The 57169-nt window shown below is 63.2% G+C and carries 49 protein-coding genes and 1 pseudogene (2 of these 50 only partly in view); 27 read left to right on the forward strand and 23 right to left on the reverse strand.

Annotated features, from left to right (window positions below; all coding sequences use genetic code 11):
- From KRZ98_RS20110 to KRZ98_RS20160, 11 genes are all read left to right on the forward strand, one after another.
- Positions 1-865: the 3' portion of a FemAB family XrtA/PEP-CTERM system-associated protein gene (locus tag KRZ98_RS20110; RefSeq protein ID WP_217675026.1), read on the forward strand. The gene continues 209 nt to the left of window position 1, outside the view; the window shows 865 of its 1074 coding nt (coding positions 210-1074); its start codon lies off the left edge, out of view; it ends in the stop codon at positions 863-865.
- Positions 862-2085, forward strand: coding sequence for a TIGR03087 family PEP-CTERM/XrtA system glycosyltransferase (locus KRZ98_RS20115; protein WP_217675027.1), 1224 nt, complete (start codon positions 862-864; stop codon positions 2083-2085). Before KRZ98_RS20110 ends, KRZ98_RS20115 begins: the two co-directional genes overlap by 4 nt.
- Entirely contained in the window at positions 2082-3617 is a 1536-nt protein-coding gene (xrtA, locus tag KRZ98_RS20120; RefSeq protein ID WP_217675028.1) for an exosortase A, read from the forward strand. The genes KRZ98_RS20115 and xrtA overlap by 4 nt, the downstream gene beginning before the upstream one ends.
- Positions 3618-3627: 10 nt before the next feature.
- Positions 3628-5523: an XrtA/PEP-CTERM system amidotransferase gene (locus KRZ98_RS20125; protein ID WP_217675029.1), complete on the forward strand. Its 1896-nt coding sequence runs from the start codon at positions 3628-3630 to the stop codon at positions 5521-5523.
- A gap of 200 nt (positions 5524-5723) precedes the next feature.
- Entirely contained in the window at positions 5724-7055 is a 1332-nt protein-coding gene (locus KRZ98_RS20130) for a sugar transferase (RefSeq protein ID WP_217675179.1), read from the forward strand.
- Positions 7056-7057: 2 nt separating this feature from the next.
- A complete protein-coding gene (locus KRZ98_RS20135) occupies positions 7058-8185 on the forward strand; it encodes a glycosyltransferase family 2 protein (RefSeq protein ID WP_217675030.1) in 1128 nt (375 codons plus the stop codon).
- A gap of 63 nt (positions 8186-8248) precedes the next feature.
- Positions 8249-9001, forward strand: a complete 753-nt coding sequence (locus tag KRZ98_RS20140) for a methyltransferase domain-containing protein (protein WP_217675031.1) — start codon at positions 8249-8251, stop codon at positions 8999-9001.
- 14 nt (positions 9002-9015) lie between these two features.
- Entirely contained in the window at positions 9016-10296 is a 1281-nt protein-coding gene (locus tag KRZ98_RS20145) for a hypothetical protein (protein WP_217675180.1), read from the forward strand.
- Entirely contained in the window at positions 10293-11438 is a 1146-nt protein-coding gene (locus tag KRZ98_RS20150; protein ID WP_217675032.1) for a glycosyltransferase family 4 protein, read from the forward strand. Before KRZ98_RS20145 ends, KRZ98_RS20150 begins: the two co-directional genes overlap by 4 nt.
- Positions 11435-12181, forward strand: a complete 747-nt coding sequence (locus tag KRZ98_RS20155) for an FkbM family methyltransferase (RefSeq protein ID WP_217675033.1) — start codon at positions 11435-11437, stop codon at positions 12179-12181. Before KRZ98_RS20150 ends, KRZ98_RS20155 begins: the two co-directional genes overlap by 4 nt.
- A 2-nt stretch (positions 12182-12183) precedes the next feature.
- Positions 12184-13926, forward strand: coding sequence for an MFS transporter (locus KRZ98_RS20160; RefSeq protein WP_217675034.1), 1743 nt, complete (start codon positions 12184-12186; stop codon positions 13924-13926).
- Between the two features lie 6 nt (positions 13927-13932).
- Here the strand turns inward: KRZ98_RS20160 and KRZ98_RS20165 are convergent, their stop codons facing one another.
- Together KRZ98_RS20165 and KRZ98_RS20170 are read right to left on the reverse strand one after the other, a co-directional pair.
- Positions 13933-15546, reverse strand: a complete 1614-nt coding sequence (locus KRZ98_RS20165; RefSeq protein ID WP_254798746.1) for an amidohydrolase — start codon at positions 15544-15546, stop codon at positions 13933-13935.
- Positions 15547-15743: 197 nt separating this feature from the next.
- Positions 15744-16613 (reverse strand): NAD(P)-dependent oxidoreductase, encoded by an 870-nt coding sequence (locus KRZ98_RS20170; RefSeq protein ID WP_217675181.1) that lies wholly within the window; start codon positions 16611-16613, stop codon positions 15744-15746.
- A 97-nt stretch (positions 16614-16710) separates the two neighbouring features.
- On the opposite strand from KRZ98_RS20170, the gene KRZ98_RS20175 reads away from it, so the two are divergent.
- The 3 genes and pseudogenes from KRZ98_RS20175 (at position 16711) to KRZ98_RS20185 (ending at position 21525) form a co-directional block, all read left to right on the forward strand.
- Entirely contained in the window at positions 16711-17958 is a 1248-nt protein-coding gene (locus KRZ98_RS20175; protein WP_217675036.1) for a threonine ammonia-lyase, read from the forward strand.
- A 114-nt stretch (positions 17959-18072) separates the two neighbouring features.
- A complete protein-coding gene (locus KRZ98_RS20180; RefSeq protein WP_217675037.1) occupies positions 18073-18891 on the forward strand; it encodes an arginyltransferase in 819 nt (272 codons plus the stop codon).
- Between the two features lie 146 nt (positions 18892-19037).
- Positions 19038-21525: pseudogene (locus KRZ98_RS20185) on the forward strand (EAL domain-containing protein).
- A 54-nt stretch (positions 21526-21579) separates the two neighbouring features.
- Here the strand turns inward: KRZ98_RS20185 and KRZ98_RS20190 are convergent.
- A complete protein-coding gene (locus KRZ98_RS20190) occupies positions 21580-22689 on the reverse strand; it encodes an RcnB family protein (RefSeq protein ID WP_217675038.1) in 1110 nt (369 codons plus the stop codon).
- A 165-nt stretch (positions 22690-22854) separates the two neighbouring features.
- Positions 22855-23340 carry a GAF domain-containing protein gene (locus tag KRZ98_RS20195; RefSeq protein ID WP_217675039.1) on the reverse strand — a complete coding sequence of 162 codons (486 nt, stop codon included), beginning with the start codon at positions 23338-23340 and terminating at the stop codon, positions 22855-22857.
- A 104-nt stretch (positions 23341-23444) separates the two neighbouring features.
- Between KRZ98_RS20195 and KRZ98_RS20200 the strand changes: the two genes are divergently transcribed.
- Genes KRZ98_RS20200 through KRZ98_RS20210 form a run of 3 tightly spaced genes read left to right on the forward strand, consistent with a single transcriptional unit; the run spans position 23445 to position 25962 of the window.
- Positions 23445-24716 carry a glycosyltransferase family 2 protein gene (locus KRZ98_RS20200; RefSeq protein ID WP_217675040.1) on the forward strand — a complete coding sequence of 424 codons (1272 nt, stop codon included), beginning with the start codon at positions 23445-23447 and terminating at the stop codon, positions 24714-24716.
- A complete protein-coding gene (locus KRZ98_RS20205) occupies positions 24713-25120 on the forward strand; it encodes a GtrA family protein (RefSeq protein ID WP_217675041.1) in 408 nt (135 codons plus the stop codon). The genes KRZ98_RS20200 and KRZ98_RS20205 overlap by 4 nt, the downstream gene beginning before the upstream one ends.
- Positions 25117-25962 (forward strand): bifunctional 2-polyprenyl-6-hydroxyphenol methylase/3-demethylubiquinol 3-O-methyltransferase UbiG, encoded by an 846-nt coding sequence (locus KRZ98_RS20210; protein ID WP_217675042.1) that lies wholly within the window; start codon positions 25117-25119, stop codon positions 25960-25962. Before KRZ98_RS20205 ends, KRZ98_RS20210 begins: the two co-directional genes overlap by 4 nt.
- On the opposite strand, the gene KRZ98_RS20215 is transcribed toward KRZ98_RS20210, so the two are convergent.
- The 4 genes from KRZ98_RS20215 to KRZ98_RS20230 are packed head-to-tail and all read right to left on the reverse strand — an operon-like array spanning position 25944 to position 29975.
- Complete coding sequence (locus tag KRZ98_RS20215) at positions 25944-27110, reverse strand: glycosyltransferase family 4 protein (protein ID WP_217675043.1); 1167 nt, start codon at positions 27108-27110, stop codon at positions 25944-25946. The two genes, KRZ98_RS20210 and KRZ98_RS20215, sit on opposite strands and share 19 nt — an antisense overlap.
- Positions 27107-28840 (reverse strand): hypothetical protein, encoded by a 1734-nt coding sequence (locus KRZ98_RS20220; protein ID WP_217675044.1) that lies wholly within the window; start codon positions 28838-28840, stop codon positions 27107-27109. Before KRZ98_RS20220 ends, KRZ98_RS20215 begins: the two co-directional genes overlap by 4 nt.
- A 1-nt stretch (position 28841) precedes the next feature.
- On the reverse strand, positions 28842-29267 hold the full coding sequence (arfB, locus tag KRZ98_RS20225; RefSeq protein ID WP_217675045.1) for an alternative ribosome rescue aminoacyl-tRNA hydrolase ArfB: 426 nt from the start codon (positions 29265-29267) through the stop codon (positions 28842-28844).
- A 30-nt stretch (positions 29268-29297) separates the two neighbouring features.
- Positions 29298-29975: an RluA family pseudouridine synthase gene (locus tag KRZ98_RS20230; protein ID WP_217675046.1), complete on the reverse strand. Its 678-nt coding sequence runs from the start codon at positions 29973-29975 to the stop codon at positions 29298-29300.
- Positions 29976-30050: 75 nt separating this feature from the next.
- Between KRZ98_RS20230 and KRZ98_RS20235 the strand changes: the two genes are divergently transcribed.
- A complete protein-coding gene (locus KRZ98_RS20235) occupies positions 30051-31007 on the forward strand; it encodes an acyltransferase family protein (RefSeq protein WP_217675047.1) in 957 nt (318 codons plus the stop codon).
- A 133-nt stretch (positions 31008-31140) separates the two neighbouring features.
- Here the strand turns inward: KRZ98_RS20235 and aguB are convergent, their stop codons facing one another.
- Genes aguB through KRZ98_RS20250 form a run of 3 tightly spaced genes read right to left on the reverse strand, consistent with a single transcriptional unit; the run spans position 31141 to position 33307 of the window.
- Complete coding sequence (gene aguB, locus KRZ98_RS20240; protein ID WP_217675048.1) at positions 31141-31989, reverse strand: N-carbamoylputrescine amidase; 849 nt, start codon at positions 31987-31989, stop codon at positions 31141-31143.
- Positions 31986-32318 carry an energy transducer TonB gene (locus KRZ98_RS20245; protein WP_217675049.1) on the reverse strand — a complete coding sequence of 111 codons (333 nt, stop codon included), beginning with the start codon at positions 32316-32318 and terminating at the stop codon, positions 31986-31988. The genes aguB and KRZ98_RS20245 overlap by 4 nt, the downstream gene beginning before the upstream one ends.
- Entirely contained in the window at positions 32315-33307 is a 993-nt protein-coding gene (locus KRZ98_RS20250) for an agmatine deiminase family protein (protein WP_217675050.1), read from the reverse strand. Before KRZ98_RS20250 ends, KRZ98_RS20245 begins: the two co-directional genes overlap by 4 nt.
- 114 nt (positions 33308-33421) lie before the next feature.
- Between KRZ98_RS20250 and KRZ98_RS20255 the strand changes: the two genes are divergently transcribed.
- Positions 33422-33865 carry a DUF6265 family protein gene (locus tag KRZ98_RS20255; protein ID WP_217675051.1) on the forward strand — a complete coding sequence of 148 codons (444 nt, stop codon included), beginning with the start codon at positions 33422-33424 and terminating at the stop codon, positions 33863-33865.
- 56 nt (positions 33866-33921) lie between these two features.
- On the opposite strand, the gene KRZ98_RS20260 is transcribed toward KRZ98_RS20255, so the two are convergent.
- The gene (locus KRZ98_RS20260) at positions 33922-35610 is read right to left on the reverse strand and encodes a M28 family peptidase (RefSeq protein WP_217675052.1); all 1689 of its coding nucleotides are present in this window, start codon (positions 35608-35610) and stop codon (positions 33922-33924) included.
- 153 nt (positions 35611-35763) lie between these two features.
- On the opposite strand from KRZ98_RS20260, the gene KRZ98_RS20265 reads away from it, so the two are divergent.
- Entirely contained in the window at positions 35764-37686 is a 1923-nt protein-coding gene (locus tag KRZ98_RS20265; protein ID WP_254798731.1) for a S9 family peptidase, read from the forward strand.
- Positions 37687-37812: 126 nt separating this feature from the next.
- Here KRZ98_RS20265 and wrbA read toward each other — a convergent pair whose 3' ends face one another.
- On the reverse strand, positions 37813-38412 hold the full coding sequence (gene wrbA, locus KRZ98_RS20270) for an NAD(P)H:quinone oxidoreductase (RefSeq protein WP_217675053.1): 600 nt from the start codon (positions 38410-38412) through the stop codon (positions 37813-37815).
- A gap of 111 nt (positions 38413-38523) precedes the next feature.
- Positions 38524-39243 carry a pirin family protein gene (locus KRZ98_RS20275; RefSeq protein ID WP_217675183.1) on the reverse strand — a complete coding sequence of 240 codons (720 nt, stop codon included), beginning with the start codon at positions 39241-39243 and terminating at the stop codon, positions 38524-38526.
- A 106-nt stretch (positions 39244-39349) separates the two neighbouring features.
- On the opposite strand from KRZ98_RS20275, the gene KRZ98_RS20280 reads away from it, so the two are divergent.
- The 3 genes from KRZ98_RS20280 (at position 39350) to KRZ98_RS20290 (ending at position 42247) form a co-directional block, all read left to right on the forward strand.
- On the forward strand, positions 39350-40243 hold the full coding sequence (locus KRZ98_RS20280) for a LysR family transcriptional regulator (RefSeq protein WP_217675054.1): 894 nt from the start codon (positions 39350-39352) through the stop codon (positions 40241-40243).
- 208 nt (positions 40244-40451) lie between these two features.
- The gene (gene ctrA / locus KRZ98_RS20285; protein WP_037488316.1) at positions 40452-41159 is read left to right on the forward strand and encodes a response regulator transcription factor CtrA; all 708 of its coding nucleotides are present in this window, start codon (positions 40452-40454) and stop codon (positions 41157-41159) included.
- 137 nt (positions 41160-41296) lie between these two features.
- Positions 41297-42247, forward strand: a complete 951-nt coding sequence (locus KRZ98_RS20290) for an alpha/beta hydrolase (RefSeq protein ID WP_217675055.1) — start codon at positions 41297-41299, stop codon at positions 42245-42247.
- A gap of 106 nt (positions 42248-42353) precedes the next feature.
- Here the strand turns inward: KRZ98_RS20290 and KRZ98_RS20295 are convergent, their stop codons facing one another.
- Positions 42354-42971: a hypothetical protein gene (locus KRZ98_RS20295; protein WP_217675056.1), complete on the reverse strand. Its 618-nt coding sequence runs from the start codon at positions 42969-42971 to the stop codon at positions 42354-42356.
- A 100-nt stretch (positions 42972-43071) separates the two neighbouring features.
- Complete coding sequence (locus KRZ98_RS20300; protein WP_217675057.1) at positions 43072-44349, reverse strand: S8 family serine peptidase; 1278 nt, start codon at positions 44347-44349, stop codon at positions 43072-43074.
- 89 nt (positions 44350-44438) lie between these two features.
- On the opposite strand from KRZ98_RS20300, the gene KRZ98_RS20305 reads away from it, so the two are divergent.
- From KRZ98_RS20305 to KRZ98_RS20315, 3 genes are all read left to right on the forward strand, one after another.
- Positions 44439-44927: an RNA polymerase sigma factor gene (locus tag KRZ98_RS20305; protein ID WP_217675058.1), complete on the forward strand. Its 489-nt coding sequence runs from the start codon at positions 44439-44441 to the stop codon at positions 44925-44927.
- Complete coding sequence (locus KRZ98_RS20310; protein WP_217675059.1) at positions 44924-45613, forward strand: anti-sigma factor; 690 nt, start codon at positions 44924-44926, stop codon at positions 45611-45613. The genes KRZ98_RS20305 and KRZ98_RS20310 overlap by 4 nt, the downstream gene beginning before the upstream one ends.
- Positions 45614-46123: 510 nt before the next feature.
- Positions 46124-46768 (forward strand): hypothetical protein, encoded by a 645-nt coding sequence (locus KRZ98_RS20315; protein WP_217675060.1) that lies wholly within the window; start codon positions 46124-46126, stop codon positions 46766-46768.
- Between the two features lie 265 nt (positions 46769-47033).
- Here the strand turns inward: KRZ98_RS20315 and KRZ98_RS20320 are convergent, their stop codons facing one another.
- The 7 genes from KRZ98_RS20320 to KRZ98_RS20350 form a co-directional block, all read right to left on the reverse strand.
- Positions 47034-50174: an amidohydrolase family protein gene (locus KRZ98_RS20320; protein ID WP_217675061.1), complete on the reverse strand. Its 3141-nt coding sequence runs from the start codon at positions 50172-50174 to the stop codon at positions 47034-47036.
- Positions 50175-50176: 2 nt separating this feature from the next.
- Positions 50177-53020, reverse strand: coding sequence for a TonB-dependent receptor (locus KRZ98_RS20325; protein WP_217675062.1), 2844 nt, complete (start codon positions 53018-53020; stop codon positions 50177-50179).
- Between the two features lie 177 nt (positions 53021-53197).
- Entirely contained in the window at positions 53198-53980 is a 783-nt protein-coding gene (locus KRZ98_RS20330) for a metallophosphoesterase (protein ID WP_217675063.1), read from the reverse strand.
- A 21-nt stretch (positions 53981-54001) separates the two neighbouring features.
- Positions 54002-54556, reverse strand: coding sequence for a dCTP deaminase (gene dcd, locus KRZ98_RS20335; RefSeq protein WP_217675064.1), 555 nt, complete (start codon positions 54554-54556; stop codon positions 54002-54004).
- 7 nt (positions 54557-54563) lie between these two features.
- Positions 54564-55022 (reverse strand): cytidine deaminase, encoded by a 459-nt coding sequence (locus tag KRZ98_RS20340; RefSeq protein ID WP_217675065.1) that lies wholly within the window; start codon positions 55020-55022, stop codon positions 54564-54566.
- Positions 55019-55687 (reverse strand): GH25 family lysozyme, encoded by a 669-nt coding sequence (locus KRZ98_RS20345; protein ID WP_217675066.1) that lies wholly within the window; start codon positions 55685-55687, stop codon positions 55019-55021. The genes KRZ98_RS20340 and KRZ98_RS20345 overlap by 4 nt, the downstream gene beginning before the upstream one ends.
- A 29-nt stretch (positions 55688-55716) precedes the next feature.
- Entirely contained in the window at positions 55717-56199 is a 483-nt protein-coding gene (locus KRZ98_RS20350) for a UPF0262 family protein (RefSeq protein ID WP_217675067.1), read from the reverse strand.
- A gap of 122 nt (positions 56200-56321) precedes the next feature.
- On the opposite strand from KRZ98_RS20350, the gene KRZ98_RS20355 reads away from it, so the two are divergent.
- On the forward strand, positions 56322-57169 hold the 5' portion of the coding sequence (locus KRZ98_RS20355; RefSeq protein ID WP_217675068.1) for a replicative DNA helicase. 640 nt of this gene lie beyond the right edge of the window; only the first 848 of its 1488 coding nucleotides appear in the window; the start codon lies at positions 56322-56324; the stop codon falls past the right edge of the window.

The raw sequence follows: 57169 nt of genomic DNA on the forward strand, positions 1-57169 counted from the left end.
GCTGCCGCTTACCTATATCCGCTCCGCTTTGTTCGGTCGTGCGCTGGTGGGCAGCGGCTTTGCCGTCGATGGCGGCCTGCTGACCACCCATCGTAAGGCTGGCCCGGCGCTCGCCGATGCCGCCTGGACGCTTGCGGAAAAGCTGGGCTGCTCGACGCTGGAACTGCGCGGCGGGGAAGCGCCCGATGGCACGGTGTGGCAGGAAAAGGCTGACGCCTATCTGGGCTTCTCCCGACCGCTGGCCGCCGATGATGAGGCGGAACTCAAGGCTGTGCCCAAGCGCCATCGCGCCGAAATCCGCAAAGGGCTGGGCAATGACCTGACCTTCGAATGTGGCCGCGACAAACGCCTGCGCGACATTCATTATCGCCTCTATGCCCATAGCGTCCATAATCTTGGCACGCCGGTTTTCCCCCGCGCGCTGTTTGACGCCATGCTTGACCGGCTGGGCGAGGACGCCGACATTGCCGTCGTGTCGAAGGACGGCAAGCCACTCTCGGCGGTCATCAGCTTCTATCATCGCGGCGCCTGTATGCCCTACTGGCACGGCGCGGCAGAAGGGGCGCGGGCGATGCGGTCCAACGAAGTCCTCTATTTCCTGCTGATGCGCCAGTCGCGCGAGCGCGGTCTGACGACGTTCGATTTTGGCCGGTCGAAGGTCGGCACCGGTCCCGCGGCGTGGAAAAAGACCTGGGGCTTTGAAGGCGAACCGCTCGGCTATTATCTGCGCACCGCGCCGGGGAAGGAAACGCGCGACGTCAATCCGCTCTCGCCGCAATATCGGCGCAAGGTGGAATTGTGGAAGAAGCTGCCCGAATCGATCGCGACCTGGATCGGCCCGCATATCGCGCGGGGGCTTGGATGACTGGCGACATATTATTCCTGTGTCATCGCATCCCGTTCCCGCCCGATCGCGGCGACAAGATCCGCTCCTACCATCTGCTCAAGCGCCTCGCACAAATTGCGCCGGTCCATGTCGGCTGCTTTGGCGATGATGATCGCGACATGGGCTATGCGGGTGAACTGGCGCAGGTCGCCGCGAGCCAGTGTCTGTTGCGGCGCGACCGGTCGAAGGTCGTTGCCGGTCTGACCGGCCTTGTCAAGCGCCAGTCGCTGCTGGTGTCGCTGTTCGATCATCCCGGCCTGCATCAATGGGTGGCCCAGACATTGGCGCAGCGCCCCGTGCGCGCGGTCGTCGCCTATTCGGCGCAAATGGCGCATTTCGTACCGCAACTCTCGCCGAACGTCCGGTTCCTGATGGATTTCGTCGATTTCGATTCGGCCAAATATGCCGCTTATGGCGCGGAAGGCTCCGGCCCAATGGCCTGGATCAACCGGCGCGAGGGGCGGGTGCTGCTCGATTTCGAGCGCGCCATCGCCGCCCGTGCCGATGCCTGCTCCTTCGTCAGCGAAGCCGAAGCCGCGCTGTTCCGCAAGGCCTGCGGTCTTGGGCCAGACCGTATCGTCGCACTCGAAAATGGCGTGGCGCTCGATTATTTCGATCCCACCGCCGCCTTTCCCGCAGTTGACCAGGGCAGCGGCCCGCTGCTCGTCTTTACAGGGCAAATGGACTATCGCCCCAATGTCGAGGCGGTCGAGAGTTTCTCGCGCCAGACCTTGCCGGCGATCCAGACCGTCCAGCCGAACGCCCGCTTCGCTATCGTCGGTCGCAATCCGGCCAACGCGGTCGAGGCGCTGGCTGACCTGCCCGGCGTGATCGTCACCGGCGGGGTGCCTGATGTGCGCGGCTGGCTGGCGGCGGCCGATGTCGTCGTCGCGCCGCTACGAATCGCGCGCGGCATCCAGAACAAGGTATTGGAGGCGATGGCGATGGCCCGCCCCGTCGTCGCCTCTCCGCAGGCCGCCGAAGGGATAGACGCTACTGACGGCACCGAATTTCTGGTTGCCGCCAATCCTGCCGAAGAAGCCGCCAAGGTCATCGCCCTGCTGGCCGATCCCGCGCGCGCTGCCCGGCTGGGCGGGGCCGCGCGCGAACGGATGGAGGCGCGATATCGCTGGTCGGCAACGCTGGCGGGATTGCCCGATTTACTGCTCGGGCACGACGCCGGATCGCAGGCAGCATGACCGTGCGCGCGCTGTCTCTTGGCCGGATGCCGCTGGTGGATCTGACCGGCTGGCGCGGCCATCTGACCGCACTGGGCGTGGTCGCCTTTGCCATATTGGCACTGTTCCATGCCGATGTCTGGTCGATGGTCTCGATCTGGTGGAACGCCTCCACCTTTGGTCATTGCCTGTTCATTCCACCGCTGATCGCCTGGCTGGTGCAGCAACGCCTGCCAGGCCTGAATCAATTGGAGCCGGTTGCCTGGACGCCTGGGCTGGTCTGGCTGGCGCTGGGTGCGCTGGCCTGGCTGGTCGGTGCTGCGGCGGGCGTGGCGATGGTGCGGCACGGCGCGCTGGTCGTGATGCTACAGGGTGCGACCATTGCGCTGCTGGGACCGGCGGTGGCGCGTGCGCTCATCTTCCCACTCTTCTACGCCTTCTTCATGGTCCCCTTCGGCGAGGAAATTGTCCCGCCGCTCCAGCTGGTAACGGCGCGCCTCGCCATGCTCTTACTCGACCTGTCGGGGGTGCCAGCCCATATGGAGGGCATCTTCATCACCACGCCGACCGGCTATTTCGAGGTCGCCGAAGCCTGTTCGGGCGCGAAATTCCTGATCGCCATGACCGCCTATGGCGTGCTGGTGTGCAATGTCTGCTTCCGTACCTGGCCCCGTCGCATTGTTTTCATGGGCGGCGCGCTCGGCCTGTCCGTGCTGGCCAATGGCGTGCGCGCCTTCGCCACCATCCTCGTCGCGCATCTGACCAGCGTGGATGCAGCGGTCGGCTTCGACCATGTCGTCTATGGCTGGGTCTTTTTCGCGATCATCATGATCGTCGTGATGGCGACCGCCTGGCCCTTTTTCGATCGCAAGCCCGGCGATCCCTGGTTCGATCCGGCGCAGTTGCAGGGCGCGGTCCGGCACCGGACATCGACCGGCACGGTAGCGGGGGTCGCCCTCGCGCTGATCGTCGCCGCGCCGCTCTGGCTGGCCGCGACAGCCGCAAGTGCCGATCCTTTGCCGTCGCGAATCGACCTGCCGGTCGTGAAGGGCTGGACCCGCACCGCCGCCGCACAAAGCTATCCATGGACGCCGCGTTTCGATGGCGCGGACCATCGCGTCACGGGCCATTACCGCAACGGCGCAGGGCAGCTCATCGATCTCACCATGGTCGCCTATGCCCGGCAGGATGAAGGCCGCGAACTGGTCGGCTTTGGTCAGGGCGCAGCGGACCCCGATAGCGAATGGGTTTGGTCCTCGCCCGCCCGCGCGCCAGCCAACGCGCGCGGCGAGCAAATCACCGCGCCCGGCCCGGTGGTCCGCCATGTCGTAAGTTTCTATATCGTCGGGCAGGGCGTGCCGACCGGCAGCCGACCGACGGTCAAGATCGAAACGATGAAGGCCCGCCTGCTGGGACAGGACCAGCGCGCCGTCGCCATCCTGATTTCAGCACAGGAAGGCGAAGGCCAGCCCGCCGACGCTGCGATCAGCGCCTTCCTGCGCGACATGGGCGACGTGAAACTTCTGGCTGACCGCGCGATGGGCTTGCGCTAGGGCGGTTGGCATGTGCGGCATAGCAGGCATCTTCCATCTCGAAACGGCCAAGCCCGTCGATCCCGCGCGGGTGCGCGCCATGTTGGACGCGATGCCGCATCGCGGCCCGGACGGTAGCGGCATCTGGACTGCGCCGGGCGTGGGCCTTGGCCATCTGCGCCTGTCGATCATCGACCTGGAGGCCGGCGCCCAGCCGATGCTGACCGAGGATGAAAGCCTCGCGGTCATCTTCAACGGCGAAATCTATAATTTCGGCGAAGTGCGCGCCGAGCTGGAGGCCAAGGGCCACATCTTCCGCACCCACAGCGACACCGAAGTCATCCTCCACGGCTATCGCCAATGGGGCGAGGAGTGTGTTCACCGCTTCAACGGCATGTTCGCCTTCGCCCTGTTCGACGCACGCGCACAGTCGCTCTGGCTGGTGCGTGACCGGTTGGGGGTCAAGCCGCTCCATTATGCGCTGCTGTCAGACGGCAGCCTGATCTTCGGATCGGAACTGAAAAGCCTGCTCGCGCACCCATTGCTGCGCCGCGCGCCGGACCTGTCAGCGGTCGAGGATTATATGGCCTATGGCTATGTCCCCGATGATGCCTGCATGGTCGCGGGCGTGCGGAAACTGGGCGCGGGCGAAACGCTTCGGCTGGTGCGTGGCCGCCCCTTGCCGCAGCCGCAACGCTATTGGGACGTCAGCTTCGCCGATCGGACCAAGGCTAAACCGCAGGAACTGGAAGAAGAACTGGTCGCCTTGATGCGGCAGGCCGTTCGGTCCCGCATGGTTGCGGACGTGCCGCTCGGCGCCTTCCTGTCGGGCGGGGTGGACAGCAGCAGCGTCGTCGCGCTGATGGCCGAAGCCTCTACTCAGGCGGTCAAGACCTGCACCATCGGCTTTGACGTTGCCTCGCTCGACGAAACCGCCTTTGCCGACCGCATCGCCCGGCGCTTCGCGACTGATCACCGCACCCGCATCGTATCCCCCGACGACTATGGCCTGATCGACCGGCTCGCCTTCCATTTCGACGAACCCTTTGCTGACGCTTCCGCCCTGCCAACCTTCCGCGTGTGCGAACTGGCGCGCGAACAAGTGACAGTGGCTTTGTCGGGCGATGGCGCGGACGAAGCCTTTGCAGGCTATCGCCGCCACCGTTTCCAGATGCAGGGCGAGCGCCTCCGCGGCCTCATCCCGGCCTCTGTCCGTCAGCCCTTGTTTGGCACGCTGGGCAAATATTATCCCAAGGCCGACTGGGCGCCGCGCGCGCTGCGGGCCAAATCGACCTTCCTGGAACTGGCGGGGGAGGGCGGGGCCGCCTATGCCGCTTCGGTCGGGGTAACGCCGCACGCGCTGCGCCATCGCCTCTACAGCCAGGACATGAAAAGCCGGCTGGGTGCCTATCGCGCCGAGGATCGCTATATCAAGGCAATGGCCGACGCCCCCGCGCGCGATCCGCTCGACCGTGCCCAATATGCCGATATCCGCATCTGGCTGCCCGGCGATATCCTCACCAAGACCGACCGGATGAGCATGGCCGTCAGCCTGGAGGCGCGCGAACCCTTGCTTGACCATCGCCTCGTCGAATTTGCCGCCCGCCTGCCTGTCAACCAGCGCATCCGGGGCAATAGCGGCAAATATCTGCTGAAAAAGGCGATGGAACCCTATCTGCCGCAAGATATCCTCTACCGCCAGAAAATGGGTTTCGTGACCCCGATCAGCGCCTGGTTTCGCGGCGCGCTGTCAGGCGAGGCTACCGCGATCGCGAGCGGATCGTCACTGGCGCGCACCGGCTGGTTCGATACCAAAGCACTGGCCAAAATCGCGGCGGATCACAAATCCGGCATGGCCGATCATGGGCGGCTGCTGTGGCAATTGCTGATGCTCGACAAGTCGCTGGAGCGGTTGTTCGGGATATGAGTCCTCTCCGCTTGCGGGGAGGTGGCGGCCAGAATGGCCGACGGAGGGGGCGAGAGTAAGACGCTGCCCCCTCCACCACTGCTTCGCAGTGGTCCCCCTCCCCGTGCCGGGGAGGAATAGCCCCCTTGCAACCAGCCGCGCCCGGTGCCAACGGGGCGCATGGCGATAATCGGGACGCATCAGTGACAGTCTCCAAGGAAATGGTCCGGCTGCGGCTTTATGCCCTGAGCCTGGCTGGCGACATGGCGGGACTGTTCGGCGCGTTTCTGGCGGCCAACTGGTTCGTGCTGGGCGCGCTGTGGGGGGAACCGGGCAAACCGCACGGCCTCGTCATGTTCGCGATGATCGCGCCGCTTTACGCGCTGCTGGGCGTGCAGGGTGGAGGCTATGGCATCCACAGTCTGGAAAATGTCCGCCGCGGCATTTTCCGCGCGCTGCTGGCGCTGGCGCAGGCGGCTCTACTGATGCTGCTGATCGTCTATCTGGGCAAGATCGCCGAACAATTGTCGCGTCTGACCTTCATTGTCGGGCTGGCGCTGGGCGCGGTTTCGGTCGCGCTGGTGCGGCTGGTCGTTGTACGACTGGCCAAAAGATTGCTGGGCGAAGTGCCGCACCTGACCGCCGTCATCATGGATGGCGTCGCTATCGAAACCGGCCCGCACATGCTGATCATCGAAGCCGATGCCGCCGATCTGCGCCCGGAGCGTCATGATGCCGACATGGCCGCGCGATTGGCCCAAGCGGTCGGCATGGCCGAACGGGTCATCGTCGCCTGTCCGCTCGACCGGATGGACGACTGGTCCGCTGCGCTCAAATCGCTATCTGCCCGCGGCGAGATCGTCGTTCCCGAACTCCTCCGCTTCGCGCCTGCGCGGGTCGATGAATTTGACGGCCAGCCGACCATCATCGTCGCGGGCGGCCCGCTTCAGTTTCGCGACCGCCTGATCAAGCGCCTGTTCGACCTGATCGTCGCCGGTGCCGCCACTATCATCCTCTCGCCGGTTCTGATCGTTGCCGCGCTGGCAGTGAAACTCACCAGCCCCGGCCCGGTCATCTTCCGCCAGCCACGCATTGGGAAGGATGGGCGGTCCTTCCAGATCTACAAATTTCGTTCGATGCGCGCCGACGCCAGCGACCGCAAGGCCGAGACACTGACGGCGCGCGACGACGATCGGGTCACCCGCGTCGGTGCGTTCCTGCGCAAGTCCAGCATCGATGAACTGCCCCAGCTTTTCAATGTGTTGAAGGGCGATATGAGCATTGTGGGTCCGCGCCCCCACGCCGCCGCAGCCAAGGCGGGCGACACCCTCTATTGGGAGGTCGACGCGCGGTACTGGGCGCGCCACTGTATCAAGCCCGGCATGACGGGTCTGGCGCAAGTGCGCGGTCATCGCGGATCGACCGACCATCATCAGGATCTGATCGACCGGCTCCAGTCTGACCTTGAATATGTCACTGCCTGGTCGGTCTGGCGCGACCTGCGCATCATTGTCGCGACGCTGGGCGTGCTGTTCCACCACAAGGCCTATTGAGCATGACCGATCTTTGGCTTGGCGCGCTGCTTATCGTCTCGCTGGTCGCTGTGTTGTGGCCATTCCTATTCTATCCTCTCATCCTGCGCGCGCTGCCGACGCGCCCGGAACAGCCGCTCGCGGGGCCGGTGCCGACTGCCTCGCTGCTGTTCTGCGCCTATAATGAAGCCGATGCGATGCCCGAAAAGCTCGCCAATCTTGCCATGCTCAAAGGGCTGCATCCGACGCTTGAAATCCTCGCCTTCGATGATGGATCGTCTGACCGCACGGGCGATTTGATCGCGGCGCAGGGCGATCTGGTCACGCTGATCCGTGGCCCCGGTCGCAGCGGCAAGGCCCATGGCATGAAGCAGCTCGCCGCCCGCGCGCGCGGGGACATAATGATCTTCACCGATGCCAATGTTCTGCTCGACCCGGACGCGATTGAGCGCCTGCTCGCCCGCTATGCGGACCCCGATATTGGTGGCGTGCTGGGGTCGCTCCACTATGTCGGGCAGGACGAAAGCGCGACCGCCTCGGTCGGTTCGCTCTACTGGCGGATCGAGGAGCGGCTGAAAGATGAGGAATCGCGCACCGGCAATGTGCTGGGTGCGGATGGCTCGATCTTCTCGATCCGCAGCAGCCTCTATCCCGATTTCCCCGACAGCGTGCTGGATGACCTGACCGTCTCCATGGCCGTGGTGTTTGCAGGCAAACGGCTGGTGAAGGCCAGGGACGTGATCGCGCGCGAAAAACTGGTGACAGCACGAAAGGACGAATATCGGCGCAAGGTCCGCATCGCTGCGCGCGCCTGGCACACCCACAGCCATTTGCGCCCGCAACTGCGCCGCATGGCCGTGATCGACCGTTTCAAATATGCCTCCCGCAAGATCGTGCGGTGGTTCGGCGGGCTGTTCATCCTGACAGGGGCGGTCGCCGCGGGTGCGCTAGCGATGCGTGTCTCGCCGATGCTTTACATGGTCGGAGCGCTGGCCGTGGCGCTGGTCATCTGGCGGGGCATCCGTGCCAAGAGCGGACCATTCGCCGCACTGGTCGATGTGCTGATAGCCTATGCCGCGACCCTGCAAGGCGTTGCCAAGGCGATGACCGGCCGCACCGTCACCATCTGGAATCCCGCCAAGTCGCGCTGACCCTCTCGTCAAAGCCGTGCGATCTTGTATAGCGCCAATGCTGTTCCCCAGTCGGAGACTGACGTGATTACTGTTCAGCGGGTGGCCAAGGCTGCCGGCAAGCATCTGACCCGAAGCGCGCTCAAGCTGCGCAAGGCGCTGGGCGCTCGCGCCAGTCGGGGGTGCCCCGCCTGCGGCGCGACCGTGGTCGGCTTCTTCCGCTATGGCGTTAACGGCGAATGGGGTTGCCCGGACTGCGGCGCGTCGCCGCGCGAACGGCTGATGAACTGGCTGATTGCCCAGGGGACGCTGACCGTGCCGACCGACGGCGCGATCCTGCACATGGCACCCAATGAAGCCAGCCTCGTCCGTAGCTTCTCCGCCGCTGCCGACTATATTCCCGCCGATCTCGATCCGTCGCGCTACACCGTGCCGAACATGCACCGCGTCGACCTGATGGAACTGGCCGACGCCGATCGCTACGACCTCTTTTACGCCAGCCATGTGATGGAGCATGTGCCGGACGATATGGCCGTGCTGCGCAACATTTTGCGCGCGCTCAAGCCCGGCGGCGAAGCCTGGCTGATCGTGCCGCTATGGGCCAAGCCGACCGAGGATGGCAGTTTCGCCATGCCCCCGCGCGAACGGGAGCGCCGCTTCGGCCAGTGGGACCATGTGCGCCAATATGGCCCGGATTTCGCCGACCGCATCCGCGCAGCTGGCTTTGATCTGGAAGAAATCGACGCCGCCGGGATCGATGTCGCGACCCGCCATTTCTACGCGCTGGACGACCGGCTGTTCCGCGCCCGCAAGCCTGTTGGAGCCGCGACGCGGTGAGCATCCTTGCGCGGATGGAGGCGTCCGCCCGCATCCTTGCGCTGGTCAAGCTCGCCAATGTTGGCCTGGTCCTGGTTTGGGGCTTTGCCGTCACCTTCGTGTTCGTGCGCGCATTGCCGCTGGCGGAATTCCAGTCCTTCCTGCTGCTCGTCGCCTTCGGCAATTTTACCGTTTCGGCGGAATTTGGCCTGACCAGCATCATCTATGCCCGGTTGCGGCGGCACTGGCTGGGCGACGGTGAAGCCGACATAGGCGCATTCCGGCTGGAGGAGATGGGGGTGCTGTTCTTGTTCCTCGGTCTGATCGTCGCGGGCGGCACGCTGATCCTGCTCGTCGCGCTGGCCGCAGGCTGGATCGGAACAGCCATGCCATTGTTATTCCTACTTTTCTTCCTGTCCGCCTGCCTCAACCTGCCCGGCCTGCTCGCCAAGCGCGCGCTGGCGGCGGTGGACGGCAATTTCCTGTGGGAAGCGCTCGATTGCGGGCGGCGGGTCATCACCATCGCGCTGCTGCTAGCGATATTGGCAGGCCTCGATCCGCGCCTGTCCCTCGCCCTGCAACTGGCGGTCAGCATCCTCGTTATCGGTTGGGCCATCGCCCATGTCCACCATCGCCTTGGCATGAAGCCGCGCCACTGGATCGCCTTCCGCGTCGGCGGCGGCCATGTCCGCGCCCATTATCTGCGCGACATAGGCGCGTCCGCGGCTTTCACCGTCTCCGACATCATCGCCTATAATGCACCCTATTTCACCATCGCGATGGCGACCAGCGATGCCCGGCCGATGCTGCTGTTCGATTTCTTCTTCAAGATGTCCAGGTCACTGTCGATGTTGGTCCGCGCCCTTGTGGAAGCCGCCTTGCCCCGCATCACCCGCGCCTATCATGCCGGGGACAAAGTGCGGCTGCGTCAGTTGCTTGGCCGGGCGCTGGGCGCGGCGATGGTCTTTGCGCTGGCACTGTCCGTCGTGCTGCTCAGCGTCGGCGACTGGCTGTTTGCAATCCTGTTTGACGGCCGCGCCAGCATCGACCGCGCCGACTTGGTGCTGATCGTCGTCGCTTTGCTCGCCCTCGCGCTGCTGTGCGTCTCTGTCTATGTGCAGGCGGCGCTCGGCCGCTTCTCGCATCTTCTCGCCCGCTCGCTCCCCTTCCTCGCTGGATCGCTGCTCAGCGTCCCGCTGGCCCGCCTGCTTTGGCCGGAGCTGTTCGATCTTGCTTTCCTGGGCCTCTATGCGCTGACCCTACTGCTGGCCGCGGCCCTGCACGCCGTCTCGCTGCGCAGACTGGTGCGGGCATGAAGGTCGCGATGCTTGATCCTTCGCTCTTCACCGGGCGCTATGACGACAGCCTGTGCGCGGCGCTGGCGGGGGAGGGGGCAAGCGTCACCCTATACGCCCGCCCGATGCGCGCGACCGACGCGATCGAACCACGGGGTTTCAGCTACGCCCCGCATTTCTTCCGCCACAGCGAAGCATTGCGTGACCGGCTGGGCGAAGGCCGCGCGTTCCGCCTGGCCAAGGCGGCGGAATATGGCCTCTCCTGCGCACTGGGTGACCTGACTCCGCTTGCCGCAGCCGATCTCGTCCATGTCCAGTGGCTCCCGCTCGCCCCTGCCGACCGGCTGATGCTGCGCCGCCTGAAGGACCGCGCCGCGCTGGTCCATACCGTCCATAATGCCGACGCCTATCATGCCGATGCCGGGGTGCAGGGCCGTGGTTACCGCGCGCTGCTCGACCAGTTTGACGCGCTGATCGTCCATGGCGACACCACGCGGGCGGCGCTGGTGGGACAGGGCATCGACCCGGTACGCATTCATGTGACGCCACACCCGCCGATGCGATTGGCGGCGGCCACCCCCGCCGATCTCGCCGCCATCCCCGATCCCGCCATGCCGCGCATTCTCTTCTTCGGCACGATCCGTCCCTATAAGGGCGTCGACCTGCTGATCGATGCCTGCCTTCAGCTCTGGCAGTCGGGCCACGCTCTTGAACTGGTGCTGGCAGGCAAGCCCTTCATGGATGTCGCGCCTCTGCTCGAAAAGGTCCGGGCCGCCGGTTTCGCCGACCGCCTGTTGACCGATTTCGGTTTCCTGACCGAAGGCCGCCTCGACGCGCACATGGTCAAGGCCGACATCATCGCCTTCCCCTATCGCCACATCGATTCGAGCGGCGCGTTCCTCTCCGCGCTGCATCATGGCAAAGCGATGGTGACATCGGACGCGGGCATGTTCGGCCAGTTGCCCGATGGCGTCGCGACCCGCTTTCCGGTCGGAAATGCGTCGGCGCTCGCCCGAGCCCTCTTGCCGCTGGTGCAAAGCGCCGCCATCAGGCAGGAACAGGGAGCGCGGGCGCGCGCCCATGGAGCGAAAATGGGGGACTGGACGGATATGGCGGTGGCGACGATCGGCATCTACAAAGCAGTGCTGGCCGCGCGCGCATGAACCGCTATGTTCGTGAAGCCGCCGACCGTCTGCTCGCGCTGCGCCTCGCGCTGGCGGGGCGGGTGCATCAATATCCCGAAATTCAGGCGTTGAAGCGCTTTCTGTCCGGCTTCAAGGTCGACTGCTTGTTCGACGTCGGCGCCAATCGCGGCCAGTATGCGACGATGGCGCGCAAGGATGCGGGCTATCGCGGCCTCATCCTCTCATTCGAGCCGAACCCTGCCGTGTTCGCCGAACTGCAAAAGCGCGCCGCGTCGGACCGCCACTGGCATGTGTTCAACATGGCGCTGTCGGATTTTGATGGCACCGCCGATTTCAACATCATGGCCGCCGATCAATTCTCGTCGCTCAAGACGCCATCGGGCGGGCAGGATGATATTTTCGCGAACCGTAACAAGGTAACGCAGACGGTCGCGACGGCCTGCCGCCGCCTCGATACGCTGCTGCCCGAACTGATCGCGCAGCATGGCTTTGCCCGACCATTTCTGAAGATGGACACGCAGGGCCATGACCTGTCGGTCTGCCAAGGGGCGGGCGCGGTGCTGGCGCAGATGACGGGCGTGCAAACCGAGTTGGGGGTGCGCCCCATCTATGAAGGCGGCACCGGCTATCGCGCGATGATCGACTGGCTGGAGGCGCGGGCTTTCATCCCTTCCGCTTTCTTTGCCAATAATAAGGGCCATTTCCCGCTTCTGGTTGAAATGGACGGCATTTTCGTCAACCGGGCGCTGGTTCAGGGCTGATCATGGAGGCGCCCGCGTCCTCCGTCAGTGCGCGCCGCCTGTTCCTGGCGGGGGCGATCGGCCTGACATTATGGCTGGGCGCGACTTTCCTGTGGCATGTCACCTACCGGCAGGGGATCAGCCTGGCGGTCATCCTGTTCCTGGATCAGGATTTCCCCGCGCTGATCGTCCCGCTGTTGCTGCTGGCGCTTGCCGCGCCCTTTGCCGAGGGGCGCGGGATCATCCTGCCGCGCCCGACCGCGCGGATCGTCGTGCCGCTGATCGTCCTGATGGGGCTAGCCGCCTGGGCGGGCCATTATGCCCTGTTTCAGGATTATGCCATTTCCCGCGATGAGGAGGTCGCCCGTTTCGCCGCCGCCTATATGCGCGAAGGGTTGTTCGCCCGACCGATCCCGGTCGAATGGGAACCCTATCGCCGCGCGATCATGCCCGAATTCTTCTCGCCCTTCGGCGCGGCGGATTATTGGACGGCGGCCTATCTGCCGGTGAACAGCGCGATCCAGGCGCTGTTCTGGCAATTGGGCGATCCCAACATGGCAGGGTCGGTGCTGCTCTTCACCGGGCTGTTCGCGCTGTGGCGCGTGGCGCTGCATCTGATGCCCGATCGCCCCGATGCGGTGTGGGTCACGGTGCTGCTGGGCTGTTCGTCCAGCCAGCTATGGATTACAGCGATGACGCCCTATGCCATGACCGGCCATTTCGCGCTCAACATGGTGTGGCTGGCGCTGGTGCTGCGCGGCGGGGTGGTCGGCCATGTCAGTGCGGGTATCGTAGCCCTTGTCGCGGCGGGGCTGCACCAATGGCATTTCCCGCCCATCTTCATCGCGCCCTTCATCCTGTGGATGCTGCTCGCCCGCCGCTGGACGGTCGCTGCCTTCCACGCGCTGACCTTGGTGACGATTGTCATCGTCTGGGCCAAGATCTGGCCCGCCTTCCTGCTCGATATGCTGGGCGCGCCCGCCGATGTCAGACCTTCCGCAGGCGTAGCGGATAAGGTCGGCAGCCTGTTCCAGCGGCTTGGCGATCGCTGGCAGCCCCTGGTCAATCTCAGCCGTTTCGTCGCCTGGAACAACATATTGATGGTCCCTCTGGCCGCGCTCGGCATCGCCGCTATGCGCTGGAAGCGGGCGATTCGGGGGCAGGAGATTGCGCTGCCGCTGGCGCTAGGCTGTGTCGCGGGATGCGCGCTGGCGCTGGCGCAGGGCTATGGCTGGGGCTTTCGCTATGCGCATGGCTATATCGGTCCCTTCTGCCTGCTGGCAGGCCTTGGCTGGGCGCGCTTCCGGCCGCAAGGCGCGCTCAGGCCGTTGCTTATCGGCCTGTTCATCACCGGCCTTGCCAGCATCTTTCTGGTCTGGCGCACGCACGCATTCGTCGCGCCCTATGCTGCCAGCCACAGGCTGATCGATTCCAGCCAGGCCGATGTTGTGCTGATCGATCCGCGCGGCGGCCTCTACGTCACGGATCTGGTGCGTGGGCGCAATGGCGTGCCGGGCAAGCCGATGGTCATGAATCTGGGGATGCTGACGCTCGATCAGGTCGATGAGCTGTGCCACAATTATGTCGTCGAACTGTTCGACCGCGCCGAGTTTCGCCCGTTGGGCGTGCCGCTGGCGCGCTGGAATTTGGGTCGGATGGATGCCCTCCGCGCGCATATGAAAGAGGAGGGCTGCGACAAGCCGGTTCAGCCGCCGCTGCCCGAAAGTTTCGAGGATGCGCTCAACGCGGCGGATAACGCTATGTGAAGCGGGCTATTGCCCCTTCACATAGACCCGCTTGCCGCCAATCCAGGTTTCCAGCACCTGCGTGGCGCGAATGTCCGCCGCCCGCGCCGTCGAAATATCCCGGTCGATCAGCAGGAAATCGGCCCGCTGCCCCGGCACCAGATTGCCGAACCGCTTTTCGGCAAAGCCGGCATAGGCCGCCTGCCGGGTGAAACCGTCCAGCGCCGCCTCGAAACTCACGCTTTGCTGCGGCAACCAGCCGCCGACCGGCTCACCCTTGGCATCTTCCCGGCTCATGGCGACGGCGATGCCTGCAAAGGGGTTGGGGCCTTCGACTGGCACGTCGGACCCGAAGGCCAAAGGCACCCGATTGTCGAGCATCGCCTTCCACGCATAGGCACCCGCCAGCCGCGCCTCGCCCAGGCGCGCGGTCGCCATGCGCCAGTCCGACGCCTCATGAACCGGCTGCATCGACGCGACGATGCCGAACTGGGCGAAGCGGGGCAGGTCGGCCGGGCTGACGATCTGCGCATGTTCGATCCGCCAGCGCCGGTCGCCCTTATAGGTTTCCGACAATTCCTGAATCGCGTCGAGTATCTCGCTATTCGCAGCGTCGCCGATGGCGTGGGTGGCGATCTGGAAATTGTCCATCGCCGCCCGGCTCATGATGTTGCGCAGTTGTGTGTCGGGGATCATCGGCAGGCCGCGCTGGCCCGGCGCGTCCGCATAGTCGGCCTTCAGCCACGCCCCGCGCGATCCCAGCGCCCCGTCCAGCACCAGCTTGATCCCGCCCAGCCGCAACCGGTCGTCATACAGCCATGGGGTCGGTTCCGGCCCCGCGATCAGCGTCATATTTTCGAGGCCTGCGGCATAGGCCATGATCCGCACGCGCAATGCGCCGCGATCGGCCGAGCGGCGGAACGCCTGCCAATCCTCTATGCTGGTCCCCATGTCGGCAATGCCGGTGATCCCGGTCGCCAGCAGCGCGCGCTGCGCCTTTTCAAAGGCGATGTCGCGGTCCTTGGGCGCAGGTGCGGGAACGACCTTGGCGATCAGTTGCATCGCCTTGTCCACGAATACGCCGGCCGGCTTTCCCGCTGCCATTTCGATCCGCCCGCCGACCGGTGCTTTGGTGGCCGCCGTCACGCCCGCGGCGCGGATCGCAGCGCTATTGGCCCAGCCAGCATGGCCGTCGATCCGCTCCAGCCACACCGGAATATCGCTGACCGCCGCGTCCAGATCAGCCGCCGTCGGGAACCGACCCAGTCCCCACTGTTCCTGATTCCAGCCTGTGCCGATGATCCATTTGCGCCCCGCGCCATCCTGCGCATAGGCCCGGATTTTCGCTTGCGCCTCGGCCAGCGATGTCGTCGTCGACAGGTCTAACGTGATCAGCGACAGGCCCAAGCCCATGACATGGCCATGCGCGTCGATCAGGCCGGGGATCAGCGTCTTGCCGCCCGCGTCCATCCTGAACGACAGCCCCTTGGGCCGTTCGGGCCAGGGCTGGCCCCTTTTGGGCTTTTTGGGCTTATATTCTGGCTCCTGATAACGCTCAGGCAACAATTTTTCGACCTTGCCCTCATCGTCGATCAGCAGCGCGCGGAAATGCACGATCTTGCCATTGGGATCGACCGCCATGCCGTTGACGTTATCGATCACGCCGGACGCGAAGGCGGGTAGGGGGAGCGCGAGGGCGGCTAGGGCAACGACCCATCCCGCCAATCCGTACTTCCCTCCGTCATCCCGGACTTGATCCGGGATCCAGGACGCTACACGTAGCGCGGGAGACTCTGGATCCTGACTTTCGTCAGGATAACGACGCAGCAAGATACCACTCACGCCCGCGTAATCCTTCGCACCAATGCGCTGGTATCCTGCCGATTGCCGCCCAGCGCCTGTACGTCTGCGTAGAATTGATCGACCATCGCGGTCACCGGCAGGGTTGCGCCATTGGCCCGCGCTTCTTCCAGCGCCAGCCCCAGATCCTTGCGCATCCAGTCGACCGCAAAGCCGAAATCGAAACTGTCCTGCGCCATCGTTTTCCAGCGATTGTCCATCTGCCAGCTTTGCGCCGCCCCGCCCGAAATCGCCTCGAACACCGCGTCCAGGTCCAGCTCCGCAGCCTGCGCGAAACGGAGGGCTTCGGCCAGTCCCTGCAATACGCCGCCGATGCAGATCTGGTTCACCATCTTGGTCGTCTGGCCCGCGCCTGCGCCACCGACATGGACGATCCGCGCGGCATAGGCGTTCATGACGATCTTTGCGGCAGTGACCGCCGGTTCGCTGCCCCCGCACATGATCGACAGCCTGCCATTTTCAGCCCCCGCCTGACCGCCCGATACCGGTGCATCGACGCTGTGGATGCCGCGGCTTTCGCCCTCCACGAACAATTGCCGCGCGATCCGCGCCGACACTGTCGTGTGGTCGATGAACAGTCCGCCCGGCTTCATCGTGCGGAACGCGCCTTCGCGGCCCAGCGTCACCTGGCTAAGGTCATCGTCGGTGCCGACACAGCTGATGACGATGTCCGCTTCCTCGGCTGCCTTGGCCGGGCTGATCGCGACCATGCCGCCATAGGCTTCCGCCCAGCTTTTCGCCTTGCCGATAGAACGGTTGTAAACGGTGAGGCTATGCCCCGCCTTTGCCAGATGGCCTGCGATCGGGCCGCCCATGACGCCCAGGCCGATAAACGCGATATTAGCCATATGCCCCGTATATTTACTGCGCCAGACCCAGCCATAGGGCCAGTTTTCCGACAGTGCCAGTTTCTTCACGCGCAATTTTCCGCTAGGGGGCGGCTCCATGAACAGCTTAGCCAAGATAGAGAGCGCCTTGCCGCTGCCGATCACCGTCGATGACATTCTTGCCGCGCGGACCCGGATTGCCGGTTCCATCGTCAAGACGCCGACGCTGATTAGCCAGACGCTATCCAATATGCTGGGCTGCAACGTCTATCTGAAATTCGAAAATCTCCAGTTCACCGCCGCCTATAAGGAACGCGGTGCGCTCAACCGCCTGCTGCAACTGGACGATGCGGCCAAGGCGAAGGGCGTGATCGCCGCGTCGGCGGGCAATCATGCCCAGGGGCTGGCCTATCATGGCAAGCGGCTGGGCGTGCCCGTCACCATCGTCATGCCCACGACGACGCCGACGGTGAAGATCACCCAAACGCAGGGCCATGGTGCGACCGTGGTGCAATATGGCGAGAAATTCGACGACGCCTATGCCCATGCCCGCTTGCTGGAGGTGGAGCAGGGGCTAACCTTCATCCATCCCTTCGACGAGCCGGACATCATGGCGGGGCAGGGGACCGTCGCGCTCGAAATGCTGGAGGATGCGCCGGAGATCGACACGCTGGTCATCCCGATCGGCGGCGGTGGCCTGTTTTCGGGTATGGCGACAGCGGCGCGGGCGATGAAGCCGGACATCAGGCTGGTCGGCGTGCAGGCCGAACTTTATCCATCCATGTATGATTTCATCAAGGGCGAAACCCTTGCCTGCGACGGCGATACGCTGGCCGAGGGCATCGCGGTCAAGCAGCCGGGCGAATTGACCCGTCGCTTCGTCGAGCGGCTGGCGGACGACGTGCTGCTGGTTACCGAACGGCGGCTGGAAGAGGCGCTGAGCCTGCTGCTCCAGATCGAAAAGACCGTGGTGGAAGGGGCGGGGGCCGCTGGCCTTGCAGCGCTGCTCACCTATCGCGAACAATTTGTCGGGCGCAATGTCGGCCTGATCCTGACCGGCGGCAATATCGATACGCGGCTGCTGGCCAATGTGCTGCTGCGCGACCTTGCCCGGTCGGGCCGTCTGGCGCGGCTGCGGATCATCCTGCAGGACCGACCCGGCGCTTTGTTCCATGTTGCCAAGATTTTCGATCAGGAAGCGGTCAACATCCTGGAACTGGCGCACCAGCGTATTTTTACCAACTTGCCAGCCAAGGGGTTGAGCCTCGACGTTGAGTGCGAAACCCGTGATCGCGCCCATCTCCAGCGGTTGATCGCAGCGCTGGGCGAGGCTGGCTATGAGGTCGCGCCGATCGAGGTCGCCTGATACACGAACAGCCTGTTAACTTTTCGTGGTAAACGCTCTTTTCATAGGGACGCGGCAACGGCATAGTCGGGACATGATCCACCCGCGCCGCCGCCACGAAGGGGATATTGGAGCGTGACTGCACCTTTTCGTTTCCCCCGCTTCTTCGTGACCAATCCTTCGCCCTGCCCCTATCTGCCGGGGCGGAGCGAGCGGAAGGTGTTTACCGAGCTGAACGGGGACAATGCCGCTGAACTGAACGATGCGCTGGGCCGCATCGGTTTTCGTCGCAGCCAGAATGTCGCCTATCGCCCCAGTTGCGCCGACTGTTCGGCCTGTGTGTCGGTGCGGGTCGTCACGGATGAATTCCGCCCCAACGCGACCCAGCGCAAGCTGATCCGCCGCAACAGCGACCTGACCGTCACCGCCTGCAAGCCCTGGTCGACCGAGGAGCAATATGCGCTGCTCCAGCGCTATCTGTCCGCGCGGCACCCTGGCGGCGGCATGACCGAGATGGACGAGATGGATTTTGCCGACATGGTCGAACAGACCCCGGTCGACAGCCATATCGTCGAATATCGCGAACCTGGTGTCGATGGCCGCGTCGGCAAGCTGGTCGGTGCCTGTCTGACCGACCGGCAGGGCGACGGCCTATCGATGATCTACAGCTTCTTCGACACTGAGTTGGACAATCGTCCGGGGCTGGGCAATTTCATCATCATGGACCATATCCTGCGCGCTTCGGCGGCGGGGCTGCCCTATGTCTATCTGGGCTATTGGGTTGATGGGTCGCAGCGGATGCAATATAAAGTCCGCTATCGCCCGCTTGAAAAATTGAGCCGTGCTGGCTGGGTCCGCTTCGATCCTGATGAACAGGATCAGGCTATTCGTGACGTAGCCCAACGGGATGAACCCCCGCTGCCAGTCGAACTGGCGAGCATGTTTCGCAAATAGCAGCCGGATTACATCGATTTCTGGCGATTTTCATGCGCGCCAAGTAAATCCGACCAAAATGACAGGATGGTGAGGAGGTTATTTAACTTTCTGCGCTAATCCTGCCATGATGAACGCAACGACAGCGACATGGGCGGAGGCTGGCGATGGATCGCTTTGCTGAACGCCGGTTTGACGACTTCCGGCGCGTGCTGGAAAACGGCCAACGCATTGATCATTCATTACCATATCGAAATGAAATACTTTTTTCGCCGGTCTTTGACCATCTGTCGCCTTCCGTGTCGCGCTGGATTGCTGATGCGCGGGGCCGGATATTATCGACCGACCAGGATGGCGGCCTAACCGGTCGGGCATGGCGTGCCTTGCTGGACCGCGCAGACCTTCGCACCTTGCTGAGGGCGGCGATTGCAGAGGAACAGCCGCAGCCCCTGACCGTGCGCCTGCCGGGTGCTGACGGACAGCGTCGCTGGTGCCTGATTCGTTTGCAGCGGATGACCGGTACGGATGCCCTTGTCCGCTATTATGGCACGGTCGAGGATATTCACGACCGCCATGATCGTGACGCACGCGCGCTGCAAAGGGCGCTGGCCGAAAGCCGCGAACATTATCGCTGGTCGGTCGACCTCAGCCCGCTGGTGCCATGGACTGCCGGACCTGACGGCGCGATCGAGGAAGTCGGGCCGCTGTGGCTGAACCTGACCGGCATGACAGCGCAGCAGGCTCTGGGGACGGGCTGGCTTGCCGCATTGCACCCCGATGACCTGACCCGCACTATCTCTGTGTGGAGCGCGCATCTGGAGTCCGGCGCGCCGATAGATGTCGATTATCGCATCCGGCTGCGCGACGGCGGCTATCGCTGGATGCGCGGCAGCGCGCCGGGATGCGCAGGGGCAGATCGTCCGCTGGTATGGCACGCTGGAGGATGTCCACGCACAAAAACTGGCCCAGCAGGCGTTGGTCGACAGCGAAGAACGGTCCCGCCTGGCTGTGCAGGCGGCGCGACTGGGCATTTGGGATTTCGACGCCACAACCGGGGAACGGCGCTGGTCGGCTGAATTTCGCCAGATGCTGGGCCTGAGCGAGGATCAGCCGGCGACCAGCGAACTGGCATTGTCGCTGGTCCATCCCGACGATCGCGAAACGCTGCGTGTCATGCTGGACGCGGTGGCAGCCGGGGCCGTGCCGCCGCATTTCGAGGCGACGCTGAGAGTTCACCGTGCCAATGATGGCGCCCTGCGCTGGATCAGGAGCAGTGGTTGGACCACGCGATCGGAATCGGGACGGGCGCTGCGCGTCATCGTCACCTTTCTGGATGTCACTGAACAGCGTGATGTGGAGGACCGCATCCGCTGGGCCGCCACGCATGACCCCATGACCCGCCTGCCCAACCGCGCCTTGTGGCAAGCGACGCTGGACGAGATGGCGGAACGGCAGGCGCGCACCGGCAACCGCTTTGGGCTGTTGCTGCTCGATATTGACGATCTCAAGCGCACCAATGATTCGCTGGGCCATGATGCTGGAGACGCCCTGCTTTGCGCCTTTGCCCGGTGCCTTGCCGCCCTCGCGCCGCCCGACGCAGTGCTGGGGCGGTTGGGGGGCGACGAATTCGGCCTGATCGCGCCATCATTGACCGACGGCGCGGCGCTGGAGGCGTGGTGCGCCAAACTGATCGAAAGCCTGCGCGTACCCCATGTCCATAATGGCCGATCGATCGATTGCGGGGTCAGCATTGGCGGCGCATTGTTCGGCGATCATGGGGACCGGGCGGCGGATCTGCTCAAGGCGGCCGACCTGGCGCTTTATGCGTCGAAAGCGTCCGGGCGTGGTCGCCTGACCCTGTTCCATTCCGACCTGCGGGCGCAGGCACAGCAGCGCAGTTCGATGATCGGCATGGCTAGGAAGATCATCGCCGATCGGCTGGTCACCCCTTATTATCAGCCCAAGGTCGACATGCGCACTGGCCGGGTGCTGGGTTATGAAGCGCTGTTGCGCTGGCACCATCCGCGTTTGGGCGTGCAGTTGCCGGGTAGCATAGCGGCGGGTTTTGAAAATGCTGAAATCGCCGTCGCGCTGACCGGGCAGATGCTCGACGCAGTGTTGCGCGATGTGCGCCATTGGTTGCAGGCAGGGTATGATCCCGGTCGGGTCGCAATCAATGCGTCCGCCGCCGATTTCGCCCGCGACGACTTCGCCGAACGGGTGCTGGAGCAACTCGTTTTGTTCACTGTGCCGCCGGAGCATCTCGAAATTGAGGTGACAGAGACAGTTTTTCTGGGCCGGGGTGCGGGGCAGGTGGGGCGGGCACTGCGGCATTTTTCAGATGCGAGGGTGCGTGTCGCGCTGGACGATTTCGGCACCGGCTTTGCCTCGCTCAGCCACCTGAAACAATATCCGGTCGATATCCTCAAGATCGATCGCAGCTTCGTGTCGAACATCGAACAGGATGCAGGCGACGCCGCGATCGTCGACGCCATCGTCAAGCTGGGCGGCAGTTTTGGCATGGATGTCGTTGCCGAAGGGGTGGAAAGCGCGGCCCAGGCCGGTCGGCTGCTCGCTCATGGCTGCATCATCGGCCAGGGCTTTCACTTGGGCCGCCCGCAGCCCTTTGCCGTTATCACGCCACCCAAAGCATAATGAAAAGGCCGCGCCCTTTGCAAGGCGCGGCCCTGATTTGTCGCCCTCAAGCGCTTATTTGCAGCGGCACGCCCGGCGCGCTGGTTTGCGATAGCCGACGCGCTGGGTGACATAGGTCGTTGTCGTCGTTGTCGTCACCGCAGGCTCGATCGTAACCGTGGTCACGATGGGCGCCGGGTAGTAATAGCCGCCCGACACATAGCCGCCACCGCCATGGGTTGTGACATGCGCCGAACCCTGCGCCGGTCCATGCGTCCAGTGTGGCTGGCCTGCATAAGCTGGTGCGTCATAATCAACGCCCGCGCCGCGCACTTCGCCCTCGAACCGGCCTTCATAGGTGCCACTGGTGCGCCTGCCATCGGCGGTCGTCCAGGTGCCGGTCCAGCGACCCTCATAGTCATTCTGGGTGGTCACGCTGTCGTCGGCATAGCCATAGCCATAGCCATAATCATAGCCGGCACCCGGACGACGCGGCGGCGGCGCAGCGCCGCGACGGGGCGCATCCTCCGCCTTGTCGATCACTGCGCCAGCGATCGCGCCAACACCGGCACCGATCAGCGTGCCTGCGGTGCGGTTGCCGCGCCCGGCAATGCGGTTGCCCGCAACGCCGCCGACGACTGCGCCGATGGCCGCACCGCCAAGGCCGTTGTCGGGCCGCCGATACGCATCACGATCGTCATAATAGCCATCGTCGCCATAGCCGCCCTCATAACGGTCCCACGCGACATTGGAGCGGCTGTCATAGACCCGGCCATAACGATCGGTCATGACCGCATCGTCATAATAGCGCGACCAGCCATAGCCAGCGGCAGGGGCGGGCAGGCCATAGGCGCCGTAATTGCCGATATAATAAGAAGGGCTGATCCAGTAACGCGGCAGGACATAGCCATAGACCGGGCGCTGATAGCCGTTCCAGCCACCTGGCGCGCGCCAGCCCGCATACCAGCGGCCATTGTGGCGCGGACCCCAGCGGTGGCCACCATTCCAGTTCATGCCCGGTCGGGGTGCGTGGGTCATCGGTCGACCGCCACCCTTCCATCCGCCGCCCGACCAGCCACCAGTCGTGCCATGGCCCATCGCTGGGCCACTGCCCGCCAGTGCCGGGCTAGCCGCGCCCGCCAGCGCGACGCTCGCGCCCAGAAGGAGAAGGCCGGATGTCCGCATGGTTAACGCTCCCTGTTTTCCCGCGGCGGGAAAACGCCAGGCGGGTCAAAATGCTAACGCTCTGTTTAGCATGGCGATCCGTGCCTATCCATGAGTCGGAGGCACAAATCCTGTCCCGAAACGGGGCGGAAACGCGCGACTGAAGCGGGAAAGAGGGTTAACGACTCAGCCGATCCGCGTCGAAATCCGTGCGACCAGCGCCTTCAGCCCCTGTGCGTCATCCGAGTCGAAGCGCGCGGCAATCGGACTGTCGAGATCCAGCACGCCGACCACCATGCCATCGACCATGACGGGCACGACGATTTCCGACGCGCTGGCTGCATCGCAGGCGATATGGCCGGTAAAGGCATGGACATCAGCCACCAGCTGCGTCTCGCCTGTCGCTGCCGCCGTGCCGCATACGCCGCGCCCCAGCGGAATGCGGATGCAGGCGGGCTTGCCCTGAAACGGCCCCAGCACCAACTCGCCCCCGACCATGCGATAAAAGCCCGCCCAGTTGAGGTCAGGCAGATATTGCCAGATCAGCGCGGCGATATTGGCCATGTTGGCGACCTGATCCGGCTCGTCGCGCGTCAGAGCATCGGCGGCGAAAAGCAGGTCGGCGTAGAGCGTCGCCTTGTCGGCGGTATCGGTGGGAGCAAAGTCGAACATGGGGCGGATATAAGCGCGGTGGCGGAGCAGGGCCAGAGGGCGGCAAGAAAGCGTTAACCAAATAAGTCTATCCCGAACGAAAGCCTGTCATTTCGAGGGTGACGATGTTCGTAGAAACCGCACGAAACCTGTCCGACCTTCGTGGTAGTGCTCGCGCCATCGATGTGTCGATCGTCATGCCCTGCCTCAATGAAGCGATCAGCCTGCCACACTGCATTACCAACGCCCGGCGTGCGTTGGACCTGATCGAGGCGCAGCATGGCCTGTTCGGCGAAATCGTGATTGCCGACAATGGCTCCACAGACGGTAGCCAGCGGTTGGCGACCGATATGGGCGCCCGCGTCGTGGCCGTTGATCAGCGCGGCTATGGCGCGGCGCTGATCGGTGGCTGCGAGGGTGCCTGGGGCCGCTATTTGCTGATGGGCGATGCCGATGGCAGCTATGACTTCACTGATGGGGTGGCGATGATCGGCGCGCTGCTGGGCGGCGCTGACCTGTGCATGGGATCGCGTTTCCAGGGCGGGATTGCGCCGGGTGCGATGCCGTGGAAAAACCGCTATATCGGCAATCCGGTGCTGACCGGGATCCTCAATCTCTTCTTCCGATCCGGCATAGACGATGCCCATTGCGGCCTTCGCGCGATCACCAAGGACGGCTTCATGACGCTCGGCCTGTCGGGCAGTGGCATGGAATTTGCCAGTGAAATGGTCATCAAGGCCAGTCTGCGCGACTTCACCATTGCCCAGGTTCCCGCCACCCTGTCGGTCGACCTGCGCAATCGCGCGCCGCACCTGCGCCCCTGGCGCGATGGCTGGCGGCATCTGCGCTATCTGCTGATGCTCAGCCCGACCTGGGTGTTCGGGGTTCCGGCCGCGCTGGCTATGGGGCTTTCGGCGCTGGTCCTGATCGTGGCGATGGGCTTCTGGCTTGGCATTTTTCAGGGTGAGACCCCGTTCGGTGTCAGCTGGTCGATCGCCAGCGGCTTTATCTTTGCCACTGGCCATCTCGCCTTGTTAATGGCCGTGGCCAGCCACCTCCATGGCGTGACCAAGGGCTATCGTCGCCTGCGCCCTGCTGTCAGTCGGCTGGGATCGTTGCTCCATCTGGAAGGGATGTTGGCGCTGGGGCTGGCACAGATCGCCGCTTCGCTGGCCATTTTTGCCGCGACCGCCTGGTACTGGTCGAACCATGGTTTCGTCGCATTGCCCAACCCGCTTCCGCTCGTGCTGGCGGGGATGTTGGGCGCGACCGGCGCACAGACCATATTCGGGGGCTTTCTGCTTGCGATCATGGTTGGTCATGATGCGCGATTTGTTGCGACGGATCACGCGCCTGTAGCACCGGTCTCGCTACACAACGCCCGGATGGCGGCATGAACACCGCGCTCCTCCGGCGCGGTCCGCGCTACATCATCATATCATTATTCTGTATGGGGCTGAGCAATCTGATCCTGATCAGTGTCGACCGTGCAGGACTATCTTATACTATCGGGGTGCTCAGCAGCGCGGCTATCCTCATTCCAGTGGGCTTCCTGTTGCAGGCGCGATTGACTTTCGCGACGCCCTGGTCATGGGACGCCTTTGGCCGATATGCCTTCGCCTTGCTGCTTAATATTCCATTGTCCTGGATTGCGTTGTTCCTGATCCACGACCTAGGCCGCATCGACATGCTCTGGTCGGCTCCCGCAGCCACCATCCTGCTATTTTTCTGGACATATTTGGTTAGCCACTGGGCATTGATTGCCCGTCCATCGACATCGCCTGAAGGGATACATCCATGATTGCCAGCCATGATCTGCTTGCTGAATTTGTCGCCCGTTACCCTGCACAACCCGCCACTGCGTTTTGGCGCGGGATCGAAATCGAACAACTGGCACGCATTTTTGATTCCGCAGGCGTTGGGCTGGATCTTGGTTGCGGTGACGGCATCCTGACCGACATATTGTTCAAGCGCATAGGGATGACGCCGAATTTGATCGGTGTTGATATCGATCCGCTCGAAACCGAAGCAGCGGCTTCCTATGCTTTCTATGACCGTATCCACACCTGCGCGGCGCAGGCGATCCCTGAACCGGACGCGAGTATCGACTATGTCATTTCCAACTCGGTGCTGGAACATATCCCAGACCTGGAAGGTGTGATCGCCGAAGTAGGTCGGGTTCTAAAGCCCGGTGGACGCTTTTACTTCACAGTCCCTGCGCCCGGGTTTCACCAAAATCTTCGTGGCAGCATTGTTCCGGGCATTTCGCGCGAACGCTATCTCGATGATCTCGACAAGCGTTTGGCGCATTTTCACTATCTGTCGGCGCTGGATTGGCATGATATGGCTGGCCGCCATGGTTTGGCGGTCGACAATGCGTCAGGATATCTCGACCAGACTGAAACCCGTCGCTGGGAAAATCTGTCGCGGGTGACAGGCGGTCTGCTCCATAGCCTCAGCTTTGGGCGGAGCCGTCCGATTGAAATTCAGCGCGCGCTCAAAATTCGCGATCTTCAAAACCGGATGGCTTTGCCTGCGTCGCTGGCATCAGGCATCGCGAAAATGATTGCGACAGATGGGGAGCCGGATCAGTCGAGTGCGCAGTCCTGCTTGCTCGTTGTGGGTCATCGACCGCGCGATTGATCGCTATAGCTTGCCGCCACCGCTTTAATCGAACTTTCGACCGAAAGCCGCTCTGTATTGGCGGCGAACCATGCGGACACGGAATGGCGCGCGGCGTCGCCTTCGCTATGAATACGGAGGATCGCCGCCGCTAATGCTTCTGGCGTTGCTGGATCGGCGATACGGCCGTTGATCCCGTCCTCAACCAGTTCGACTGCCGCATTGTCCGCACCTATGACGACGATGGCGGGGACGCCGCGGGCGGATGCTTCCACGACGACCAGCCCATAGCCTTCGCGTTCGGACGGCTGGACGATGCACAGCGCCTGACGCATCGCTTGGTCCAGCACCTCGGCGGTGACGAAGCCGGGCATCGTGATGGCGTCGGCCAGACCCAGCGCCGCGATCTGCGCCTCGACAGTCGCACGTTCCGGGCCGTTGCCGAACAGGATCGCGCGCAGGTCCGGCACACTGCGACGTGCGATGGCCAGCGCATCGACCAGCAGTGACACACGCTTTTCGGCGATCATCCGGCCGGCATAGACGACCGTAGGCGGCGTGCTTGCGGGCTGGCGCTGCCCTTCCGGCACGGCTTGGGCCAGGCCCGCCAGATAGGAGATCGTCCCGCGCAGCCCCAGATCGCGCAGCCGCGCTTCATGCAGGCGACTGAACACATGCGCGCGCTGCCGGACCTTTACGCAAAGATGCTGGACGGTCCAGCCGACCCAGCCCACCCTACCCAGATAGTCGCGCCAATAGTCCCGGCTCCATATTTCGAACCAATCGCAGACAATGCGATAGCGGCCGAAAGGCCGTGCTGCCCATGCAGCCAGCAAGGCGAAATAGGGGAAGGAGCAGAGGTGGACGACGTCATAGTGTCGTCCATGCTGAACGAGATGGGCGAGTACGCCCAGGCCAAAGCGCAGCGGCGGCGCGATCCGTCTTTTGCCGTCGTTGTAGAGCGACATCCGCGGGGCGACGGCGATGACATTTATGCCAGGCAGGTCAGGCTCTGCGTCGGCGTCCCACTGGGTCAACGTCAAATAGGTAACTCGGTGGCCGTCTGCTGCCAGTCGCTCTGCCAGCGACCGATACCAGCGTTCGGCTCCACCGATCGTCCAGGGGAAAAGGCAATCATAGACTATGCAGATATGGCGCGGCTCCTTCATGGTCGTGGCGCTTTCGCCATAGCGCATTGGGTCTGCAACGCGCGGAAATGAGATTGATCGCCCGGCTGCGCGTCGATCATCTGCCGGATCGGCGCCAGCTTGTCCGCGCCGACGAAGGCGATGCTGCGCGTGCGACACAGGGCCACCATCTGCTCCAACGTCAGGCTGCCCGCCAATAGTCGGATGGGGCGGTTGGACAGGTCCGCCCGATTGAACACCAGATCGCTGCCGAAGGCGACGGCACCTTCATCCACCACCACAATATCTTCTGGCATCCGGTCGATTGCTGTCGATAGCTGTGCATAGGGGATCGTCAACCGCGTAGCCATCCAGCCATGCAGCGGCAGCAGCAACAGGAAGGTCGCGGCGTTGCTCCAGACCCACATCCGTTCTCCCGGCCAGCGCCCTTGCAGGCTATGCCAACCCTGTGCGCCCAGCAGGCACAGGCTGCCGATCACACCGTGCAGGTAGCGATAGCCCCAGCCATGACCCTGAAAGGCCAGCAGCAAGCCGATCACGCCGATATGCAGCAATATCCCCGCGAGCAGCGGCCGCACAATTGGCGCGCGCCAGGCAAGGCGGATGCCAGCCACCGCCAGCGGCAGCGCCAGAAGATGCTGCCAGGCGACGAAGCGCAACAGGTTCATCGCCATCAGCCAAAGGCTGACCGGACCAAGATCGCGCAGCATGGCGAGGAGGCGATCGACATAGCCGAGCCGGTCGCCGGTTGCGGATATCACCTGCATCGGCCCGCCCGCCCAGGTCGCGGCAAGGTGCGGCCAACTCAGCCAAAACAGGCCAATCGCCAGATAGGCTGCGCCATAGCTCAGCGCTGGACGCCAGCGGCGCTGCGCGACCAAGGCGATCAGGAACGGCAACACGAACAAGGGGTGAAAGAGCGGCTGGTGCAGCCCTGTCGCGAGAAAGCCGACAAGGACCGCGCCCGCATGGCTCCACGCCCCGCCGCGCAGGAACAGTGCCAGCCACAACAGATTGAGCGCAAGATGCGCCGCCATAGCGTGCGCGGTCATGCCCTGAATGACGACCTGTGACGATCCGGCGTAGAGCAGCAATGCAACCCCGCGCGCACCTGCATCGTCAGGCCACAGTCGCACCGCGATCCGCCAGAGTGCCAGAGCGCCGATTGCGGTGAACAGCGGACTGGTAAGCCCCTCATCGCCCAATGTCGCCAGCAAGGCGCGCGCCGCCGCGTTGACCGGCAGATAGGCCGAAACCCACGCCTGCCGGTCGGCGATCGGAAGGATGAAAAACTGGTTGAGCGCATCTGCCATTGGCCGCCAGTCGGGCGCAATCGGCCAGTTGAGTCGCCCGGCGGCAAAGATGGTCGCATCGAAACTTGCCATCTGTTCGTCGCGGGTCAAGTCATAGCCTGCCAGCAGCCAATGTTGTCCCACCCGGCATATGAATAGCAGGCCAAGCGCCATCAGCCACGGCCGCTGCGCTAGTGCCGCCGTCCAGGCCGACCGCGAAGCCTGACCGGGCACCGGCCCGAAACGGAGCAAGAGCGCGACGGCGAGTGTTACGACCAGATCCTGCCGCACGAACAGGAAGGCACTGAACTGCCTTTTGTCATGCACCGGATCGATCAGTACACCGACCATGGCAATTGCGAGCAGCAGGCCAAGCCCGACAGGCAGCCACAGCGCGGCCCGCAGCCCCCATTGCGCAACCGCTGCATCCTCAACCCGGTCATTGCCGCCCAACGCCATCCTACTCCACCCGCACCTTGCCGCGCCCCTGCTTGACGGTCGCGCGCTTCACCTTGCCCTCTACCCGGCGTTTTTGCGAGGCTTTGGTGGGTTTGGTCGGGCGGCGTTTTTTGGGGACGATGGTGGCTTCGCGGATCAGGGCTATCAGGCGGTCGCGGACATCCTGCCGGTTGAGCAGTTGCGACCGTGCGCCTTCGCTGCGCAGGATCAGTATGCCCTCGCGCGTCATCCGCGATCCGGCAAGGTCTGCCAGCCTGTTTTTCACCGCGTCAGGCAGACCGGGCGAGTTGGCGACGTCGAAGCGCAGCAGCACGGCGCTGTCGGTCGTGTTGACATGCTGGCCGCCCGGACCCGACGCGCGGGTATAGGTTTCGACAATCTCGTCGCTATCAATGGTGATCGAGCGGGTGATGGCGATGGCGACCATGGCGCGACTGTATTCGCTCGACCGCGCCGGTCAAAGCCCGGCTTCGTCCAGCAGCGCTTGCCCGAATCCGGCGTTGGCAAAGGTAGCGGGCAGGGGAGCGGTCGCCTCGGCGGCTGGCTTGTCGCCGCGCGCGATGCTGAGGAAACGGCTGTGCAGCAGCATCGGTACGCCCCCTTCGCCATAGACAGGATCGCCGACGATGCCGAAGCCGAGGCCATGCAGCGCATGGACGCGAATCTGGTGGGTGCGCCCGGTCTGGGGCGTGAAGGCGATCAATGCGCGCCCGTCCTTCTCCGCGACCTTGCGCCAATGGGTGACGGCGACCTTGCCCGCCTTGGCCGGGATCATGCGCCAGCCTTCGCTCGCGCTGCTGATCTTGGAGAGGGACAGTTCGATCGTGCCGCTTTCTTCGGCTGGCAGGCCGTCAACGACCGCGACATAGCGCTTGGCGACCGTTCCTGCCTCGAACGCACCGGCGAAGCGCTTGTGCGCCTTGGGATTGCGGGCGAGCAGCAGGCAGCCGCTCGTGTCGCGGTCCAGCCGGTGGACCGGCAGCGGCCAGCGCGCGAAGCCGAAGGTCAGCGATTGCAGGTGATTTTCGAGCGCGATCGAGCCGTCGCGCGGGGCATCGACCGGCAGGCCGGCTGGCTTGTCGAGAATGATGGCCTCGCCATCGATGAAGAGGACATGGTCGGTAAGCAGGGCCAAGGGATAGGGGTCCGATCAGGAAACAGGGCTGGGGCGCATTGACGCGCGCGTCCTGTCCTATAGGGCGTGGAGGCGATGGATCATAGGGGGGCGATCGATAAGGAAGCGGGCGACCGGCTCGATTGGGTCGATGTCGCGCGCGGTATCGGCATCCTTGCCGTCGTTGTCGGCCATGTGTGGACGCGCGGGCCGCTGCGCGATGCGCTCTACAGCTTTCACATGCCGCTGTTTTTCATATTGTCGGGGATGCTGTCGCGACCGCAGCCGGTGGGGCGTTTCACCCTGCGCCAGCTGACCAGCCAGATGCGACCCTATGCGATTTTCCTGACGCTGTTGATCGTCGCGGACCAGATGATCGAACCGCTGAAGGGCGGGCGGCCGATCTTTCACCAATGGCCGGGCGATCTGCTGCCTATCCTGCTCGGCGGTTTCTGGCTGCGCGGGCCTTATACGATTTTCTGGTTCGTCCCCTGCCTGATGGTCGCGCGCATCCTGTTCAACATCGCGCTATGCCGATGGCCCGATCCGTTCGACCGACGCTGGCCGCTGTTGCTGGTTCCGGTGACGGGGGCGGCTTATGCGCTGGGCTGGATGATGCAGGCGTCGCCGCTGGGGTTGCTTGCCGTGCCGATGGCGTTCGTGTTGCTCTGGATCGGTGCGGCGTGGGCGCGAGTCGGCTGGCGCAATGTCATGATCGTGCCGCTGGCGCTGCTGTCGTTGGCGGGCTTGGCAGGGTGGTTTCCAACGCTCAACATGAAGGTCGCCGATTATGGCTGGCCGCTATTGTCGATCGGGTCGGCGATAGCGACCTCGCTGCTGATCGTTGCGATCGCCCGTCGGGTCGCGTGTTTCGCACCGCTGGCGTCGCTGGGCCGTGCGTCGCTGGTCATCATGTATCTGCATGTGGCGTTCATCCACTATCTCTCGCCCTATATGGGCAAAATGTGGTTGCTGGCGATTGCGCTGATCGTGCCATATCTGCTGTGGCGGGTCATCGGTGCCTGTCCTCCGGCAAAGCGCATTCTGCTGTAGTTGGAGGCATATTGCCCCGCGTCCGTTCGTTTCGAGCGAAGTCGAGAAACGCTGGCGCTGCGTTACAGTTTCTCGACTTCGCTCGAAACGAACGGATGTTGGTGCTTCAGCCTAAAATCGCCGTCAGTCTCGTTCAGATATCCTGCGCGATCCGCCCGTAAAGGTCGGGGCGCCGGTCGCGAAAGAAGCCCATGCCCGCGCGGTGGGTACGCGCCGCCGCCAGATCGAGCGTCGCCACCAGCGCGCCCAGATCCTTGGCGTCGGCTTCGGCGGCGAAATCGCCCCACTGGTCGCTGATGAAGCTGTGGCCGTAGAAGGACTGGCCATCCTCCTCACCGATGCGGTTGGCGGCGATCACTGGCATACAGTTGGACACGGCATGGCCGATCATCGCCCGCCGCCACATGCGGCTGGTATCGAGGTCCGCATCATAGGGTTCGGAGCCGATCGCGGTCGGGTAGAACAGCATTTCCGCGCCCATCAGAGCCATTACCCGCGCACATTCGGGATACCATTGGTCCCAGCAGATGCCGACGCCGATCGTGCCATATCGGGTCGGCCACACCTTGAAGCCCGTATTGCCGGGGCGGAAATAATATTTCTCCTCATAACCCGGTCCGTCGGGAATATGGCTCTTGCGATAGACGCCCATAATCTCGCCCTGATCGTCGATCATCGCGAGCGAATTATAATGATGCTGCCCGTCGCGCTCGAAAAAGCTGGTCGGGATATAGACGCCCAGATCCTTGGCCAGCTTGCGCATTTCCTGCACGGCGGGATGCTCGTCCACCGGCTGCGCCCGCGCGAACAAAGCCTCATCCTCGACCCGGCAGAAATAGGGGCCTTCGAACAGTTCGGGCGGCAGGATGATCTTCGCCCCGCGCGCGGCGGCCTTGGCCACATGGGTAGCGACGCGGGCGATATTCTCGCTCATGTCGTCGGTGAAAGCGAGTTGGAGCGCGGCAACGGTTACTTTCGTCATTGCGGAATTCTCCAGACAAGGCGGCTTTCGTAGACATCTTCCATCGGCTCACCTTTTGCGTTTCGGGCTGGTTTAAAACGAGCGCGCTTCATTATTATCTTGCAGGCCGTATCGTCTAAATCTTGTGAACCAGAACTCTGTGTGACGGTGCAATTCTTCGCTACGCCATCAGCGCCTATGGCGACTTTGAAATGCACACCCTCTTCGCGTTCCTCTTTTAAGGCTCGCTTCGGATAATCTTCGGTGGAGACCCGACCACTTTGGGGAATTGCACCGGAGGAGAAGCAGCTCAGGATTGCGATAAGAGGGAGGCAGACTTTCAGTCTCATTGCTCACCTATTGTGGGCATTTGCTGGCTGCAACAGTGGAAGCTGCCGCCGCCCGACAATATGGCATCGCTGCGCAGGCCGACAATATCCCGCCCCGGAAAGAAAGGGGCAAGCGTATCGAGTGCGGCCTGATCATTAGGCTGGCCATAGACAGGCACAATGACGGCGGCGTTGCCGATATAGAAATTCATGTAGCTTGCGGGGATCGCTTCTCCATCCGCGATCACCAGCCCCGGCGACGGGATATCGACCACCTCGACGCCATGGGCTATCGCCCGCGCTCGCGCATCGGCGTAGATCGCAGCGTTGGGGTCGTCATCGGTCGTGGCGATCGGAAGCGCCAGCAGCCCTTCGCCCACGAAGCGGGCCAGATTGTCGACATGGCCGTCGGTATGATCGTTCAGCAACCCGTCGCCCAGCCAGAGCATGTCGGAGAGGCCAAGGCCCCCCGCCAGCAAAGTCTCGATCTTGCCCCGGTCGAGGTCGGGATTGCGGTTGGGGTTGAGCAGGCATTGCTCGGTCGTGACGAACAGGCCGGTGCCGTCGGTGTCGACCGCGCCGCCCTCGAATATCCAATGTTGCGTCGATGTCGGCAGGCCCGTGGTCGTCGCCAGCCGTGCGCCGATATCCTCGTCACCCGGCATCTGATATTTGCCGCCCCAGCCGTTGAAGCCGAAATCGACCAGCGCCCGCGCACTGCCGTCCAGCACCGCGATCGGCGCGGTGTCGCGCAGCCAGACGTCGCCCAATCTCTGTTCGACGATCGTGACGCCGGGCGCAACCAATGCCCGCGCCGCTTCTGCATCCGCTGCATTGGCGACAACGAGCCGCACCTCTTCGCCCTTGCCCCCCGCGTGAAGCGCGCTGGCAAAGGCGGCGATCTGCGCCCGCGCTTCCTCGAACGCGCCGGGCCATTCGGCGGGGTTGGTCGGAAAGCCGATCCAGGTCCAGTCATGCGGCGCCCATTCGGCAGGCATACGGAAAGTCATCTGTCTGTCCTCACTCGGCAGTCGCGGCAATGCGTGATATTGTGGGGCGTGATATTATGGGTCGGGGCGCTCCATAGCGTGGCGCGTCCAGTCTGGACAGGGGGAGAGCGGATCATGCGCGCACTAATCATGAGCCTCATGCTGGCGATGACGCCCGTGGCGGCGCGGGCGGACAAACTGCCCGACTGGATTGCGGGGGCATGGGTCGAACGCAACGGGGAAAGCTGGTCGGAGGAATTTTGGTCCGGTCCGCGCGGCGGCATATTGCTGGGCGCGGCGCGCACGGGGAAAGGGGAGACGCTGGAATTTTGGGAACAGACCCGCATCCAGATCGACCCAGACGGCAGCATCGCCTTTTACGCATCACCCAAGGGCGCGCGTGCCGCCCGCTTCGCCATCGAATCGCAGAGCGCGACCGAGATCGTGTTTGCGGACGCCACCCATGATTATCCCCAGCGCATCCGCTACTGGCGCGACGGCAAACTGCTCAAGGCCGAAATCTCAAAGATCGACGGTAGCGAAAAGCAGGCCTGGTCCTACGCGCCGATGGGGGAGTGAACTGCCCTGCCAAATGAGCGACGTGCTCCCGCCTGCGCGGGAGCACCTGACAACCTTTACTTCCCAGCCCGGTCCTTGTCGCGAATCCCGCGGAATTCGTCGCCTTCCACCCAATTGGGCCAGTCGCTGCCGGTCGCCAGATCGCGGCCCACGCTATAGTAAAGCTTCAGGTCGGCCAGCACCCCGGTCCAATCCCAATTGGGATCATATTCATCCTTGGGTCCGTGATAGCGGTTCTTGGTATAATCCTCCGCCGCGGCCATGCCTGCTGCCGTACCGCCGGTCACCAGATCTTCGCCGCCCTCGAAATAGAGCATCGGCAGGCCGTGCTTGGCGAAGCTGAAATGGTCGGAGCGGTAATAATAGCCCTTCTCCGGGGTCGGCTCCAAAGTCGCGACGCGCCCCTGTGCGCCCAGCGCCCGGTCGAGATAGGCGTCGAGCTGCGACTTGCCCTTGCCGATCACCACGACATTCTTGGCAAGGCCCGCGACCGAGAGCGCATCCATATTCACGCCGCCCACAGTCTGGCTGAACGGGAACACCGGATTGCTGCCATAATAGGCTGATCCCAGCAGCCCCGATTCCTCCGCGGTCACTGCCAGAAACACCTGGCTGCGGTCGGTCGGTCCGGCCTTCACATTGGCTTGCGCTAACGCCACCAGCGCCGCAGTGCCGGTTGCATTGTCGACCGCACCGTTGCAGATGTCGTCGCCATCGGGCGCGGCCTGGCAGCGGCCCAGATGGTCCCAATGGGCGCTGTAGAGGACATACTCATCGGGCCGCGTCTTGCCGGGCAGCAGCGCCACGACATTCTTGGACATATGTTTGCGCAGGTCATTGTCGAACGACACCGACGCCTTGACCGCGCCCAGCGGCACCGCCTTGAATCCCGGCTTTTTCGCCGCCGCCATTTGCGCGCTCAGGTCCAGCCCGGCGCTGGCGAACAGCGCTGCCGCCTTGTCTTTCTGAATCCAGCCGATCGCGGCGGAAAGGCCTGCATTGCCGTCCGCACTGTCGGCGACATGCTGCGCCCCGGTCCAGCTCGACTGCACCACATTCCAGCCATAGGCGGCGGGCACCGTGTCATGCACGATGATCGCGGCAGCCGCGCCCTGCCGCGCTGCTTCCTCATATTTATAGGTCCAGCGGCCATAATAGGTCATCGCCCGGCCATTGAACGGCCCGGTCAGCCCCGGCGTCTCATAATCGGGATCATTGACCAGGATGATGACCGTCTTGCCCTTCACATCGACCCCGGCATAGTCGTTCCACCCCTTTTCAGGCGCGTTGATGCCATAGCCGACGAACACCACCGGGCTGTCCTTGACCGCGATTTTCGGCTGGGTGGTGCGATAGGTGCCGACGACCATTTCCGGGCCATAGGTCGCGCTGACCGCGCTCTTGCCGCCGGTGAAGCTGAGCGGTGACACATTCTTCGCGTTGATCTCGACCAGTGGCACATCCTGAAACCAGCTGCCCTTGTTGCCGGGTTTCAGGCCGAGCTTGCCGAACTCGGCGGCGAGCAGCGCCAGCGTCTTTTCCTCGCCCGCCGATCCGGGCGCGCGCCCTTCATAGGCGTCCGACGACAATTCCTTCACCAGCCGCTTCATCGTGTCGATCGACGGTTCGACCGCAGCCGGAGCCGTGGCGGATGCCGAGGCGGGCGGCGTATCGGCACCGTCGCTGGTGCAGGCGGTAAGTGGCAGGGCCAGGGTGGCCGCAAGGGCCAGCAAAGACGTTCGCATCAGGGCATATCCCTCAAAAAAGATCATTGTTATACGATTGTGATGTCCCGTGATGCCATTGTGCGAGGGCAAGGGCAAGCAAGGGGATTGCGCCATTCTACGGCTTCGCTTAGCCCCTGATCCGACAGGAAGAATTTGGGGGTAAGGCGGGACATGATCCGTTTCGATAAGGCAATGATAACGGCGCTATTGGCGGCTGGAACCGCGCAAGGGGCGCTCGCCCAGACTCAGCCTGATGACCTTGCCAAGGCCTTTGGCGCTCGCGAGACGGTGATTTCCGCCAGCCTCTCGCCCGACGGCCAGAAAATTGCGCTGGTTACCGCGGGCGCGCAGCGAACGACGCGAACATATGTGCTTAATGCCCAGGAAGGCGCCGATCCGAAAGTGATTGCCGGTGCCAGCGGCAAGCCGGAATATCTCGATAGCTGCGATTGGGTGTCCAACGACCGGCTAGCCTGCAATATCGGCGGCGAAAAGCGGGCCGGAGACGATGTTTTCGGTTTCAGCAATATCTTTGCGGTTGATGCTGTCGGCGGCAATATCGTTCCGCTGAACCGACTGCACGCTACGCTATATGGCGGTGAAATCATTGACCTGTTGCCCAACGAGAATGGCGTAGTGTTGATGACAAGGCCCAGTTCAGGTGGCCTTGGTGTCGAGCGCGTTGATACGCGCACGGGCAAGAGCAAGCGGGTCGAGCAATATGAAGCTATGGCGACAGGCTATATATCCGATGGACGTGGTGAAGTACGCGTTATCGGTTTTCAAGAAAATAAGGGTTCGGGTTATGCCAAGGGTACTTTTCGTTATCTTTATCGCCCGTTAGGGAAAACGAATTGGAGCAAGCTCAGTAGTTATGACATGCGAGATCAGAGCGGATTTTTGCCCGCTGCGATCGATGCCGACAAGAATATCATCTATGGCTACGAGCGGGTTGACGGACGACTGGCAGTCGTCAGCCTGGCGCTGGACCCTGGACTGGAAAGAAAGATCGTTTTCGCTCATCCGCGCGTGGACGTCAGCAATCTGGTGACGGTCGGCCGCGACCGTCGGGTCGTGGGCGTTCGATATGTCGAGGAGCAGGGCGAGGTATTCTATTTCGACGAAAAGATAAAGGCGCTGGCGGGGTCGCTGAGTAAGGCGCTTGGTGGCAAAGCCGTACATATCGGCGACATGAGCGCGGACGGTCAGCGGATATTGGTCTGGGCTGGCAGCGATCTGGATCCGGGGCAATATTATTTGTTTGATCGCACCACGCGAAAGTTATCGCCGGTCATGCCGGACCGTCCCGAACTGGCTGGTCGGACGCTCGTTGCGATGCAGTCGATCAAATATAAGGGGAGCGATGGGACGATGATTCCCGCTTACCTCACCCTGCCGCAGGGGAAGGAGACAGCGAAGGGGCTGCCCGCGATCGTCATGCCCCATGGTGGTCCCGAATCCCGCGATGAATGGGGTTTCGACTGGATGGTGCAATATTATGCCGCCCGTGGCTTCGCCGTCATCCAGCCGCAGTTTCGTGGGTCTTTCGGTTTTGGCGAGCAATGGCTGATGCAAAGCGGCTATCGGTCCTGGCGGACGGCGATCGGCGACGTTGTCGAGGCTGGGCGCTGGCTGGTGGGGCAGGGCATCGCTGATCCCTCGAAGCTGACCATCGCAGGCTGGTCCTATGGCGGCTATGCCGCGCTACAGGCGCAGGCTGTAGATCCCGCGCTATTCAAGGCCGTCGTCGCCATCGCGCCGGTCACGGATTTCGACGATCGAATGCGCCGTTCGCAATATTATAGTAATTACTTGATCGAGCAGCAGCGCATGGGGACCGGGCAGGGGGCCGACGATGCCTCGCCCTCTAATCACGCCGCCGAGTTTCGCGCACCGGTCCTGATGTTCCATGGCACGGACGACAATAATGTCGACATCAGCCAAGCGAAGATCATGCAGGGCAAATTGGAGGGCGCAGGTAAGCGCAGCCAGTTGGTCATTTATGACGGGCTTGCGCATAGCCTGAACGATAGCGATGCGCGCGCCGATATGTTGCAGAAGAGTGCCGACTTCCTGCTAGCAGCGGGGAAGTAGCCACGTAAAAAAGGAGGCTGGCACACAGTCCCGGCGCGCCAGCCTCCTGCCGCTTGCCTTAACCTTTGGTACGACCCGGAGGCTCGGCAGCTGCAATCTCAAGACGATGTGGTCAGCCGATAACCGTCAGCCGTGCAGCTTAATCGCGGTTTCGGCGATGCGGCGGCCCTGATAGCGGGCGCCGTCCAGTTCCTCTTCCGACGGCTGGCGGCTGCCATCGCCGTCGGCCAACGTCGTCGCGCCATAGGGCGATCCGCCGCGCACCTTGTCCACGCCCATCTGGCCCTGAAAACCATAGTCCAGACCCACGATGGTCATGCCGAAATGCAGCAGGTTGGTGATGATCGAGAAGAGCGTGGTTTCCTGCCCGCCATGCTGGCTGGCGGTCGAGGTGAAGGCGCCGCCGACCTTGCCGTTCAATGCGCCACGCGCCCACAGCCCACCGGCTTGATCGAGGAAGGCGGCCATCTGGCTGGACATACGGCCAAACCGGGTGCCGGTGCCGATGACGATGGCGTCATAGTCCGCCAGTTCCGCGACGGTCGCGACAGGCGCGTCCTGATCCAGCTTGAAATGGGCGTTCTTCGCGACTTCGAGAGGCGCGGTTTCGGGTACGCGCTTGATATCGACCTGTGCGCCAGCCGCAGTTGCGCCTTCGGCGACGGCCTTGGCCATCGTTTCGATATGACCGTAGGAGGAATAATAGAGAACCAGAACCTTAGCCATGATGCGTCTCCTTATAGGGTGGAAAGAGGGTGCCGCCCGCGCAAGGGGAGGGGGGGGAGAGTGCGCGGGCGGCGGCCGGCCCGTCCGGGGGGGAAGGACGGGCCGGAAAGCCTAGATGCTGTCGACCAGGACGACTTCGGCGTCCTCGATCGCGGTGATGGTGATGGGGCCGCCGCCGATGATGGCTGCGCCATCGCGGGCCTCGAACGTTTCACCGTCGATGCTGATCCGTCCCGTGGCAGGCACTAGATAGACGTGGCGACCGTCGGCGCTGTCATAGGTCACGCTGTCGCCCGCCCGGATCGTGCCACCCAGCAGGCGGGCATCGGCGCGGATACGCAGGGCTTCTGCATCCTCGTCATAGCCGCTGGCCAGCACAACCAGCTTGCCCGAACGCTCACCGCGCGGAAACGGCTTGGCGCCCCAGCTTGGGCTGCCGCCGCGTGCCCGCGGGATGACCCAGATCTGGAACAAGGTGGTGGTCTCATCCTCCAGATTATATTCCGCGTGCCGGATGCCTGTGCCAGCCGACATCACCTGAACATCGCCTGCCTCGGTGCGGCCCTGATTGCCTAGGCTGTCCTTGTGTGTAATCGCGCCGGTGCGGACATAGGTGATGATTTCCATGTCGGCATGGGGGTGGGGCGGGAAGCCCGAACGCGGGCCGATCTCATCATCATTCCACACCCGGATCGCGCCCCAGTTCATGCGGTCCTCGTCATGATAGTCGGCGAACGAAAAATGGTGCCGTGCGTTCAGCCAGCCATGATCGGCATGGCCCAGCGACGCGAAGGGGCGGCGCTCGATACGGTTTGCGGTGTGCGTGTTCATATCCTTGCCTTTCGAAATATCGACCGGATAATCCGGCTTGCTTTCCGCTAATCTAGTCATCAGGATCGTTTCCGAAACACGCAGCATTGAAACGGATTGTTTCCCCATGCGACTACCTGATTTTGAGGCCTGGGCGATGTTTGCCGCCGTGGTCGAACATCGCAGCTTCACCGACGCTGCCAAGGCGCTGAGCGTGTCGAAGGCGACCGTATCCAAGGCTGTGACCCGGCTGGAGGAGCATCTCGACACCAGCCTGTTCAACCGCACCAGCCGCCGTCTGGCGCTGACCGAAAGCGGCAAAAGGCTGGCCGATCATGCCCATCGTATCCTGGCTGAGGGACAGGCGGCGGAGGAGGCGGCGCGGGAAGAAACCGCCGATCTGTCCGGCGTCGTCCGGCTGGGTGCGCCGATGAGCTTTGGCCTGCAACGCATCGCCCCGCTGATCGCCCGCTTCACGCAGGACCATCCGCTGGTCGATGTCGATCTGCATCTGTCCGACGCGCATATCGACCTCATTGAAATGGGGCTGGACGCGACCATCCGCATTGCCGACATGCCCGACAGTTCGCTCCGCGCCCGCCGCCTGGCCGATGTGCATATTCATGTCGTCGCTTCGCCCGCCTATCTGGCGGCGCGGGGAAGGCCGGTGCATCCATCGGATCTGAGCGGCCATGACTGTTTCTGCTATTCCAACGTCACGACGCCCGACGTGTGGCGCTTTACAGGGCCGGGGCAGCAGAATGTGGTGGTGCAGGTCCGATCGCGCCTGACGGTCAATAGCGGCGACGCGATGCTTCCTGCGTTGCGCGCGGGGGTCGGCATTGCCCGACTGCCCGATTTTATCGTCGGCGAAGCGCTGGCAAATGGCGAACTGGAGGAGTTGCTGATCGAGTGGCGCGCGCCGCCTTTTGGCCTCCATCTCGTCACGCCGCCATCGCGGCTACGCCCCGCCCGCGTCGATGCGCTGCTGGATTTCATCACCAGGCATCACGGCTGTTGACGCTCGTTTCGCAGGTGAATCTTTCTTGACTCGCAAGGAATCGTTTCGGCCTCAACTCTTTGTAAACAGATTCGTTTTTGGGCGACTCGTGGATTTCTGCGGGTTAGCGAAAAATTAACCTTTGTCCTTCAGAAGTTTTTTGGTTAATGAATTGATGCGGACGCCGTTCTGGTGGGGTGAACGGACCTGCGACATAAAGGGGCTTCACATGCGCGTGCTGCTGATTGAGGATGAACCGACCACCGCCAAGGCGATTGAGCTGATGCTCACGACCGAAGGTTTCAATGTCTATACGACCGACCTGGGCGAGGAAGGTCTCGATCTCGGCAAGCTGTATGATTACGACATCATCTGCCTGGATCTCAACCTGCCTGACATGCACGGTTACGACGTGCTGAAAAAGCTCCGCGCTGCCAAGGTGCAGACCCCGGTGCTGATCCTGTCGGGCATAGCCGAGATGGACAGCAAGGTCCGCTCCTTCGGCTTCGGTGCCGATGATTATGTGACCAAGCCCTTCCATCGCGAAGAGCTGATCGCCCGTATCCATGCCGTGGTGCGCCGGTCGAAAGGCCATTCGCAATCGGTCATCCGCACCGGCAAGCTGGCGGTCAATCTGGACGCCAAGACGGTGGAAGTGGACGGCAACCGCGTTCATCTGACCGGCAAGGAATATGCCATGCTGGAGCTGCTGTCGCTCCGCAAGGGTACGACGCTTACCAAGGAAATGTTCCTCAACCATCTCTATGGCGGGATGGACGAGCCGGAACTCAAGATTATCGACGTGTTCATCTGCAAGCTGCGCAAGAAACTGGCACTGGCATGCAGCGGCGATAATTATATCGAGACCGTATGGGGCCGCGGTTATGTGCTGCGCGACCCGGAAGAGGCGCTGGAAGAACAGGCCAAGGTCGCCTGACGCTTCGCGCGACACACGCTTACCATGGGGGTGGAAAGGCCGATGATCCGTCAGGATCGTCGGCCTTTTCCGTTGTGGCGGGGCGGGGGCTGGCATAGGGAAATGTCCGACAAGGATATAATTCCACAGGAGAGACCATGACGACCCGCCATCTGATCGACCCGGAAATCGCCCCGGTTCTGGATATGCTGCCCCAACTGCAACTGAGTGACGATGTGCTTCACGCGATCCGCGCTGGCATGGCCTCACCGATCGACTATCCGGGTCCGGTGGCCGTGCCCGACATCCGCCTGATCCCCGGTCGCGATGGCGCGCCCGATGTTCCGCTCCATCTGTTCAACGCTGATCCGGCCCGGCCGGGCCGTCCCGCCATTCTGCATATCCACGGCGGCGGCATGATATTGGGCACGGCGGAGATGGCCAGCCGCTCGATCGGTCCGATGGCCGAGACTATGGGTTTCGTTGCGGCTTCGGTCGACTATCGGCTGGCCCCTGAAACGCCATTTCCCGGACCGCAGGAGGACTGTTATGCCGCGCTCGACTGGCTGGTGGCACAGGCAGAGACGCTGGGGATCGATCCGCAGCGGATCGTGGTGATGGGCGAAAGCGCTGGCGGTGGGCTGGCGGCGGCGCTGGCGCAGATGGCGCGGGACCGGGGGGAGGTTACGCTGGCGGGACAGATTCTCATCTATCCCATGCTCGACCATCGCACTGGTGGGCCAGAGTGCTGCTGGCGATCACCAACGGCAGGCGAATTCGTCTGGACGCCACACGCCAACCAATATGGCTGGAGCGCGCTGCGCGGCGACTATCGCTGCGATGACGCGCGGAAGGGCTGGTTCTCGCCCGCGCTGGCCGATGATCTGGCTGGCTTGCCGCCCACCTATATTTCGGTGGGCGCGCTCGACCTGTTTGTGGACGAAGATATGGACTATGCCCGGCGGTTGGCCGGGGCGGGGGTGCCGGTCGAAACCCATGTCTATCCCGGCGCGATCCACGGCTTCGACATGATGGCGACTGCGCGGGTCGCGCAGCAATCGCGTAATGACCTGACCGGGGCGATCCGGCGCTTGCTCGTCCTCGACTGACGCAAAAAGAAGGCCGACGATCGGGTCTCGATCGTCGGCCCGGTCAGGCGGCGGGGCGGGATGCGGCGGCTTGGAACTTGGCCGCCGCCCCCTTTCCCCTGCGGGGTCAATCTTCCGCCTGACTTTCGGGAGCGGCACCGGTCGAACCGGCACCTTGTCCACCCCCAGAAACCTGGCCGCTGGCGTCGACCGATGCTGCGCCATCCACAGCGCCAGTGGCGCCGCCAACGGTCGATCCAGCCCGATCCCGAACCGCGCCAACGGCCTGTCCAGCCCGGTCCTTCGTTGCACTGACGGCACCGCTTGCCCGATCCCGTACTGCGCCGACGCCGCTATCGGCCCGGTCACGCACATTGCCAACGGCATTGCGGGCGTCGCTGGCGCCGAGCGTATCGACCGCCAGATTGCCGCCCGCCGATCCGCTGGCCGAACCCGAAGCGCTGCCGCTGCGGCTCCTGTCCCGGCGAGTCAGCGAACCGCTGGCATTGCCATCCGCGCGGCCATTGCCCGATCCGCTGGCGCCGACCCGGCCATTGTCGAGGTCAATGCTGCGGTCGAGGCCAAGGCCACCGCTGCCCGATCCGCCCACCGCGCCGCCAAGGCCGCCGACCGATCCACCCAGCAGGCCACCGCCGCCGCCGCTGCCGCCCAGCAACTGGGCCGAAGCGGGAACTGCGGTCAGCGTTGCGATACAGGCCGCCACGATCATGAACTTGCTCTTCATCGCTCATCTCCTTGTTGATTGTCGATGCGATGCAGGGACAACGGGAGGAGACAGGCATTTCATCCCGCGCAGGCGGAAAAAATGCGTAACTGACTAAAAGTCAGTCATTATTTCTGCATGTGGCGCAAATGATGCCTTGACCGAAGCCGCGCGCCTTGCCCTTTGGTGCCTCCGCTTCGGCCCGCAGCGCGGTCAGGCTGCCGCGCGCCAGCAATCGCCCAGCGACGAGTGGCGCGGCAAAGCTGGTGCCGCGCACCGCGCCTTTGCCGCCATCGCTTCGCGCCGCGTTCATATCTGCTCCGGGCGCAGCAAAATCGACATGGGCGGCGCGCCCGGCTTCGGGCAATAGTCGCCCGCGCCCGTCAATCCCTGTGACCGCGATCACCCCGGCATAGGAGGCGGGGTATGCGGGGGGCGCGGCGGGGCCGTCATTGCCGACCGCGGCTACCACCGTGACGCCCTTGTCACGTGCCAGCCGGATCGCGCCTGCCAGCAGCGGATTGTCCGGCCCGACCAGACTGACCGTGACGACTGGCACCCCGCGCGCCGCCATCCATCCCAGAGCGCGCACGATCGCAAAAGTGCCGCCGCCCGCCGGATCGTCGCCATAGACGTCAGCGACCAGCAAAGCCGCGCCCGGTGCTGCGCCGCGCACACTGCCGGTGCCGCTGATCAGTGAGGCGACCGCCGTGCCATGGGCGCTGGCCCTTGGCGCGCCACGCGCAAAGCCGCGCTGTTCGATCGCCCCGGTCAGCGCCGGATGCCGCGCGACGCCGCCGTCGATCAGCCCCGCCGCGCCGCGTCCCACCGTGCCGCTGCTTGCCAGTCCGCCCGCTGCCGCGCCGCTGGCTGACCCACCGGGGAAATAAAGATTATCGGCGCTCGCCTGGGCCTTCGGGGCGATGCGGCGCACATCTTTCAGCGCCCGCGCCAGACTGCGACCCTTTGGCACTTGCAGCCGCGCGATGCTGAGGTCCAGCCCCTCCACCGCCTCGCTCTCTACGCCAAATCCCGCAGCCTTCAGCGCATCCAGACTGGCTGCATCCGCACCGGTCAACAATATCACCCCGCGCCGTGCCGGCTCACGCCGGTCGTCCAACTCGACCGCATCCCCGTGCCGCCGGAGCAGATCGCCGATCCGCGCCGCCCGCGCCGCGATCAACCTATCGGCCAGCCGTGCCGGAGACAGGCGCTCCAGCCCGCTGCCTTCAATAACGCCACCGACCCGGTCCAGCACCTCCGGCACGACCTGGCCTACCGGACCGCCCAGCAATTGCGCCTGCGCGCCCGGCGCGATCAGGATCAGCCCCACGATCATCCATGGGCGGGTCAGTCTCATGTCGCTCTCATCGGTCCTTTCGGGTGCATAATGATCCATCGCACAAATATTTCCGTTTTTTCTTGGGCTGTGGGATGAAACGACCGGGCAGGCCCGTTTCATCCCCGGAACATGTGATTGGAGGCCCGATGTCGTTCGAGCATGATCTGCTGGCGATCCTGCCCAGGCTGCGGCGCTTTGCCGCCAGCCTGTCGCGTGATCGTGCCGATGGCGACGATCTGTGCCAAGCCGCGCTGGAGCGGGCGCTCAAGGCGCGCGACCAGTGGCAGCCCGGCACCCGCCTCGACAGCTGGATATATAGGATCATGCGCAACCTGTGGATCGACGAAGCCCGCGCGCGTCAGCGGGCCGCCAAAACCTTTGCCCCGGCAGAAGCGGGCGAGCATGTCGGCCATGCAGGCGACCGGGACATAGAGGCGCATGTCCATCTGACCGACGTCGACCGGGCGATGCAGGCGCTGCCCGACGAACAGCGTGAGGCGATCGCACTCGTGCTGGTGGAGGGGCTGTCCTACAAGGAAGCCGCCGCCGTGCTGGGGGTGCCGATGGGAACGCTGACATCGCGGCTGGTGCGCGGGCGCGGGGCGCTCATTGAACTGATGGGGGAAGCAGCATGACCGACATTGACGAAGCCATGCTGATCGCGCTGGTCGATGGCGAATTGGACGAAGTGACCCGCCGCCGCGTCGATCGCGCCGTGGCGGATGATCCGGCGCTGGCGGAGCGACTGGCGATGCACCGCCGCTTGCGGGAGCGGCTGGCGGGCCATTATGTGCCGATCGCGCAGGAGCCTGTGCCGGGGGCGATGCGCGTGCTGGTGGAGGAGAGCGTCAGGGTCGTGCCGCTGGCGCGCCCGGCGCAGCGCTGGCGCGGTTGGGTGACGGGCGGGGCGATTGCCGCGAGCCTTGTTCTGGGCCTCAGCCTTGGCCGTTTGACCGGCGGGGAGGGCAGCCAGATCGGCCTGCATGATGGCGTCATGGTCGCGCAGGGCGCGTTGGCGCAGGCGCTCGACACCCAGTTGGCGTCGGCGCAGGGCGACAGCGCGATCCGTATCGGCCTGACCTTCCAGCGCAAGGGTGGCGGCTGGTGTCGTAGCTTTGACGGCTCGGTCGCAGGCGTTGCCTGCCGCGAGGGCGATGGCTGGCAGGTGCAGCAGGCGTTGCCGGGTGCGGGGCAGGGGCGTGCCTATCGGCAGGCGTCCTCCAGCGACGCGCGGGTCATGGCGACGGTGGATGCGCTGATTGAGGGGGAGCCGGTGGATGCGGCGGGGGAGGCGGTGGCGCGGGAGAAGGGGTGGCGTTGATCGGCAAACGGTGTCGCGCGGGTAGCGGGGCGCTTAACTTCGCATATTTCCCGGTAAATGCGACATTTTGATGCGAGGTTGCGATATTTTGTTTCGCGCAGAGGCGCGAACGGGGATGGCGCGGAACTTCGCAAACTTAGCCCATGTCGCATATGGAGATTTCGAGCAAAGTTTGCAGGCGACGGGCGCGGGTGCGCCGTCGGGCAAATGGGGCGGACGATGGGAAGGAGCCGAGGGAGGAGATAGCAGGGATGGGGCGTGTAGGACAGGCGTGGGGCGCGCGCTTGGCTACGCGCTGCTCGATCGAACGCGCTGTCGCCATAGTCCAATTTACCGATTTTCGCACCTGTCTCTGTAATTTCAACTCACTGAAATGCATGATTTCCTATAAGAAAACTCAGCAATTGGGATGGCCCAGTGAGGCGTTTAGAGCAAGGTTCTATGTGCCGCTTTGACTACCAAGATTAATTAGCTAAGGTGTTAATATCGTTACAAGTTGTGGGGGTGAGCTTGAACACCGTTATTAACGCAGCAATACCAATTGTTCTGGCTGCAATTCTTTCTTATGCTGTATGGTCTTACAAAAGCCTCATTACTTTTAAAGTAACGAAAATTTCGTTTGATGTCGGCATAAAAGAAAATAAAATATCTTATGGAGAAGGTATTGATAAATATTCAGCAAAATCAATCAGCGCGTTTGAGTTGATCGTCGAAAACAAGGGTCTTAAAGGAATAAAAAACTTTAAGATGCATAGCGATGTCGATATCCGTCCATTTTCAATTAATAAATATAGTTCAAAAGTTGCGAAATCAGACATATTAATATCTGATTTGGATGGCGGAATTGAAGTGCAAATCGGCTATTTCCCGTCGAAGTCCGAAGTAAAAATCACATTTGCGAGCATGGGGTCGATATTGCATCTTTCAAATTTTAGCGGAAATGGTGAAAATTATTATGTTAAGTCTATTTATTATTGGGAAGGATTTGATGGAGCAAAAAATGCCGTTGTTAAATCTTTCGCTTTAGGTGCTTTTATTTATTTTGCGATAGTGATTGGTGCAAGCCTTATGGTCACTCCTAAAAAGGCAATTACCCCCGCTTCTCAGTCTGCCCGTCCTTCAGAGATATCTGATAAAAAGGCACAAATCCGCTAAGCAGCACTTTCCCACAGCTTAATTTTAGCTGTCTATAAAAGTGGGAATTCGGTGACAGAGAATTGCCGTGACATGTGCGACACCCCCTAAATTCCCCTTGGACTTTGGTCCTCGCTTGTGTGGTAACAATGTCAAGCCGGTTCGGCTTTGCAGATACTCCAGCTGCACGCGCGATAAGAACTGGCGACCGCTCGTTTCGACCTGGCGCAAGGCTGTGTAGGTAGGCTTAGTCGAAATCCGCATCAAAAAACTGCTCTCTGTCCAATCACACATGCGCCACTGCATGACCGGCGCAACAGGCCGCCCGGCTGGCTTCCACATAGTCCGCATCATGCCACCAGATATGCTGGTGGGCGTCGGCCAGCATTGGTAACACGGGCGTCACATCCGCTTGCGGCCTGGTGCCCACGAACGGGGCCATCAGCGCATCCGGCGTATGGACCACGCCGTTCGCCAACACCTGCCGCACATTAGCGACCGCGCTGACGTCCTGTAACGGATCGCCCTCTACCAAAATCAGGTCTGCCAGCATCCCGCGCGCGATCCGGCCGATGGGTTCGTTCAGAAATTCGCCCGACCAGCGCGTCGTCATCATCAGGGCGTCGAGCGGGGACACGCCATATTTCACCATGCCGCGCAGGTTGAGGTGCAGGCTGATCGCGGTCAAGTCGATCGGGGCGTCGGTGCCGGACAGGGGGTGCCATCCTGCCGCCAGCATCTGTTTGATCTGCGCTACCTGCCGCTCCAGTGACGCCAGCATGATCGGGCCGCCTTCGCCCGACATGGCCTTGACCCGCCCGGTCAGCTTGGCGAATTCCCACGAGGGATAGAGGGTGGTGATCCGGGGGTCGCGGGTGAAGCTGTCGTCCAGCCCCAGCAGCGCGGTGGCCGCGAACAGGGTCGGGGTGCGCCCGGCCTTGGCGGCAGAGAACAGGTCATTGACGTCATGATAGCCGCCACCCAGCGCCGTGATCGTGCGCGAATAGCCGTAGCGGTTGGTCGCGCCGGTATGTTCCATGCAATCCATGCCGCTGTGGAGCGCGGGATAATGATAATGGGACGACAGATGCATCCCCATGCGGTGGGAGACGTCGACTACCTCCTTTTGCGTGTCATGGCGCAGGCGGACATAGGTTTTGACCATGTCATAATCGAGCAGCCGCGCCCGTTCCAGCTCCAGCGCCATCTGCCCCGGCTCGGTCACCGAGCGCATGAAATTATAGAAGATGCGCCCGCCGTCGATCGCCTCGCCAGTGGCGTAATGGCGCGCGGCGATGCGCTTGCCGCTCTGGATCGCCTCACGGTCCTCGACCATATGATAGGCCGGGCAACCGGGCGAGCGGGTCGCGGTGATACCCATTGCCAGCCACAGCCGCCCCATCCGGTCGCCATAGCCATAGCCCGCCATTTGCCGGTGGGTGTGCATGTCGATGAGGCCCGGCATCAGCGTCAGGCCCGGCGCGTCGATGAAGCGTGCATTGGCGTCGGACGGCGCGCCGCCATTGTGCGGCGTGACCGCGGTGATGACGTTGCCGTCAATCACCACGTCCACGCCGCTCTTGTAGGTCGGGGACAGGGCGTCCCAGACCTTGCCAGCCCTTATGACGGTGCGACCCGAAGGCTTGGCATTGGCCCATGTCAGGCGGCATGGCACGGTCTGCGGCTTGCCACCGGCAACCGGCACCAGCCGCAATTTGCCGCCGCTCAGATACAGGAGCGATCGGGAATCGCCGCTCCAACTCGGCGCATCGGCGAGGTCCGTGCTGACCTGGCGCGGTGCGGCGGTGAAGCTGCCGTCCGGCGCGACCGGGGCGACCCAGAGCGTGCTGGCGAACACAAGGGCCATTGCCTTGCCATCGGGCGACCAGACCGGGCCGTCATGGCCGCGCGTGCCGAGCGACTTGCCATCGAACACCGGGCGATAGGTGCCTTTGCCGGTCGCCAGATCGACCGACAAGATCTGGCTCGATCCCTCGCGATAGCGGCCCGTCACCGGCTTGAACGCGGCATAGGCGATGGTCTTGCCATCCAGGCCGAAGCTGGGCCGCCCCGGCTCCCAGATCGCATCGAAGCGCTTGCGCACGGTGCCGGTCGCGACCTCTACCGTATGGAGCGCGCCTTCCTGATCTAGAAAGGCGATCAGCGTCCCGTCCTGCGACCAGCTGCCCCAGGCGACCGCCTTGTCGGGGATGTTGGTCAGTTGCCGTTCCTTGCCGGTGCTGACGTCATGCAGCCACAGGTCGAGCGTGCCGCCCCGGTCGCAACTATAGGCGATGGTGCGGCCATCGGGCGACCAGGCCGGATCGCATTTGTGGAATGCGTCGCCCGCGATGATGCGGGGCGCGCCGCCGACGGGCATTAAATACAAATCATTGAGCGCGGCAAAGACGATCTGCTTGCCATCGGGCGAAAGCATGGGCGCGGCGATGCCGACCACCGGCTTGGGCGTCGTGGAGGTGAAGTCTCGCGCCTTTTTGCTGTAACCAGGCGTCGTGACCGGCACTTGCGTCTTGAATGGCACGACGCTCGCTTTGCCATCGCTCAACCGGCGCAGCTTGCCGCCGGAGCCATAGAGGATCGCACCGTCGGCGGTAAAAGCGGGGCGGAAGGGGTAGAGATCCTCCCCCGCGATCACATCCTTGCCATCCACCACCAGCGTCACGGACCCCGGCTGGACGCGGGTATAGGCGATGCGCCCGTCCGGGGCGAAGGCCGGGGCCATGATCGCTGAAGGGTTGAAACGGTCGGGGGAGGGCGGCACCGAGGCAACTTCGGTCACCGCGCCGGTCGTAACATCTGCTACTACCAGTTTCGTGCCGCCCGCGACATAGGCGACGCGCTGGCCATCGGGCGACCAGCATGGTTCGCTGTCGTTGGTTATGCCTTTGGACAGCGACGTCACCCGGCCCGACGCCATGTCCAGCAGATAGATGGCATAGCGTCCGTCCGCCCGGTCGCTGGAAAAGGCGATGCTCTTGCCGTCGGGCGACCAGCGCGGTTCGCGATCGTCCAGCAGTCCGTCGGTATGCTGGCGCATGTCGCCGCCATCGGCCGCGACCGACCATATGTGGAAATTGCCGCTGCGATAGGATTGGAACGCAATGCGCGTGCCGTCGGGCGACCAGTCGGGCTGGGCGAGATCGTCAAAATCGCCGGTCAAGCGTTTGAGCGGCCCACCCGCGACTGGCATCGTCCATAATATGCCGAGCAGATCGAAGGCGATCCAACTGCCGTCGGGCGACAAAGTGAGCGCGACATTGGTGGCGTCCTCTACGCTCACCATCGTCTCCTGGCCCGCTGCCGGGGTGCGGGCATCGCCCACTGCCCCGGCGCTGCCCGCCGCCAGCAAGCCGATCCCGCCCGCCGCGATCGCCTCGCGACGGCTAACGCCCGATCTGCTCGTCATGCTCAGAACTCCAGATTCAGGCGGCCATAGTAGAAGCCACCGCTTATGCCGTAGGGGGCATAGGTGTTGTAGAGAAAGCCGACGAACTGGCTTACCGGTTTCAGCTTGTTGGGATAGGTGTTGAGCAAGTTGTTCGCACCGATCGAAAGCTTGACACCCTTGGTCAATTTATAGCCGATTTCCAGATCGACGATGACCTTTGGCTTCAATTTTTCATCCACAAAGTCGCGGAAGCAAACATCGCTTACGACATTGACCGCGCAGGGTGTGAAGTCGGCGGTGTGGAACGCCGTGGCGTTTGCGCGCTGGACGATCTTGCCAAAGCGCGTAGCGCGCAGATTCATATTGAAATCGTCCTTTTCCCAAAGGACGTTGGCGATGAATTTATTGCGCGGTGTGCCTTCGGTCAGATCGCCCTGCTTGGTTCGGCCGATCAGGGAGAGGCCTGATGCGGCGATCGGTCCGGGGACAGGGTCAATATGGGTGAAGATGGTCTTGTTGAAATTTGCCGAAAGACTGATCGTCGCTAGGCCCATGTCGCCCAGCCCCGCGCGATAGGTGCCGACGATGTCGAGGCCGCGTGTTCGTGTGTCGGCAGCGTTGGAGAATAGTAGCCCGCCGGCAATCCCGTATATGCCCGCCGCTTCCAGCGCGTTGATGACGACCGGACCGCTCAGCGTCTCGCTCAGCAGGATACGGTCCTTGATCTTGATCTGATAGGCATCGACCGTGATGTTCAGGTTCGGCGCGGGTGTCAGCACGATGCCCGCAGAAAAGTTGACCGATTTTTCAGGCTTGAGCGGCACGGCACCTAATGCCTTGGCCGCCGCATCCTCGACCGGCAACGCCTGCACCGGCAACAGGACGCTGACGCCGTTCTGGATTACACCGATGGTGGAAGATGACGCATAGTGCTGCTGTTGCAGGGTCGGTGCGCGGAAACCGGTGCTGGCCGTGCCGCGGATGGCAAAGCCGCGCATCGGCTCGATGCGAAGCGACGCCTTGCCGGTGTCCGTGGTGCCAAAATCGGTGTAATCCTCGTGCCGACCGGCCAAGCCAAATTCCAGCCCTTCGACGATCTTGCCTTCCAGATTGAGATAGGCGCTCCAATTGCTCCGGCTCCAGCTTCCCGTGCCTTCAGGAACGAAACCCGTCACGCCCTGCGCGCCGACGCCGGTACGTTGCCGGCCTGCGAGCCAGGCTCCCGGAGGCGATACATATTTGCCGTCGATATAGGATTCAGGATCACCGGCACCGATCATGAATTTGTTTTTCTTATACTCGGCGCCTACCGCAACAGACAGCGGCCCGGCCAAGCCAACCTCAAATTCCTTGCTGAAATCGAGATTGTTGGTCCATTCATCGAACCGGATCTTGCCCAGATAGAAGTTCGTCGGACTCGCCGTGCCCATCGAAGGATTGAGCGACGTCGTCTGCTTATATTTGACCTCATTCTGCGAATAGGTGGAACTCAGGTCGAAATGCACGCCTCCGCCGATTTCCCCGCGCACGCCGAGGGCATATTGGAAATCCTCATCATAGACATGGATGCGCGGGATATAGCCTTCGGGATAGATTTCGATGATATTGTTGAGCGCGGCTGGCGTGCGATAGGTCAGCCAGCCTGCGGCGTGGCGCTTTGAATATGTGCCGAAACTGTAGGCCTCCACGCTGCCACCAATCGGCAGCATGGCGTCATAGCTGACATTACCGCCAATGACTTCGGGCTGGCCGGCCTTGCCACGATACCGGTCCAGGTCAGGATCGTTGTTTCGCGGATCGCCTGTGGGATAATAGGCACCGGCGATTGCCGAACCTTTGACTAGCGTTCCGGCCTGCAACACACCATCGGCCGCAAGGTGGAAATAGCCGCCATCCGGGCCGATCGCGAATCCCTTATCGACCTGCCAACGGCCTTGTTCGCCGCCATTGTCCGCCGTGCTGCCCAGCGTCAGCGCCGCCCCCCCGGCCGTGTCGTTCTTCAGGATGATGTTGACCACGCCTGCAATCGCGTCCGAACCATATTGCGCCGACGCGCCGTCGCGCAGCACTTCGATCCGCTGGATCGCATTACCGGGGATGAGGTCCAGGTCCGGCGGCGACTGGCCGTTCTGCACCGATCCGTTGATGAACAGCGTGGCCGAATTATGCCGCCGCTTGCCGTTGACCAGCACCAGCAACTGGTCACCACCCAGGCCGCGCAACGACAGGGTGCGGACCGCCCAACTGGCACCCGCGCCGTTGTTCGACACGTTGATCGATGGGACCAGCGTGCCGAGCAGGTCACGGACCGACTGCTTGCCGCTGGATTCCAGATCTTTGGCCCCCAATACGTCGATCGGCGCAAGGCTTTCGGCGACAGTGCGGTTGCTCGCACGCGTGCCGGTGACGATGATCGGCGTTGAATCCTCGATCGGTTCGGGCGCGGGCGCGAGAGCGGCCGGGGCGACGCTGCCCGCGACGCTCGCCTGCGCGAACTGGAGCGAAAGGGGGCTGCGTCGCGCGACGCTGCGGTTGGCGGGAGCGGCAAGCGCGATGACGCCGGCACCGGCCTGTTCCATCTTCAGGTCAGTACCCGCCAGCAGCCGTGCCAGTGCATCCTGGGTTGAAAGCCAGCCCTGAATCCGGCGGCTGCGGATCGCCGCCACCTCATCATAAGGAAACAGGATGCGCACGCCCGACTGGGTCGAAAGCTGGCGCAGCGCGCTGCTGAGCGGCTGGACATGAATGTCGAACTTATGACGCTGGCTCAGCGCCAAATCCTGTTTTGCAGCTGCGAAGGCTTGGGAAGAAGGCACAAGGCAAGACGCCAGGCAAAGCCCGGTTAATGCATGAATAGTACGCATGATCTGTTCCCCTGGATGGCAGCATCTTGGCCGCTCTGTCCCCTTGAAACGAAGCAAAGGTAGCAATCCGCTATGCTTTTCTCTGGGGCACAACCATGGAATGTTTCTCAACAGTTTATGACTGATGCAGGCGCTATTTGGTGATGCTGCAACGCAAAAATATTCAAGCAGCCCAACTCAGTCGTTGGTCTGGAGAAACCAGCGGTCCGTGCCTTGCAGGCCAATCGCGGTCAGTCGCCCCGAATAATAGGCGCCTGTGTCGATGCCGATCCGGTTGGGCTGGAGATCGACATCATCCGTGATGCTGTGGCCATGCACGATCATCTTGGGATGCGAGCCGCCATGGTCCAGAAATTCGCGCCTGATCCAGCGCAGGTCAGCGCCACTTTGCGCCTCGATCGGCACCCCCGGTCTGATCCCGGCATGGACGAACAGATAATCGTCCATTTCGATCCGGTCGGGCAGGGCGTCGAGAAAGTCGACATGCTCGCGCGGCACATGGTTCAGCATCCATGTCGCAATCTCTTCGTCCGTCATGACATGGAACAGGATCGGGTCCAGTCCGTAACTGGCCAGTGTGGCGGCACCCTCCATCCGGCGAAAGACCGGCACCGCCCGCACTTCGCCCCGTGCCGCCAGGACGAATATCTCCTCATGATTGCCCTTCAGGCAGCGCACATCGCCGCCCGACGCGACCATGGCCATCACCCGGTCGATCACCTGCCGCGAGGATGGACCGCGATCGACCAGGTCGCCCAGCAGGACTATGTGCGGGGGCATGGCGCCCCGCTCGGCATCATCGCGCGCAATCAGTATCAGCAGGGCGTCGAGCAGGTTGGCGCGGCCATGCACATCGCCAATCGCATAGACGCGGCGGTCGCCCACGCTCGGCGGGGGCGATGCCTCAGTAGGCGTCCCGCGCGTCAGCCCTGGCGCCAGCCATGTCCGCAACCATTTCATGGGTCACAGTCTGGCACGTCGTCACAGGCGCGGCAACGTCACGCCTTGTTGCCCCATATATTTCCCCGCCCGGTCGGCATAGCTGACCTCGCACGGCTCATTCCCTTTCAGGAACAGGAACTGGCACGCGCCCTCATTGGCGTAGATTTTAGCTGGCAGCGGGGTCGTGTTGGAAAATTCCAGCGTGACATGCCCCTCCCAGCCCGGCTCCAGCGGGGTGACGTTTACGATGATGCCGCAGCGGGCATAGGTCGATTTGCCAAGGCAGATGACCAGCACGTCGCGCGGCACCCGGAAATATTCGACCGTGCGGGCCAGCGCGAAGCTGTTGGGCGGGATGATGCAGCAGTCGGTCTTGCGATCGACAAAGCTGTTGGTGTCGAAATTTTTGGGATCGACGATGGTACTGTCAATATTGGTGAAAATCTTGAACTCGTCGGCGACCCGCGCGTCATAGCCATAGGAGGACAGGCCATAGCTGATGCAATTGTCGCGCCGCTGGCTCTCCACGAACGGCTCGATCATGGCGTTGGTCAGCGCCTGTTCGCGAATCCATTTATCCGACAATATCGACATGGGATGTTCAGTTCTTCCTGACAGGAGTGATGCCCAGGTCGGCGGGACCAAAGGCATGGGGCAGCAACGCTGCGACCGTATGTTCGACAATCTGCGCGCCATCGGGCGTGGCGCAGTAAATGGAGAGCGGGCGTCCGGCCATCTGTTCGGCTTCGTTCATGACCTGGCGGCAGCGACCGCAGGGGGTGACGATCGCCGCGCCGCTGCCGTCCATCGCCCCGCCGACAACGGCGATGGCCGCGACGTCGGAAAAGCGTCCCTGCGCATTGACGCTCGCCAGTGCGACCGTTTCGGCACAGAGCGACAGGCCGTAACTCGCATTCTCGAAATTGCAGCCGGTGACGATGCTGCCATCGGTCAGCCGTACCGCCGCACCCACGGCAAAGCGGCTATAGGGTGCATGGGCATGGGCCATCGCCCTGCGCGCCGCCGACACCAGTTCCGCAATCTCAGCTTCGCGCGTCATGGCGCCACCACATCCCATCTGACCGGACCGTCAATCCCGTCGATATGCCGCATGTCGCTGGCTGTCCACATCACCCAGCGCCGCGTCGCATAATCGGGGGGAAAGAAATTGCCGTCCAGCCATAAGGTCCGGTTGATGCCGGAGCCGACGTCATAACGCTTGTCGAAATCCTCGGTCACATTGAGCAGCACCGTCTTGCCCGCATGGCTTTCGACCAGATTGACCAGCGTATTCAGTTCCGACAGCAACAGGTCGCGGCCCGGTCGCGCGGTGCAGGCCGGGTCGAACGCCAGCCGGATGACCGGGGGCAGGGCGGCATTATCGCGCGGCACGGTGGTCATGAAACGGGTCGCCTGATCGCTGGCGAGACGGCACAGGCTGAATTCCAGCATTGCGCCGTAACGCATCCCGGCGGTGCGCACGCCGCGCCAGTTGGCGGCGAAAGCGGGGTCGCGCCAGTCGGCACCCTTGGCTGCGCGAATATAGGCGAAGTCCGCCCCCTGCGCTGCCAGTGTCCCCCAGTCGATCGTGCCATTGTCGGAACTGACGCTTAGCCCCTGCACCGGATAGTCGCCCCGGTCCGGCGCCCAGTTGCGGGCATAGAGGAACAGCGCCAGCGCCAGCGCCGCGATCAGCGCTAGCGTCAGCCCGACGCGGGCCAGCAATCCCCCAAAAGTCAGCCGCCCGATTGTCCTTACCCCTTGATATGCAACACGCAGATCAGCGTGAACAGGCGGCGGGCGGTGTCGAAATCGACCGCGATCTTGCCCTCCAGCCGTTCGCGCAGCATTTCCGCCGCATCATTGTGGATGCCGCGCCGGGCCATGTCGACCGTCTCGATCTGCGCGGGCGAGGCATTGCTGATCGCCTGATAATAGCTGTCGCAAATGGCGAAATATTCGCGGATCGGCCGGCGGAACCGGCCTAGCCCCAGAATGACGGCTTCGAGCGCGCTGTCATCCTCGCGGTTAATCTCTATCACCAGCCGCCCGTCCTCGACCCGCAGCACGACCTTGTAGGGGCCGGCATAGCCGTCGGCATGAACGCGCTGCGGCGCGAACATATTATCCTCCAGCAGGTCGAAGATCGCGATGCGCCGTTCCTGTTCGACGTCGGCATTGCGCCACAGGATCGTCCGCTCGTCGAGCTTGATGTCTATGATGCGCGGGTCGGCCATATTGCGATCAGCCTCAGTGCGGCGGCGGCCCGCGAAATGCAAGCGGGAGTTATCCACAACCCCGATGCGTCGTTTCGACCTTGGCCCTTGCGCGCGGGCGGCGGGCGGAGGATTAGAGAGCCATGGTCGAACTGGTGAAAATGAATCCCGCAGCCGAAACCGGCGCGCCTGAACTCCCTCGCAATGTGGAGGCGGAAGCGGCCCTGCTCGGCGCGCTGATGATCGACAACCGGCTGGCGGAGGATGTCCAGCTCAAGATCAAGGCGGAGCATTTTTTCGAGCCGATGCATGGCCGCATCTATGATGCGATCATGAAGCTGCTGGACCGCGACATGGTCGCCAATCCGGTGACGCTCAAACCCATGCTGGATCAGGACCCGGCGCTCAAGGAATTGGGCGGGGCGGGGTATCTGGCGCAACTGACCGGCAATGGCGCGGCACTGATCGGCGCGCGGGACTTCGCGTCGCAGATTTACGATCTCGCCTTGCTGCGACAGCTTGTCAGCGTTGGCCGGGAACTCGTTGAAAATGCAATGGATACGAGCGAGGATGTCAATCCCCGCGAACAGATTGAGGCCGCCGAAGTCGCGCTCTACAAAGTGTCCGAAGGGGAGGGGGAAAGTGGATCGGTCAAAAGCTTCCTTGCCGCGTCGACCGCCGCCGTCCAGGTTGCCGAACGCGCGCTCAACAGCGGCGGGCATGTGTCGGGGATCACCACCGGGATCAACAGCCTGAATGCCAAGATCGGTGGTCTGCACAATTCCGACTTGATGATCCTGGCGGGCCGTCCGGGCATGGGCAAGACTTCGCTCGCCACCAACATCGCCTATAATGCGGCCTCCCGCTGGCTGCGTGACAATGCCGATGGCATCCCGCCGGAAAAGAATATGGGGGCCAAGACCGCCTTCTTCAGCTTGGAAATGTCCGCCGACCAGCTGGCGACCCGCGTGCTGGCCGAACAATCGGGAAT

The sequence above is a fragment of the Sphingobium sp. AS12 genome (genome assembly GCF_019097845.1).
Classification (GTDB): Bacteria; Pseudomonadota; Alphaproteobacteria; order Sphingomonadales; family Sphingomonadaceae; genus Sphingobium.

What these genes read in the sequence shown, in the direction of transcription:
- KRZ98_RS20115 (WP_217675027.1), top strand. Translation starts at nt 862, where the DNA reads ATGACTGGCGACATATTATTCCTGTGTCATCGCATCCCGTTCCCGCCC.
- xrtA (WP_217675028.1), top strand. Translation starts at nt 2,082, where the DNA reads ATGACCGTGCGCGCGCTGTCTCTTGGCCGGATGCCGCTGGTGGATCTG.
- KRZ98_RS20125 (WP_217675029.1), top strand. Translation starts at nt 3,628, where the DNA reads ATGTGCGGCATAGCAGGCATCTTCCATCTCGAAACGGCCAAGCCCGTC.
- KRZ98_RS20130 (WP_217675179.1), top strand. Translation starts at nt 5,724, where the DNA reads ATGGTCCGGCTGCGGCTTTATGCCCTGAGCCTGGCTGGCGACATGGCG.
- KRZ98_RS20135 (WP_217675030.1), top strand. Translation starts at nt 7,058, where the DNA reads ATGACCGATCTTTGGCTTGGCGCGCTGCTTATCGTCTCGCTGGTCGCT.
- KRZ98_RS20145 (WP_217675180.1), top strand. Translation starts at nt 9,016, where the DNA reads ATGGAGGCGTCCGCCCGCATCCTTGCGCTGGTCAAGCTCGCCAATGTT.
- KRZ98_RS20150 (WP_217675032.1), top strand. Translation starts at nt 10,293, where the DNA reads ATGAAGGTCGCGATGCTTGATCCTTCGCTCTTCACCGGGCGCTATGAC.
- KRZ98_RS20155 (WP_217675033.1), top strand. Translation starts at nt 11,435, where the DNA reads ATGAACCGCTATGTTCGTGAAGCCGCCGACCGTCTGCTCGCGCTGCGC.
- KRZ98_RS20160 (WP_217675034.1), top strand. Translation starts at nt 12,184, where the DNA reads ATGGAGGCGCCCGCGTCCTCCGTCAGTGCGCGCCGCCTGTTCCTGGCG.
- KRZ98_RS20165 (WP_254798746.1), bottom strand. Translation starts at nt 15,546, where the DNA reads ATGGCGGTCGATCCCAATGGCAAGATCGTGCATTTCCGCGCGCTGCTG.
- KRZ98_RS20170 (WP_217675181.1), bottom strand. Translation starts at nt 16,613, where the DNA reads ATGGCTAATATCGCGTTTATCGGCCTGGGCGTCATGGGCGGCCCGATC.
- KRZ98_RS20175 (WP_217675036.1), top strand. Translation starts at nt 16,711, where the DNA reads ATGAACAGCTTAGCCAAGATAGAGAGCGCCTTGCCGCTGCCGATCACC.
- KRZ98_RS20190 (WP_217675038.1), bottom strand. Translation starts at nt 22,689, where the DNA reads ATGCGGACATCCGGCCTTCTCCTTCTGGGCGCGAGCGTCGCGCTGGCG.
- KRZ98_RS20195 (WP_217675039.1), bottom strand. Translation starts at nt 23,340, where the DNA reads ATGTTCGACTTTGCTCCCACCGATACCGCCGACAAGGCGACGCTCTAC.
- KRZ98_RS20200 (WP_217675040.1), top strand. Translation starts at nt 23,445, where the DNA reads ATGTTCGTAGAAACCGCACGAAACCTGTCCGACCTTCGTGGTAGTGCT.
- KRZ98_RS20205 (WP_217675041.1), top strand. Translation starts at nt 24,713, where the DNA reads ATGAACACCGCGCTCCTCCGGCGCGGTCCGCGCTACATCATCATATCA.
- KRZ98_RS20210 (WP_217675042.1), top strand. Translation starts at nt 25,117, where the DNA reads ATGATTGCCAGCCATGATCTGCTTGCTGAATTTGTCGCCCGTTACCCT.
- KRZ98_RS20215 (WP_217675043.1), bottom strand. Translation starts at nt 27,110, where the DNA reads ATGAAGGAGCCGCGCCATATCTGCATAGTCTATGATTGCCTTTTCCCC.
- KRZ98_RS20220 (WP_217675044.1), bottom strand. Translation starts at nt 28,840, where the DNA reads ATGGCGTTGGGCGGCAATGACCGGGTTGAGGATGCAGCGGTTGCGCAA.
- arfB (WP_217675045.1), bottom strand. Translation starts at nt 29,267, where the DNA reads ATGGTCGCCATCGCCATCACCCGCTCGATCACCATTGATAGCGACGAG.
- KRZ98_RS20235 (WP_217675047.1), top strand. Translation starts at nt 30,051, where the DNA reads ATGGATCATAGGGGGGCGATCGATAAGGAAGCGGGCGACCGGCTCGAT.
- aguB (WP_217675048.1), bottom strand. Translation starts at nt 31,989, where the DNA reads ATGACGAAAGTAACCGTTGCCGCGCTCCAACTCGCTTTCACCGACGAC.
- KRZ98_RS20245 (WP_217675049.1), bottom strand. Translation starts at nt 32,318, where the DNA reads ATGAGACTGAAAGTCTGCCTCCCTCTTATCGCAATCCTGAGCTGCTTC.
- KRZ98_RS20250 (WP_217675050.1), bottom strand. Translation starts at nt 33,307, where the DNA reads ATGACTTTCCGTATGCCTGCCGAATGGGCGCCGCATGACTGGACCTGG.
- KRZ98_RS20255 (WP_217675051.1), top strand. Translation starts at nt 33,422, where the DNA reads ATGCGCGCACTAATCATGAGCCTCATGCTGGCGATGACGCCCGTGGCG.
- KRZ98_RS20260 (WP_217675052.1), bottom strand. Translation starts at nt 35,610, where the DNA reads ATGCGAACGTCTTTGCTGGCCCTTGCGGCCACCCTGGCCCTGCCACTT.
- KRZ98_RS20265 (WP_254798731.1), top strand. Translation starts at nt 35,764, where the DNA reads ATGATCCGTTTCGATAAGGCAATGATAACGGCGCTATTGGCGGCTGGA.
- wrbA (WP_217675053.1), bottom strand. Translation starts at nt 38,412, where the DNA reads ATGGCTAAGGTTCTGGTTCTCTATTATTCCTCCTACGGTCATATCGAA.
- KRZ98_RS20275 (WP_217675183.1), bottom strand. Translation starts at nt 39,243, where the DNA reads ATGAACACGCACACCGCAAACCGTATCGAGCGCCGCCCCTTCGCGTCG.
- KRZ98_RS20280 (WP_217675054.1), top strand. Translation starts at nt 39,350, where the DNA reads ATGCGACTACCTGATTTTGAGGCCTGGGCGATGTTTGCCGCCGTGGTC.
- ctrA (WP_037488316.1), top strand. Translation starts at nt 40,452, where the DNA reads ATGCGCGTGCTGCTGATTGAGGATGAACCGACCACCGCCAAGGCGATT.
- KRZ98_RS20290 (WP_217675055.1), top strand. Translation starts at nt 41,297, where the DNA reads ATGACGACCCGCCATCTGATCGACCCGGAAATCGCCCCGGTTCTGGAT.
- KRZ98_RS20295 (WP_217675056.1), bottom strand. Translation starts at nt 42,971, where the DNA reads ATGAAGAGCAAGTTCATGATCGTGGCGGCCTGTATCGCAACGCTGACC.
- KRZ98_RS20300 (WP_217675057.1), bottom strand. Translation starts at nt 44,349, where the DNA reads ATGGATCATTATGCACCCGAAAGGACCGATGAGAGCGACATGAGACTG.
- KRZ98_RS20305 (WP_217675058.1), top strand. Translation starts at nt 44,439, where the DNA reads ATGTCGTTCGAGCATGATCTGCTGGCGATCCTGCCCAGGCTGCGGCGC.
- KRZ98_RS20310 (WP_217675059.1), top strand. Translation starts at nt 44,924, where the DNA reads ATGACCGACATTGACGAAGCCATGCTGATCGCGCTGGTCGATGGCGAA.
- KRZ98_RS20320 (WP_217675061.1), bottom strand. Translation starts at nt 50,174, where the DNA reads ATGACGAGCAGATCGGGCGTTAGCCGTCGCGAGGCGATCGCGGCGGGC.
- KRZ98_RS20325 (WP_217675062.1), bottom strand. Translation starts at nt 53,020, where the DNA reads ATGCGTACTATTCATGCATTAACCGGGCTTTGCCTGGCGTCTTGCCTT.
- KRZ98_RS20330 (WP_217675063.1), bottom strand. Translation starts at nt 53,980, where the DNA reads ATGAAATGGTTGCGGACATGGCTGGCGCCAGGGCTGACGCGCGGGACG.
- dcd (WP_217675064.1), bottom strand. Translation starts at nt 54,556, where the DNA reads ATGTCGATATTGTCGGATAAATGGATTCGCGAACAGGCGCTGACCAAC.
- KRZ98_RS20340 (WP_217675065.1), bottom strand. Translation starts at nt 55,022, where the DNA reads ATGACGCGCGAAGCTGAGATTGCGGAACTGGTGTCGGCGGCGCGCAGG.
- KRZ98_RS20350 (WP_217675067.1), bottom strand. Translation starts at nt 56,199, where the DNA reads ATGGCCGACCCGCGCATCATAGACATCAAGCTCGACGAGCGGACGATC.